Below are 56,289 nucleotides of genomic sequence, written 5' to 3'. Positions count from 1 at the left end.
CTCGGCGCCGGGCGCCAGGCCCTCGCCGATCGTGTTGGCGATCACCGTGAGCTTGAAGGTGTCGTCGTAGGTGCCCTGGGCGGTCTGGTAGAGCACCGTGCCCACCAGGGTCAACACCCCGGCGACCACCAGGCCCCGGATTCTCAGGGTGGCTACGGTCGCGCGTCGCGCGACCAGATCTCGAATCATCATGTGCTACCCCGACAACCGCAGGCCCGGATTGTTGCCCCAGAACACCAACGTCAGCACCATGTCGGCGACGACCACCGAGATCAGGCTGGCCCGGATCGCGCGGCCCGAGGCCTGGCCGACTCCCTCCGGCCCCCCGGCCGCGTAATAGCCCTCGTAGCAATGGATTGCCACGATCAACAGCACGAAGATGGCGGCCTTGACCACCGAGAGCAGCACATCGGACGGTTGGATGAAGGCGTCGAAGTAGTGATAGTAGGTGCCCGACGACTGGTGGTGCACCACATTCACCACCAGTGAGCAGAACACGTAACTCAGCACCAGCGACATCAGGTAGAGCGGGACGATGGTGATGATGCCCGCGATCACGCGGGGAGTCACCACGTAGGGGATCGACGAAATACCCTGCACCTCAAGGGCATCGATTTCCTCGGAGATCCGCATGGAGCCGATCTCGGCGGTCATCCGGGTGCCCGCCTGGGCACCGAATCCGATCGCCGCGATCATCGGAGCCATCTCGCGGGTGTTGGCGTAGGCGGAGATGAAGCCGGTCAGCGGGCCCATGCCGACCATGTCCAGCGCGGCATAGCCCTCGATGCCGACCGACGCGCCGATCGCGGCGCCCATGAACACCAGCACGCCAACCGTCCCGCCGCCGACGATCAAAGATCCGTTGCCCCAGATCATGTCGACGAGGATGGCACCGGTGTGACGCCGGTACCGGGTCACGGTCCGCGGTATCGCGCCAAGCGCCAGGATCAGGAAGCTGGCCTGATGCCCCAACCGCTCGAAGAGCGACAGGCCCCGATAGGCCACGCTCAACGGCACGCGCAGCGCCAGGCCAATCCCGCCCGGGCGGTAACTGGACGGCTTTGCCACATACCCTGCCATCAGCCCACCTTCGTCGGCATCAGCGTGGTGACCAGCTCGGTGATCACCAGGTTGAGCAGGAAGACCGAGACCACACCCAGCACGACGGAGGCGTTCACCGCGTCAGCTACCCCGCGCGGGCCACCCCTGGCCTCCAGCCCGCGCTGGCAGGAGATGAGCGTGACGATCACACCGAAGAGCCAGGTTTTCAGCAGCGCCACCACCAGATCGCCTGTGGTGGCGAATGATCCGAACGACGCGATGTAGCTGCCGGGGGTGCCGGACTGGAAGGCCACATTGATCACGTAGCCGGCCGACAGCCCCATGAAGATGATGAAGACGCACAGGAACGGCGCGACCAGGATCATCGCCGCCAGCCGCGGGGTGACCAGGCGCTGCACCGGGTCGATGCCCATCACGCGCAGCGCGTCGACCTCGTCCCGGATGCTGCGCGCGCCCAAATCGGTGGTGACGGCGGCGCCGGCCGCACCCCCCAGCAGGAGAGCGGCGACGATCGGCGCAGCCTGCCGGATGACGCCGAGGCCGCCGGCCGCTCCGGAGATCGACGTCGCACCGACCTGCTGGATGACGCTGCCCACCTGGACCGCGACGATGACTCCGAACGGGATGGAGATCAGCAGCGCGGGGATCGCGGTGACGCTGACGATGAAGGCGGCCTGGTGCAGCGTGTCCCGCCACGGGTGACGTAGCCGGAACAGATCCGCGATGAGATAGACCGCGGACTGCACCGACAATTCGAAGAAGCGTCCCAGCGTCTGCAGCGATCCGTCGGCCTTGCGCGCAATTCGGCGCCCACTGCGGACGACCCGCGAAGTGCTGCGTCGAGGCAGGGCGGGCGGGGCGGACGCGACGGACGGAGCTGGTGCCTCGATGACCGGATTCACCGTGCCGTGCCCTCCCGCGCGCCGAGCGCAGCCGCGTAGACAGACGAAAAAGACATGACGGTTCCCCGGGAGCAGATGAAGGGTTGACAGCCAACTGACGTTGTTGGTGGTTTCGCACACTACACAGCGACCGTTATGAAAGCGAGGCCTGAACGTTATTTTCTTCAGACCCTGCAAATGGGGTGTCTACGCGTTTGACAAGGGGCGCTGAATTCAGATGTAAAGTTCATTTACGCGCGGACGATCCGTCGCTCATAAACGGCGGCGCGTCAAGCCTGAAAAGATTTCCGACCAATTTCCGGGGAACCGTGGTATACCGGCCGCCGCGGGTTTAGGCTGCGCTACATTTACCGACCCAAGACATTGGAGGTTGCCGTAATGGTGGCATCGCCCTCCCGAACGGCCGCACAACCCGCCGCATCTCTCGCCTCACCCGCCGATGCACTCCGCGCCGAGTATGACGTGGTGATTCTCGGCTCCGGCTACGGCGGCGCCATCACCGCCGCCCGACTCGGGGTGGCCAATGCCCGGGCGGGCGGCAAGCTCAGCATCGCGGTCCTGGAGCGTGGCGCCGAGCATCCGACCGGCACCTTCCCGGAAACCGAGAAGGCGGCGGCAGCCGAGTTGCGTTCATCGCTGAACCCGCTGGGACTGATCGAACTCGAACGTTTCAAGACCATCGACGTCATCCACGCGAACGGCCTGGGTGGCACCTCACTGATCAACTTCAACGTGGCGATCGTGCCGGACCGTGAAGTGTTCCAAGCATCGTGGCCGAAGGAGTTTCAGCGGCTGGTCGAGCAGGAACGGGAGGGAGTCGGCGGGCTCGAAGAGTATTACGGCCGGGCCCGGCGCATGCTCGGCGCCGTGCCGTATGCCGAGAACGTGCCGCTGCGGCGGGTGGATGCCTTCACCCAGATCGCCAAGAACGCCGGGGCCCAGCTTCAGCTGCTCAACCTCACCGTCAGCACCGAGGATCGCGTCACCAGATACGGAGTGCAGCGCCGGCGCTGCCCCAACCACGGCGGCGACGGCACGGGCGACAACACCGGGTCGAAGAACACCCTGATGACCAACTACCTGCCCATGGCCGCCCACTTCGGCGTCGAGTTGTTCGCCGGTATCGAGGCACAACACGTCGAACCGACCGACGACGGCCGGTGGCGCGTGGTCACCCGTCGCACCGACGGCAAGAACGGCAAGGCCACGGCCGTCATCGCCCGGCACGTCGTGGTGTCCGCGGGGACCATCGGGTCCAACGGGATCATGCTGCGCTCGGGCAAGGCCGGGCTGCAGCTGTCCACCCGGCTGGGCAAGAACTTCAGCGGCAACGGTGACAACTTCGGCATCGCCTACAACACCGACATGCAGACCGACACCCAGACCTGGGCCACCACCGATGGGCCACCGCGCTCGCTGCTGGCCTGCGGGCCCAGCATCACCGCCGCGATGCGCTTCGGCGTCGACCAGTCCGACCTGCGTAAACGGTTCACCGTGCAGGATCTTTCGTTGCCCCGCGCGCTGATCGACAGCTTCCGGTTCGGGCTGATGGGATTGGCAGCGACCAGCTACCGCGACTACCGCATGGCCAAGCTCGACCGCTGGCGCCGCGACATCACGTTCAACACAGACGGGGCAATGAACCACTCGCTCGGCTTCCTGATCATGGTTCACGACAATTCCGACGGCGAGCTGGTGCTCCGCAAGAACGGCACCGTCAAGGTCGACTGGCCCGGCGCCCCGACCGAGCTCGTCTACAAGGACGTGGACGACGTCATGCGGCCGGCCGTAGAAGCCATCGGCGGCACTTACATCAAGAATCCGCGCTGGGACAAGCGGTTCCTGGGCAAGCACCTGATCACCGCCCATCCGATGGGGGGTTGCACCACCGCGGACAACGTCGACGCCGGCGTTGTCGACCACGCCGGGCGGGTGTTCCGGCCGGACGGCGGCACCTACGACGGGCTTTACGTGTGCGACGCGTCGGTGATCCCGCGCGCCATCGGGGTCAACCCGTTCCTGACCATTTCGATGTTCGCCGAGCGGGTGGCCGAGCTGATGCGTGAAGACCTCGGCCTGCCCGGCTACGACCCCGACATCGAGGGCGACGACCGCGCCTGAGCAGCCCGGACGCCAAAAGCCGGCCGGGGAGGTCGTGACCTCCCCGGCCGGCTTTGTTGTTTGGCCGTCAGGCGCGCAGCGCGAAGAAGCCGATCATCTCGTAGTGGTCGCGCGGCAGGCGGAACAGGATCTTGCCCAGGTAGGTGCCCGGCACCACCTCGACCAGCTCGTCCCGGATGCTGCGGATGATGACGTAAGGGTTCTCCTTGACGTCGGCGTAGTCGATGACCATGACCTGCACGTCCGGGTCCAGCTTGCCGGCGTCCTGATACGTCTTGAAATCGAAGGCGAGCTTGCCGTCGGCGGCGTCCTTCATCTTGTAGAGCGGCCACAGCAGCTTCGACGGCAGCTTCGAACTGGAGGTCATCCGGTTGTCACCGGTGCCGGCCGTCAGGTCGAACCGCTTACCCTGCCACGGCATCCACAGGTTGGTGACGAAGCGGGCGGCGGCGTCGACGAGCGGATTGGTGGTGGTCATCACCAGGATGCCGTCCGTGGGCCCGTCGAGGTCGCCCGGCGGTGTTCCCTTGCGGAAGATCGCGTCCAGCTGCGCGGCCGCGCCTGCGCTGTCTGACTTCGCTTGTTCTTTCAGATCGACGATCCACTGCCAGGCCTCGTCTGCCGCCTCCCGGTTTCGCAGTTCAGATACCCGGGATTCGGCTGCTTCGATTGACATTTCATAACCCTTATCTCTGACGGGACCCACAGGTCGTCTGGCGGAGCGCAATGGCCCAGATGTTAACCCCGCCACAGCAGAATTGGAACATATTTCATAAAAAGACATATTTGTCGAAAGTGAAACTTTTTTGTCGCGAAAGTAGAACTATTTGTCGCGAAAGGCGTTTTGCGCGGCCAGTGTAAAGCTGATCGACAAACGCCGATCAAAGCCAGGTGTCGTCCGTGGTTGTCGTCAAAAATGCTTCCAGATCGTCGCGCCACTGGGCCGGTGTCGTCTTGTCCGGCTCAATTCCGGTATAGGAGCCCCGATAGAACAGCAATGGGCGCGGTTTGACCGCGGGCACTTCAGAGAGGGAGTTGACAGCGCCGAACACCACGAAGTGATCGCCGCCGTCGTGCACCGACGCCACCGTGCAGTCGATGTAGGCCAGCGACCCCTCGATGATGGGCGAACCGAGTTCCGAAGGGCGCCAATCGATTCCAGCGAACTTGTCGGGTTCCCTGGATCCGAAACGGGCCGAGACGTGCTTTTGCGCCTCGGTGAGCACGTTGACGCAGAAACGGCCGCTGGCCTCGATGGCCTGCCAGGACCGCGAGACCTTGGTGGGGCAGAACAACACCAGGGGCGGATCCAGCGACAGCGCGGCGAACGACTGGCATGCGAAGCCGATCGGCACGTCGTCGTGCACCGTCGTGATGATGGTGATCCCGGTGCAGAACTGACCCAGCACGGTGCGGAATGCGCGCGGGTCAATCGGCGCAGCAGTCATTCCTCGAGGCTAGCCACGCATGCCGACGGTGAAGTCGTGACCCCACAGGCTCACCGCGGTGCTCTCCCGCGCAATCCAGTCGTCGTCCTGGACTTTCCTTCCTTCGCAACCGAATTCGACGTCGAAGCCGCCCGGTGTCTTCATGTAGAAGGACAGCATCAGGTCGTTGACGTGCCGGCCCAGAGTGGCCGACATCGGCACCTTGCGGCGCAGCGCGCGGTCCAGGCACAGCCCCACGTCGTCGGAGTTCTCCACTTCGACCATCAGGTGCACGATGCCCGACGGCGTCGGCATCGGCAGGAAGGCCAGCGAGTGGTGCCGGGGGTTGCAGCCGAAGAAGCGCAGCCAGGCCGGCGCCCCGTCGGCGGGCCGGCCGACCACCTGCGGTGGCATCCGCATCGAGTCGCGCAGCCTGAAGCCCAGCACGTCCCGGTAGAAGTGCAGCGCCTCGGCGTCGTCGCGGGTGGTCAGCACCACGTGACCCAGGCCCTGCTCCTCGGTGACGAACTTGTGCCCGTAGGGGCTGACCACGCGACGGTGTTCCAGGGCGGCGCCGTGGAAGACGGCCAGTGGGTTGCCGGACGGGTCGTTGAACAGAATCAATTCGTCCACCCGCCGTTCGGCGAGTTCGGCGGCGGTGGCTTCCTTGTACGGGGTGCCCTCCACCTCCAGCCGCTTCCGGATCTCTTGCAGGCCTTCGGCATTGGCGCATTCCCAGCCGGCTTCGGCCAGTCGGTCCTGCTCGCCCGGGACGATCACCAGCCGGGCCGGAAAGTCGTCCATGCGAAGGTAGAGCGCCCCCTCGACCGTCCCCTTGCCTTCGACCATGCCGAGCACCTTCAGGCCGTAGTCGCGCCAGGCGGCCATGTCGGTGGCCTCGATGCGCAGATAGCCCAGTGACCGGATGCTCATCTCGCACCTCCTAAGAAATCGATGGTCAGCTTGTTGAACTCGTCGAACTTCTCCACCTGAGCCCAGTGCCCGCACTGCCCGAACACGTGCAACTGCGCCCGCGGAATCGTTTTCAGCGCGACCAGGGCCCCGTCCAGCGGGTTGACCCGGTCTTCGCGACCCCAGATCAGCAGCACCGGCTGGCGCAGCTTGTACACCTCGCGCCACATCATGCCGAGCTCGAAGTCGGCGCCGGAGAACGACATGCCCATCGCCCGGGTCGCCTGCAGCGACTCCGGCGTGCTGGCCAGCTCGAAGCGCTGGTCAATCAGCTCGGGGGTGATCAGCTTCTGGTCGTACACCATGACCCGCAGGAACGCCTCGAGGTTGTCCCGGGTGGGCTCCATGGAGAACTTGCCCAGCCGCTTGACCCCCTCGGTGGGGTCGGGTGCGAACAGGTTGACACTCAGACCACCGGGGCCCATCAGGACCAGCTTGCCGGCCCGGTCCGGGTAGTCCAGCGCGAACCGCACCGCGGTGCCGCCGCCGAGTGAATTACCCACCAGCGGAACGCGTCCCAGCTCCAGCTGGTCGAAGAGGCCCTTGAGGGCGCGGGCCGCGTAGCGATTGAACTGCCCGTGCTCAGCCCGCTTGTCGGAGTGCCCGTAGCCCGGCTGGTCGACCGCCAGCACGTGGAACCGCTCGGCGAGCACCGCGATGTTGCGGGAGAAGTTCGACCAGCTCGACGCGCCCGGACCGCCGCCGTGCAGCAGCACCACCGCCTGGTCGTTACCGACGCCGGCTTCGTGATAGTGCAGCTTCAGCGGCCCGTCGACGTCGACTTCCGCAGTGCGCGAAGTGGATTCGAACGTGACTTCTGCGGTGGCGGTCATACCATCGTGTCGCCGGGCGGCAGCCCGAACTCGTTGTTCCCGAAGATTACGTAGGCCCGCTCGGGGTCGTTGGCGGCGTGCACCCGGCCGGCGTGCGCGTCACGCCAGAAGCGTTGCACCGGTGCGTCACTGGCAAGGGCGGTGGCACCGGAGGCCTCGAACAGCCGATCGATCGAGGCGATCGCGCGCCCGGTGGCGCGCACCTGGTCGCGCCGGGCGCGGGCACGCAGTTCGAACGGGATCTCCCTGCCGGCCTGCAAGAGCTCGAACTCTTCGGCGACGTTGCCGCGCAACTGACGCCATGCGGCGTCGATGTCACTGGCCGCCTCGGCGATGCGCACCTTGGCGAACGGGTCGTCCTTGGCCTTCTCGCCGGCGAACGCCGCACGCACCCGCTTGCCCTGGTGCTCGACGTGCGCCTCGTAGGCCCCGTAGGCCATGCCCACGATCGGTGCCGAAATGGTGGTGGGGTGCATTGTGCCCCAAGGCATTCTGTAGACCGGCGCGGTGTTGGTCTGGTAACCACCGGCGGTGCCGTCGTTCATCGCCTTGTACGACAGGAAGCGGTGCCGGGGCACGAAGACATCCTTGACGACCACGGTGTTGCTGCCGGTGCCCTTCAGACCGACGACGTGCCACACGTCGTCGATGCGGTACTCGGAGCGGGGGATCAGGAAGCTGCCGAAGTCGACAGGGCGTCCGTCCTTGATCACCGGTCCGCCGAGGAAGGCCCAGGTGGCGTGGTCACAGCCGGAGGACCAGTTCCACGCCCCGTTGACCAGGTAGCCGCCGTCGACGACGACTCCGGCGCCCATCGGCGCATAAGACGAGGAGATGCGCGTCCGGGAGTCGTCGCCCCAGACCTCTTCCTGGGCCTGCTGGTCGAACAGCGCCATGTGCCAGTTGTGCACCCCGAGGATCGAGCTGACCCAGCCGGTGGACCCGCAGGCACTGGCCAGCCGGCGCACGGCCTCGAAGAACAGTGCGGGTTCGCACTGCAGGCCGCCCCACTGCTCGGGCTGCAGCAGGGTGAAGAAACCGACCTCGTCCAGTTCCTGCACCGTCTCGTCCAGCAGGCGGCGCCGATCTTCGGTGGCCTGGGCGCGCTCCCGGATCCGCGGCAGCAGATCATCGATGGCAGCTAGGACCGTCTGCGCATCACGCTGTTGAATAGTGGTCACTGACGTATGCCTCCTGGGAGTGCCGACTTACACAAAGACTAGAACACGTTCCGATTTGTGTCGAGCAGGGTATTCCTGCGGCTGGTAGAGATGCGAATCGGGTTTTCTATAACATGTTCTAGTTGAGACCGAAGAGAGGAAGCGCCTTGACCGAGGCGGATCTGGACCACGCACCCGACGAGCCGCTGGGCGACCATGTCCTGGAGCTGCAGATCGCCGAGGTTGTCGCCGAAACCGACGACGCACGGTCGCTGGTATTCGAGGCACCCGGCGATGCACCCGTCCCGGCCGAACGGCTGCGTTATGCCCCCGGCCAGTTTCTGACGCTGCGGGTGCCCAGCGACCGCACCGGCTCGGTGGCGCGCTGCTACTCACTGTGCAGCTCGCCGTTCACCGACGACTCGCTGACCGTGACGGTCAAGCGGACGGCGGACGGCTACGCGTCCAACTGGCTGTGCGACCACGCGCACAAGGGCATGCGCATCCATGTGCTCGCCCCTTCGGGCACCTTTGTGCCCAAGACGCTGGACGACGATTTCCTGCTACTCGCCGCGGGCAGCGGGATCACCCCGATCATGTCCATCTGCAAGTCGGCGTTGTCGGAAGGCAGCGGGCGGGTGACGCTGGTCTACGCCAACCGGGACGACCGCTCGGTCATCTTCGGGGAGGCGCTGCGCGAGCTGGCTGCCAAGTACCCGGACCGGCTGACCGTCGTGCACTGGCTGGAATCGCTGCAGGGCCTGCCGAGCGCGGCCGCGCTGGCGGCGCTGGCGGCACCATTCACCGGCCGCCCTGCCTTCATCTGCGGGCCGGGGCCGTTCATGGAGGCGGCGCGCGTGGCGCTGGAGACGCTGAAAGTGCCTGCGCAGCAGGTGCACATCGAGGTGTTCAAGTCGCTGGAGTCCGATCCGTTCGCGGCCGTGAAAATCGAGGACGACGGTGACGAGGCGCCGGCCACCGCCGTGGTGGAACTCGACGGCGAGACCCACACCGTGTCCTGGCCGCGCAGCGCCAAACTGCTCGACGTACTGCTCGCCCAGGGCCTGGACGCTCCGTTCTCCTGCCGGGAGGGCCACTGCGGCGCCTGCGCCGTCACTCTGCGCAGCGGCAAAGTGAGCATGGAGGTCAACGACGTGCTCGAACAGCAGGACATCGACGACGGGCTAATTCTGGCCTGTCAATCTCACCCGGAATCTGATTCGGTAGAAGTGACCTACGACGAGTAGTCGCGGGGATAAGTTCTGCGTGGGAATCGGTGGGAAGGGGAGCAGGATGAAGCGGCTGTTACCGGGTCTGGCGCTGGGCGGGCTGCTGATCGCGTTGGCGCCCGCTCCAATGGCTTTGGCCGCCAGCAATACCGCGACCACGCTCTTCCCGGTGGATGACGCCACCCAGATTCAGACGCACAGCTTCGTCGACTGCCATGGCAATGGCAGCTGCGACTTCGTCGCGGGAGCAAACCTGATGACACCCGACGGCCCGGCCGGCTTCCCGCCCGGGCTTTGGGCGCGCCAAACCACCGAGATCCGCTCCAACAGCCGGGTGGCCTATCTGGATGCCCATGCCACCAGCCAGTTCGAGCGGGTGATGAAGACCGGCGGGGGCGACGTGATCACCACCGTCTACTTCGGCGAGGGACCGCCGGACAAGTACCAGACCACTGGCGTCATCGACTCGACGAGCTGGGCGACCGGCCAGCCGATGACCAACGTGATGGTCTTCGTGTGCACCCATATGCAGGTGGTGTACTCGGGCGTCAACCTGACTTCGCCGAGCACCTGCGCGCAGACGAATTTCTCCTAGGTCGCCTTGCTGTCGTGCGGCCCGTGACAAGGCAATCCGCTCCTCCAGCCTGTAAAAAGGCAGCGAAAGTACGAGTAACCAGCTGCAGAATTACAGCCTCGGCGAAACCGACTCCGCGACAGGGCACATTGCGCGGGCTACCCCGCCAGCGCCTTCGCCCTCTGCGGTCGCCATCCCCGCCCAACCAGTGCCCGCCGGACGCGTTCGATGACTTCTTCGCGTGTGTCCTCGCCGATGACGCGCACCACGATCCAGCCCAAGTCCTGCAGCTTGCGCAGCCGTTTCTGGTCCCAGACGTAGCGCGGGCGTGAGCTCCGGTGTTCGTCGCCGTCATACTCGGCCGCCACGCCGAACTCCGGCCACCCCATGTCGAGCAGGGCTAGAGTGTGAAAGTTGACGACGATCGGGTTCTGGGTGACCGGCCTCGGAAAGCCCGCATCGATCAGTAACAGGCGAAGTTCGGTTTCCTTCGGCGACGCGGCGCCGCCGTCGAGAAGATCCATGGCGGCCCTCAACCTTCGGATGCCGCGTGCTGCCGGGTACCGCTCCGACAACCTGAGCACAGCGTCAGGGTAGAACCGCGTCGCGCGAATCAAAGCATCCAGCCGTGTTATCGACTGATCCCGCGGCAAAAGGCGCCCCAGGTCGTACGCCGTTCGGATCAACGTTGTGACCGGCAGGCCGGCTATCCGAGTGACTTCGTCATCCGCCAAGGTCTGCTCACGAGCAGCGATGCCAGCTGGTGGCCTGGTGCTGGGGCAGACCAACTCGATGGGCACATCGGCGTCGACCCACTGCGCGCCATGCAATGCCGACGCCGCCACCCCGGCGACGACCCCACGCTGCTGCGACCACAACCATGCCGCAAAGGTCCGTTCTCGCAGCGAAAGCTGTTGTCCCGCCGGGCTATAAATTCCGGGGAAGATCCGGCGATACCACCGTCGCAACTCGTGTCGGGTCAAATCTCCCCGTGCGATCGCCTCACTGCCTCTGAACACATTTGCCGACATGGCCTTGATAGTGGCTTCGGGGTACGACAGCCCCACCGACCCTGTAAATCCGCAGCGAAAGTGCGTGTAAAGCCCACCACATCTACAGGCTCGGCGAACAGCAACCGCCTAGAGACCTACCGCGGCAACCCCAGCAACCGTTCGGCAGCCACCGTCAACAAGATCTGCTCGGTACCTCCGGCGATCGTCAGACACCTCGTGTTGAGGAAGTCGAACACCGCACGGTTGTGCACCAACCCGCCGCCCTCGGACACGTCCATGGTGAATTCGGCGAGCTCCTGCCGGTAGCGCACCCCGATCAGCTTCCGCACGCTGGACTGCGCCCCGGGATCCTTCCCACCGACGGCCAACATCGCAATGCGCTGATCGAGCAGCGCCCCGGCCTGCGCCAGCAGGATCAACCGGGCCAGCCGATCCTGTTGCGCCGCATCGAGATCCATCTCAGACAACACCCGGAGCAGCTCTTCCATCGGATTGCCCAGCGCGGTTCCGGTCGCCATGGCGATTCGCTCGTTCGCCAGCGTGGTGCGGGCCAGCCGCCAGCCGTCGTTGACCGAGCCGACCACCATCTCGTCGGGGACGAACACGTTGTCCAGGAAGACCTCGTTGAACAACGAGTCGCCGGTGATCTCGCGCAGTGGCCGGATCTCGATGCCCGGCGACTTCATATCGACCAAAAAATAGGTGATGCCTTTATGTTTCGGCACCTCGGGGTCGGTCCGGGCGAGGCAGACCCCCCAGGCAGCCTTCTGTGCGGCCGACGTCCAGACCTTCTGCCCGGTGAGCAGCCACCCACCGTCCCCACGCACGGCCTTGGTGCGCAGCGACGCCAGGTCCGAACCGGCGCCCGGCTCGGAGAACAGCTGGCACCACAGGAAGTCACCACGCAGGGTGGCGGGGACGAAGCGCTCGATCTGCTCAGGCGTGCCGTGCTCGAGGATGGTCGGCGCCGCCCACCACCCGATCACCAGATCCGGCCGCTCGACGCCCGCCGAGGCCATCTCCTCGTCGATCAACAACTGCTCGGCCGGCCCCGCTCCCCGCCCGTAGGGCGCCGGCCAGTGCGGCGCCTGCAGCCCAGCTTCGGCCAGCGCGACCTGTCGTTTCTCGACGGGCAACGCAGCCACGTCGGCGACCGCAGCCGCGATCTCCGCGCGTTGCCCCTCGACCTCGGTCAGGTCGACGGACAGTTTGCGCCGCACACCGTCCTGGGTCAGCGCGGCGACTCTGCGCTGCCAGTGCTCCAGACCACCCAAGAACCGGCTGATGCTGTGCGCGCGACGCAGATAGAGATGCGCGTCGTGTTCCCAGGTGCAGCCGATTCCGCCGAGCACCTGGATGCAGTCTTTGACGTTGGCCTTGGCCGCGGCGATCCCGATGCTCGCGGCCGCGGCGGCCGCGATCGCGAACTGCGAGGAATCCGGATCGGACGCCGCCCTGGCTGCATCACTGGCGGCCACCTCGGCCTGCTCCGCGCGGCACAGCATCTCCGCGCAGATGTGCTTGATGGCCTGGAAGCTGCCGATGGGCTTGCCGAACTGCTCACGAACCTTCGCGTAAGCGACCGCGGTTTCCAGCGCGTACCGGGTCACCCCGGCGGCTTCGGCCGCCAACAGAGTCGCGGCCAGGTCACGCAGGCCGGGAGCCTCGATCACCGTGGCAGGCACCGACGTCAGCTCCACCCGGGCCAGCGGCCGGGAGAAGTCGGCGGCCGCCAACGGTTCCAGCGCCACGCCGTCGGCGTCCAGGTCGACGAGCACCCAGGTATCGCCGGCGGGCAACAACAGCACTCCACCCGTCGCGGCGCCCAGCGCCCAGGGAACCGAACCGGACGCCGCCTGCCCGTCCACCGACACGTCGCCCTCGAGCGCCAGTCCGGCGAAGCGTTCACCGGCCATCAGCGCGCCCAGGAGCTCGGTATCGGTGACGACCAGGGTTGCCAGCGCGGTCGTGGCGACCGGTCCCGGCACCAGCGCCTTGGCGGCTTCCTCGACCATCGCGCAGAGGTCCGCGATGCTGCCACCGGCGCCGCCGTCGTCCTCGGCGACCGCGACACCGAAAAGCCCGAGGTCGGCAAGCGCGGCGAACAACGGGCGCCACGCTTGCGGGTCGCCCTGCTCCACGGCGCGTACGGCCGCGCTCGCGGTCTCCCCCGACGCCGCGCTGCGGGCCCAGTCGCGCACCAGCTCGCGAGCCGCGAACTGTTCATCGGTGACGGTCGCTACCACCAGCAGTCCTCCGCGTCATCAAATTCACATACCAAGATATCTTTCCTCCACACTAGAACGTGTTCTAATAGTGGAAACAATCAACCGTCAAGTCGGTGGCCATCAGGCCAGTACACGACGTTGGCCCGGCGATGGGGAGGTGGGAGATTTACGCGAAGAATGCGTATCGTTTGCGATCGAATCGCCCGCACGAGGAGCTGCCTTCCACATGTCGCCCGACGGCCAACCGCGCGAGGTTGTGAACATGGCCGTACTGGCTGAATCCGAGCTGGGCTCGGAAGCACAACGCGAGCGCCGCAAGCGGATCCTGGACGCCACCATGGCCATTGCGTCCAAGGGCGGCTACGAGGCGGTGCAGATGCGTGCCGTGGCCGACCGCGCCGACGTGGCGGTGGGGACGCTCTACCGGTACTTCCCGTCGAAGGTGCACCTGCTGGTGTCGGCCCTGGGCCGCGAGTTCAGCCGCATCGACGCCAAGACCGACCGTTCGGCAATGGCGGGCGGCACGCCGTTCGAGCGACTGAGCTTCATGGTGGGCAAGCTCAATCGCGCCATGCAGCGCAATCCGCTCCTGACCGAGGCGATGACGCGCGCGTACGTGTTCGCCGACGCGTCGGCGGCCAGCGAAGTGGACCAGGTGGAGAAGCTGATCGACAGCATGTTCGCCCGGGCCATGAGCGACGGCGAACCGACCGAGGACCAGTACCACATCGCCCGGGTGATCTCGGACGTGTGGCTGTCCAACCTGCTGGCCTGGCTCACCCGGCGCGCCTCGGCCACCGACGTGAGCAAGCGACTCGATCTTGCCGTGCGCCTGCTGATCGGCGATCACGAGAACTGCTAGTCGCGATCGCAAGAGCGGCCGTAGGCCGGTCGCTGCGGGTCGCGACCATCTGGCTAGTCGCGATCGCAAGAGCGGCCGTAGGCCGGTCGCTGCGGGTCGCGACCATCTGGCTAGTCGCGATCGCAAGAGCGGCCGTAGGCCGGTCGCTGCGGGTCGCGACCATCTGGCTAGTCGCGATCGCAAGAGCGGCCGTAGGCCGGTCGCTGCGGGTCGCGACCATCTGGCTAGCGGGTCGCGACAGTTCGGCTAGGCGGGCGGTCCCGAGGTGCGTCCCCGGATCAGTTCGGTGGGGAGCAGTTCGACCGCAGGCAACCCGGACCGCGGCGGCTTGAGCACTAGTTCGCCGGCCCGGCGGCCCTTCTGCAGGCTGGGCTGCGCGACCGTGGTCAGGCCGCGGCTCAGCGCGTCATCGACACCGTCGAATCCGGTGACCGTCAGCTGCCCCGGAACGTAAATGCCATGTGCGCGAAGGTAATCCATCGCCGATAAGGCGAGGATGTCGGCGGTGCACATCAGCGCGGTGATGCGCGGATTGGCCTCCAATGCCACCTTGGCGGCGTCGCCGCCGGAGGTCGGCAGGTGCTCGTAGCTCTCCACCACGGTGAGCGAGTCGGGATCCACTCCGGCGGCCGTCATCGCCTCCCAGACACCGATGATCCGTTCCCGCTGCACGTCGAAGGTCGGCGACTTCAGCCGCTCGGCGTCCACCAGGCCCTGACGCCGGTCCCGGCCCAGCCGCATGGTCAGCAGCCCGATCTCCCGGTGCCCCAGACTCAGCACGTACTCGGCCATCTCGCGCATGGCCGCCCGGTCGTCGATGCCGACCCGGGACACCCCCGGCAGGTCCACGGGCTGATCGACCACCACCACCGGCAGCCGCCGCTGCAGGACCACCTGCAGATAGGGATCGTCATCGCGCACCGAATACACCACGAACCCGTCCACCCCGGCCCCCAGCACCGCCGACGTCCCGTCCTCGATGCTGCGATTGGGACCCACCGCCACCAAGAGCAGGCCCTGGCCCAGCTCTTCGCACGATTGCGCCACGCCTGCCACGAAGTCGCGCGCCGCCGGGTCACTGAAGGAATAGGTCAGCGGCTCGGTCATCACCAGACCCACCGCGCCGGCCTTGCGGGTGCGCAGCGAGCGCGCCACCGGGTCGGGTCCCGCATAGCCCAGCCGCTTGGCCGTGGCGAACACCCGGTCACGGAGTTCTGGCGAGAGCTGATCTGGCCGGTTGAAGGCGTTCGAGATCGTGGTGCGCGACACTTTGAGCTCGGCTGCCAACGACGCCAGAGTCGCCCGCCTGCGCGGTGTGGGACTCACGTTCGGTGACGCTACAACGCATACCGCCGGTCGCATCGACCGACTTTCTAATGGAAACGATTTTCATTAGTATTATGGGTCGGCCAACCGGCCTGGCGAGAGGATGCGACGTGCGGAAGTGGCTTGCGCTCAGCCTGCTCTGCTGCGCCGCACTGACGGGCTGCACCGCCCTAACAGCTTGCGCCGCCGGCAGTGGTCCGGAGCACCCGGGGGCGGTCGCGGTGGTGGCCTCCACGGAAGTCTGGGGCAGCGTGGCACGCGCAGTTGCCGGCGGGCACATCGCCGTCAAATCCATCCTGACCGGACCCGACGCCGATCCTCACTCCTACCAGGCGACCCCCGCCGACGCGGCGACGCTCGCCGACGCCGATCTCGTGGTCTACAACGGCGGTGGGTACGACCCGTGGGTCGACCGGGTGCTGGCCGGACATCCCGGGATCCATGCCATCGACGCCTACTCCTTTCTGGGTCCGGTGAGCGAGGCACCCAACGAGCACGTGTTCTACAACCTCGCCGTCGCCAAAGCGGTGGCCATCGCCATCGCGGAGCGGCTGGCGATGATCGACCCGCCCGACTCTGCGCAATACCGCGCCAACGCCGCCCAATTCGGGCGCGGCGCCGACGCGATCGCCACCTCAGAGCGCGCGATCGCCACCGCGCATCCGTCCGCCGGCGTCATCGCCACCGAGCCCGTCGTGCATTACCTACTCGCCGCCGCGGGACTGATCAATCGCACCCCCGTCGGTTTCGCGGCGGCCAACGAGAACGACGCCGATCCCGCCCCTGCCGACATGGCCTCCGCCCTGGACCTGATCAACCGCCGGGAGGTGGTGGCGCTATTGATCAATCCGCAGACCGCGACCGCAGCAACGGCCGACCTGCAGGCCGCCGCCCGGCACGCCGGTGTGCCGGTGACCGAGGTGTCCGAGACCCTGCCCACCGGATCCGATTACCTGACCTGGCAGCGCAATACCGTCACCCAGCTGACGACGGCGCTGCAGACCGGCAGCTGACACGTGACATCCGTGAGCCGTCCCGCCGCAGTCGGGCAGCTGGCATCCGCGAGCCGTGAAGTAGTCGCGCTGTCTGGTGCCCGGCTGGCCTTCGGCGACCGGGTGCTCTGGGACCACCTCGACCTGTCGGTGGCGGCCGGTGAATTCGTAGCGGTGCTCGGACCCAACGGAACCGGCAAGACCTCACTGCTCAAGGTGTTGCTCGGACAGCAGCCGCTGAGTGCCGGGGTGGCGAAAGTCCACGGCCCGGTCGGGTATGTGCCGCAACACCATCCGATCGATCGGGAGGTGATGCTGCGCGGACGCGACCTGGTCGGTCTCGGCGTGGACGGGCATCGGTGGGGCACGTTGCCGGTGCGCGCCGCACACCGGGCCCGCCGTCGCGACGCCGTCCGACTGGCCCTGCGCCAGGTCAACGGTGAAGGACTGGCCGACAGGCGGGTGGGTCTGATGTCCGGTGGCGAACTGCAGCGGCTGCGTATCGCGCAGGCGCTGGTCAGCGACCCGGCGCTGCTGCTGTGCGACGAACCGCTGCTGACCCTGGACCCGGCCAACGCCAAACTGGTCGCGGAGCTGATCAATCGGCGCCGGCGTGACGTCGGGACCGCTGTCATCGTCGTCACCCACGAACTGAATCCGATACTGCCGTACGTGGCTCGGGTGCTGTACCTGGTCGACGGCCGTTTTCGGATCGGCAGCGTCGACCAGGTGATGACGGCGCAGACGCTGTCCGAGCTCTACCGGGCTGACATCGACGTGGTCAAAGTGAAGGACCGCTACTTCGTCGTCGGCGCCCCGGACGGCGAGGCCTGATGAACGAGCGCCTGACCGAAATGCTCGACCACCTATTCGCCTTCGACCTGACCGCCCATCTGCTCCGGCATGACTTCGTGCAGCAGGCCCTGCTCGCGGGGGTCCTGCTGGGTTTGGTCGCCGGGCTGATCGGGCCGTTCATCGTAATGCGGCAGATGTCGTTCGCGGTGCACGGCTCGGCCGAATTGTCGCTGACCGGAGCGGCATTCGCGTTGCTGGCCGGCTTCGAGGTGGGGATCGGGGCCCTGGTCGGCAGTGCGCTGGCGGCAGCGCTGTTCGGCATTCTGGGTCAGCGTGCGCGGGAGCGCGACTCGGTGATCGGAGTGGTGCTGGCCTTCGGTCTGGGCCTGGCTGTGCTGTTCATCCACCTCTACCCGGGCCGCACCGGGACCAGCTTCGCATTGCTCACCGGTCAGATAGTCGGGGTCGGCTACTCCGGCCTGTTGATGCTGGCGGTGGTGTGCGCTCTGGTGATGGTGGCACTGGGCCTCTGCTACCGCCCCCTGTTGTTCGCCACGGTCGACCCGGACGTGGCGGCCGCCCGAGGCGTGCCGGTGCGCATGCTGGGCGTCGTGTTCGCCGCACTGGTGGGGGTGGTGGCTGCGCAGGCCGTCCAGATCGTGGGGGCGCTGCTGGTGATGTCGTTGCTGATCACTCCGGCCGCGGCGGCCGCCCGCGTGGTGAGCGCGCCCGCTGCCGCGATCGCCACGTCGGTGGTGTTCGCCGAGCTCGCAGCGGTCGGCGGAATCGTGTTGTCGCTGGCGCCGGGTGTTCCGGTGTCGGTGTTCGTGGCCACCATCTCCTTCGTCATCTACGTGTTTTGCTGGTTACTCGGGCGACGCCGCTGAGCAGCATTTAAGCTGGTAGAACGCTCGCCAACGGGGGCGCGGGATGGGGGATCCAGTGCGCTTACAGATCGCGGTGCTGGCCGGTGCATGCATGCTCCTGGCCGGTTGCACCGACGTCGTCGACGGCAACGCTGTCGCCGGGGAGAAGGCCGGCCTGGCCAACCAGACACCGATACCGGTGAGTGCGCTCGACGACCTGATGCTGGACGCCAGCCAGATCAACAGTGCGCTCGGCGCCACGTCGATGAAGGTCTGGTTCAACGCCAAGGTGATGTGGGACTGGAGCAAGAACGTGAACGACAAGAACTGCCTGGCCGTCGACGGCGCCGCGCAGGGCAGGGTCTACGAGGGCACCGGGTGGACGTCGATGCGCGGCCAGCGTCTCGACGACAGCATCGACGACTCCAAGAAGCGCAAGCACTACGCGATTCAGGCGGTGGTCGCTTTTCCCGACGCCCAGGAGGCCGGCAACTTCTTCAAGTCCTCGGTGCAGAGCTGGAAGTCGTGTTCCAACCGCCGGTTCAACGACGTCAGCCCCAACCAGCCCGCCACCGTCTGGTCGGTGGGCGACGTGACCAACGACAACGGCATGCTGACCAGCTCGCAGGTCCAGGAGGGCGGGGACGGCTGGACCTGTCAGCGTGCCCTGACCGTGCGCAACAACCTTGCCATCGACGTCGTCACCTGCGCTTATGACATCAGCGGTCCGTCGGCGACCCAGATCGCCGGCCAGATTGCCACCAAGGTCGCCAAGCTGTAGCCGGCCCGGCCTTCTAAGCTGGCCAGGTGGCCCGCATCGACCTCAACGCCGACCTCGGCGAAGGATTCGGGGTCTGGCAACTCGGCGACGACGACGCCATGCTCGGCATCGTCAGCAGCGCCAACGTGGCGTGCGGCTTTCACGCCGGCGACCCGGCCGGCCTGCTGCGGGTATGCCGGTCGGCCGCCGAGCGCGGCGTGCGAATCGGCGCACAGGTGAGCTACCACGACCTGGCCGGGTTCGGCCGACGGTTCATCGACGTCTCTGCCGAGGACCTGCTGGCCGACGTCGTCTTCCAGATCGGTGCCCTGCAGGCCATCGCGCAGGCCGCCGGCTCGACGGTGGCCTACGTCAAGCCCCATGGGGCGCTGTACAACTCGATCGTCTCGCATCGCGATCAAGCGGCCGCGGTCGCCGAAGCGGTAGCGACGGTGGATGCCTCGTTGCCGGTGCTGGGCATGGCGGGTTCGGCGTTCTTCGAGGAAGCCGGACGCCGGGGCCTGCGCACGGTCGCCGAGGTGTTTGCCGACCGCGCCTACCAACCCGACGGCACTCTGGTTCCCCGCCGGGAACCCGGTGCGGTGCTGGGTGATCCGGCGGTCATCGCACGCCGGGTGGTGAACATGGTCAATGCCGGCGAGGTGACCGCGACCGACGGAACGGTGCTGCGGGTCACCGCGGAATCGGTTTGCGTGCATGGTGATTCGCCCGGAGCCGTGCAGATTGCGACGGCCGTGCACGAGCAGCTCCGCACCGCAGGGGTCGAGATCGGAGCCTTCTGCTGATGCGACTGAAACTCGGGCGCCCCGACCTCTCGCAGCATGCTGCACGCTTCAATGTTCCTCCGGCAGAAGATGATTCACCGCTCTGGGTGACCTGGATGGGGGTTGCCACGATAATCGTCGACGACGGCAACTCGGCGTTGATGACCGACGGCTATTTCTCCCGCCCCGGCCTGGCGGCGGTAGCAGCCGGGAAGGTGGCGCCGTCACCGGCCCGCGTCGACGGATGTCTGGCGAGGGCCAAGGTATCCCGGCTCGACGCGGTCATTCCCGTGCACACCCACATCGACCACGCGCTGGACTCCGCCCTGGTGGCCGACCGCACCAGGGCCAAGCTGATCGGCGGCGAGTCGGCAGCCAACCTGGGCCGTGGATACGGACTCCCGGCCGAGCAGATCGTCGTCGCGGTGTCCGGTGCGCCAATGAGTTTGGGCGCCTTCGACGTAACGCTGATCGAGTCACACCACTGCCCGCCCGACCGGTTCCCCGGCGCGATCAGCGCGCCGGTCAAGCCGCCGGTGAAAGCGTCCGCATACCGCTGCGGGGAGTCATGGTCGACACTCATCCACCACCGGCCGTCGGGCCGGCGGGTGCTTATTCAGGGCAGCGCCGGCTATGTCCCGGGTGCCCTCGACGGCACGAGTGCCGATGTCGCTTATCTCAGCGTTGGGCAGCTCGGATTGCAGCCGCGGTCCTACATCACCGAATACTGGGATCAGACGGTGCGGGCCGTCGGCGCGCGCCGTGTCGTCGGTATCCATTGGGACGACTTCTTCCGCCCGCTGACAGAGCCGTTGCGGGCCTTGCCTTTTGCGGGCGACGATTTGAACGTCTCGATGCGAATGCTGGACGAGCTGGCTGCGCGGGATGGAGTTGAACTGCAGCTACCCACGGTCTTTCGCCGCGAAGACCCCTGGGCATAGACGCTGCTGCTGATCCTCGCTTTCCCGGGTGCGGTTCTGGTGCTTGCCAGGCTGTGCAACGACGAGGGCCTGTTCGAGGCGGCCGGTGCGGCGATGGCGCGCGCGAGTACTCCCGGCTCGGCTTGTAGCCGCCGCCTCATGGTGGCGGTGCTCGCCCTCTGGGCGAGCGTGCAGGTCTTCGGGATCTAGCCTTCCGGGCGGGCTAGCCGGCCGCCGGCGGCCTCGTCATGAACGTCAGGCGGTGCCCGTACGCGGGGGTACGGCGGCCGTTGCCGGCATTGACGAACTGCCCGAATGGCGGCGCCACCGGCATGCTGCTGCCGACCGCCCCTTCCGCCGCTGCCGAGATCGAGGTGGCATTGCCGATCGCTGTCACTCCGGATCCGGCCTGGGCGGTCGCCGACGTCCAACTCACCGGTACCGACAGTCCGCTGCTGAGCGGGACAGCCCTGCCCAGCCCCGCGGCCACGCCACCCACGCTGCTCGACAGTTTGGGCGCGGCCGCAGCCGCGGCCTGCGCCGCCTTTTCCGCAGCCTGCGCGGTCGTGAACAGGTCATTGGCGACGCTGCCGAGCTTGGAGAAGCCCGCTACTTCATCGCCGACGAAGAGAGTGTCTTGCAGACCCTGCGCGAAGGCACTCATGTACGGCGAGATGTATTTGCTGTAGAGCGGCACGAGGTCGTCAAGCGGCGTGTTGGCCACGAGCCACTGGTCGATCGCCGTGAATTGGCCATTCAGCGGCGACGAGAGTGTTTGCAGCAGGTCGCCCACCCGGGGCATCAGCTGCGCTCCCACGCTGTTCAGTTGGGCCTGAACCGCCTGGCCTGCACCCTTGAAGCCGGCAATGGCTTGGTCAACCAGAGCGCCGGGGTCCGTCGCCTCGGCGGGCTGGGGCAACTCGGTCAGCTGCGTCGCCGCCGCCGAGCTGCCCGCGTAGTTGTACATCGCCGCCGCGTCCTGAGCCCAGAACTCGAGGTAGAGAGCCTCGGTTGCCGCGATCGCCGGCGTGTTCTGGCCCAGAATGTTGGTCGCAACCAATGCCGCCAGCAGCGCACGGTTGGCCGCGATCACCGGAGGCGGAATCGACGCCGCGAATGCCGTGTCGAAGGCGGCCGCAGCCGCGAACGCCTGACCCGCGGCCTGACCGGCCTCAGCCGCGCTGCTATCCAGCCAGGCGATGAACGGCGTCACTGCCGACAGCAGCGACTCAGACGCAGGCCCCAGCCACGGCCCGTTGGTGAGCTCGGCGACCACCGACCGATGGCCCGCCGCGGCGACCTCGAAGTCGCCGGCGAGGCCACTCCATGCCGCTGCGGCAGCCAACATCGGCCCGGCCCCCGGTCCCGCATATATGCGCCCGGAGTTGATCTCGGGCGGCAGAAGTCCATAATCGACCATCGCGATTAATCCCCGTATGCGGTGATCGGGCCGGTCAGCCGGCGGCCGGCGGCTTGGCCATGACCGACGGCTTGAAGCCGTACTGCGGGACATTGCGCCCGTAACCACCGTTGACAAACTGTCCGATCGGCGGGGCCATCGGGAAGCTGTTGCCGCCTTCGGCGGCGGCCGGAATCGCAGACGCGATACCAGGATTGGTGGTGGCGTGCCAGGGGACCCAGCTCGCCGGCGCCGACAAGCCGCCGATCGGCACCGCCTTACCCAGGCTGCCGGCAACACCGCCAAGACCGGCACCCAAGTTGCCGGCTGCGCCTGCCGCGGCCTGGCCAGCGCCGCTCGCCGCTGCCGCCGCACCTTCGGCTGCCTTCGCTGCCGCTGGTGCGGCCGGCTTGAGAAGAGTGTTCGCAAGACCGCCTAGCCCGGAGAAACCACTGGTGTTCTGGCCGATAGTCTGCGTCGACTGAATCATGGCAGCGACGGAGTTGATGTAGGGCGACATGTACTTGCTGTACAGCGGAACGATGTCGTCCAACGGGGTGTTGGCGATGATCCACGCGTCGATGGCAGCGCCTTGGCCATTCAGCGGCGACGACAAGGTCTTCATCACGTCGCTAATCCTCGGGCCCACCGTCGAGCCGATGTTGTTCAGCTGAGTCTGAACGCCGGTACCGGCGGCCTTGAACGCCGCGATGCCCTGGTCGACCACCCCCATCGGGTCTACCGCGTCCGCCGGCGCCGCGAGCGGCGTGAGATTCGTTGCGGCCGCCGCACTACCGGCATAGGTGTACATCGCGCCGGAATCTTGCGCCCAGAACTCTGCGTACTGAGCCTCGAGCGTCGAGATCGCCGAACTGTTCTGGCCCAGTATGTTGGTCGCGATCAGCTCCTGCAGCAATGCACGGTTTGCCGCAATGATGGGTGGCGGAACACTAGCCGCGTAGGCCCGCTCGTAGGCGGCCGCGGCGACGCCCGCCTGGCTCGCAGTCTCCGCGGCCTGTTCTGCGCTGTTGCTCAACCAGGTGATGAAGGGTGAGACAGCCGAAACCAGCTTTGTTGACGCCGGACCCAGCCACGGGCCGCTGGTCAGAGTCTCGATCACCGAGCGGTGCCCCGAGGCCGCGGCCGCGAAGTCGGCGGCCAGGTTCTCCCATGCCACCGCCGCGCTCACGAGTGACGCCGCACCAGGCCCGGCGTAGATCCGTGCAGAGTTGATCTCGGGCGGCAACATTCCATAGTCGACCATTGCTATGACTCCCCTATCGCCTCAGGTCGTTCAGTGAGCCAACACGGCGTTGGCCGCCTCGGTCGCGGCGTAGCTCGCGCCGTTGGTCGCCAGATTGGCCGCAATCATCGACTGGATCCGGGCCGCCTGAGCGCTCAGCTCCTGGAACCGCTGGCCGTGGGTGGCGAACTGTGCCGCGGTCAGGATCGATACCTCGTCGATGGCGGCGGGAACTACGCCCGTGATCGGCGCCGCAGCAGCCGCGCTGCCCACGTTCAACGCCGCGCCCAGGGACTGCAGCGTGCTGGCGGCGGCCGTCAAGTGCTCGGGCAGTGTGCGTACAAACGACATGAGAATTCCTCCGGCGGTTGAGTGGGATTGGGGTTCAAGACCCGGTCAGTTGTTCGTGAATCGCCGTGAGACGGCGCCTAACCGCTATCGCTCAACGTGACACCAAAAAGCGCGCGATGATACACCGCTAGCTGTGTTTGGTCCATCGTTTTCGGGCCACCCCATGCGAAAGACAGTAGATCCAAAGCGAAGACACAGAAACCGATAACCCCAACAATTCACCGCTTGCAAACTTTTGTTCAGCATGCGTTAAACAACCGGGCAGAATTTAGATCATGACCTGCGGAAATAGGCCTGGCGGCGTACGCCGGCCGAACCTCCGATCCCCTGGCCGAAGTCTTTGAGTTCACTATGACGACACCAGTTCCTGTGAACTCTCACAGAATTACATGACATAACGCTGACTGGGATTCTTGGACCGGCGCCGCGTCTGGACATGGCCTCCTAGCGCCGATCCGCAGACCCACGCCGCCGTCCAGCAATCTCGAACGGCGTCCCGGCTGCCAACGATCGTGCTTGGTATCGACGATGCGCTACGAATCGCCGAACAGTCCGGTAACGCGTCCCGACGACCGCGCCGCCGCTCAGCTTCTGCGTTGCCGCGCGATTTCGGCCAGCACCACTCCGGCGGCAACGGCGGCGTTCAGCGATTCGGCCTGTCCGGCCATCGGGATGGACACCACCTCGTCACAGTTCTGACGCACCAGGCGGGACAGCCCTTTGCCTTCCGAACCCACGACGACCACCATCGGGTCAGTGCCGTCCAAGTCGTCCAGCACGGTGTCGCCGCCGGCGTCCAGGCCGACCACCCGCAATCCGCGATCGGCCCAATCCTTCAGCGTCCGAGTGAGATTGGTGGCCCGGGCCACCGGAATGCGTGCCGCCGCCCCAGCGCTGGTCCGCCACGCGACCGCGGTCACCGAGGCAGACCTGCGTTGCGGTATCACCACACCGTGCCCACCCAACGCCGCCACCGACCGCACGATCGCGCCGAGGTTGCGCGGGTCCGAGATGTTGTCCAGAGCGACCAGCAACGCCGGCGGTGTTTCCAGCGCGCTGGCCACCAGATCGTCGGGGTGGGCGTACTCGTAGGGCGGAACCTGTAGCGCGATGCCCTGATGCATATGGTTGGCCGTCATCCGGTCGAGATCGCTGCGGGGCACCTCGAGGATGGCGATCCCCTTGTCGGCGGCGCGGGCGACGGATTCGGTCACCCGCTCGTCGGCGTCGACACCGAGCGCGACGTAGAGCGCCGTCGCCGGGACTCCCGCACGCAGGCATTCCACCACCGGATTGCGGCCCAGTACGGTTTCGGCCTCGTCCACCGGCTTCGACGGGCGCTGCTGCTGGGGCTTGGCCCGTTTTGCGGCCGGATGGTTGGGACGCAGGTGCGCCGGCGGTGTCGGACCACGACCTTCCAGCGCGCGGCGGCGCTGCCCACCCGAGCCGACGGTGGGCCCCTTCTTGGAGCCGGCTTTGCGGATCGCCCCCCGGCGCTGTGAGTTACCGGCCATCTACTTACCGTCACCGCCCAGCGTCCACTGCGGGCCGTCCGCGGTGTCGGTGACCTCGATGCCGGCCTGCTTGAGCCGGTCGCGAATCTCATCGGCCAGCGCCCAATTGCGCTGGTCGCGCGCCTTCTTGCGATTCTCGAGTTCGGCCTGCACCAGCACGTCGACCGCGGCCAGCGCCGCCGACGTCTCGTCGCGGGTCTCCCAGCGCTCATCCAGCGGGTCGCAGCCCAGGATCCCCATCATGGCGCGGATGGCGGACGCGCTCCTGAGGGCACCTTCGTGATCACCGGCATCCAGCGCGCGGTTGCCGTCGGCGCGCGTGTGGTGGATCTCCGCCAGCGCCGTGGGTACCGCCAGGTCGTCGTCGAGGGCCGCGGCGAATCGCGGCGTCCATTCCCCGGGACAGACGGCGCCCACCCGGCTGCGCACGCGGTGCAGAAAGTCCTCCACGCCCACATAGGCTTTGACAGCGTCCTGCAGCGCCGTTTCGGTGAATTCGAGCATCGACCGGTAGTGCGCGCTGCCGAGGTAGTAACGCAACTCGGCCGGGCGCACCCGCTGCAGCATCGCCGGGATGGCAACCACATTGCCCAGCGACTTGCTCATCTTCTCGCCGCCCATGGTCACCCAGCCGTTGTGCAGCCAGAAGCGGGCGAACCCGTCACCGGCCGCGCGGCTCTGGGCGATCTCGTTCTCGTGGTGCGGGAAGATCAGGTCCATTCCGCCGCAGTGGATGTCGAACTCGGGCCCCAGGTAAGTGCGGGCCATTGCCGAACATTCGATGTGCCAGCCGGGGCGGCCGCGACCCCACGGCGACGGCCATGACGGCTCGCCGGGCTTTTCGCCCTTCCAGAGGGTGAAGTCGCGTTGGTCGCGCTTGCCGGTGGCCACGCCCTCGCCCTGATGGACGTCGTCGATGCGGTGACCGGAGAGCTGGCCGTAATCCGGGTAGCTCAGCACATCGAAATAGACGTCACCGGCCGCGGGGTATGCGTGACCAGTTTCGATCAGCCGCTCCATTAATTCGACCATCTGAGTGATGTGCCCGGTGGCCCTCGGCTCTGCTGACGGCGGCAGCACGTCGAGCGCGTCGTAGGCGGCGGTGAACGCCCGCTCGTGGGTGGCGGCCCATTCCCACCAGGGCCGCCCGGCGGCCGCGGCCTTGTTCAGGATCTTGTCGTCGATATCGGTGACGTTGCGGATGAATGCCACGTCATAGCCGCGGGCTGTCAGCCAGCGGCGCAGGATATCGAAGGCCACGCCGCTTCGGACATGTCCGATGTGCGGAAGCCCCTGCGGGGTTGCGCCGCACTGGTAGATGGAGACGTGCCCGGCCCGCAACGGCACGAAATCACGCACGGCCCCCGTCGCCGTGTCATGAAGCCGCAATTGGGCACGATCAGTCACGACGTGCCAGCTTACTGCCTGCGCCCCGGGCACCCCGTCGGCCGGTGTTCATCGGAGCGGAATGACCAGCGCCGTCGCGATGGCGGCGAGGCCCTCTCCCCGTCCGGTCAACCCCAGTCCGTCGGTGGTGGTGGCCGCCACCGAGACCGGCGCGTTGAGCAGGCGGGAGAGCACCGCCTGGGCCTCGTAGCGGCGCCAGCTGATCTTGGGCCGGTTACCGATCACCTGCACGGAGGCGTTACCGACCATGAAACCGTGTTCGGTGAGCAGCTCGACGGCGTGGCGCAGCATGTCAGCCCCGGTGACGCCTTTCCAGCGCGGGTCATCGACACCGAATACGCCGCCGATGTCGCCGAGGCCCGCGGCGGACAGCACGGCATCGCACAAGGCGTGGACGGCGACGTCACCGTCGGAATGGCCCGCGCATCCGTCCGCACTGGGGAACAGCAGACCCACCAGCCAACATGGCCGTCCGGGTTCGATCGGATGCACGTCTACGCCCAGGCCGACGCGCGGCATCTGCATCACTGGCGCACTATAGCCCTGGCCAGCAACAAATCGAGTTGCGTGGTGATCTTGAAAGCGAGCGGGTCGCCGTCGACCACCTGTACCTGGCCGCCGGTGTGCTCGACGAGCGATGCGTCGTCGGTGAAATCGCCAGCGCCCGCAGCGGCCCGTTCGAAGGCACGCAGCAGCACTTCGGTGGCGAAGCCCTGCGGAGTCTGGACCGCGCGCAGCCCCGCTCGTTCCGGCGTTCCCAGAACCACACCGTTGGCGTCGACGGCCTTGACGGTGTCGGCGAGCTGCAGCCCGGGCACCACGGCGCCGTGGCCGCTTCGCAGCGCTTCCACCACGCGCACGATCAGCGATGGGGGTGTCAGCGCCCGTGCCGCGTCGTGCACCAAGACGAACTCTGGTCCCGGTTCGGCCAGCGCCGAAAGGGCCAGCCGCACCGATTCGGTACGACTGGCCCCGCCGGCCACGATCGTGGCGAGGTGCCCCAGTATCAGTTTTGCCTCGTCGGTGCGGTCCGGAGGGACCGCGACAACAACGGTGTCGACAACGCCAGACGCCCGCAGACCTTCGACGGCCCGCTCAACCAGCGACTGTCCTTCCAACTGGTAAAACGCCTTGGGTACGCCGGCACCGAGCCGACGTCCAGAACCTGCGGCCGGTACGACCGCGATTACGTTTCCGTTCAGGAGGCGGCAGCCAGGACCTCGTCCAGAATGGTGTCAGCCTTGGCCTCGTCGGTGCTTTCAGCCAGCGCCAACTCGCCTACCAGAATCTGGCGGGCCTTGGCCAGCATTCGCTTCTCGCCCGCCGACAGACCGCGCTCCTGGTCACGACGCCACAGGTCACGGACAACCTCGGCCACCTTGTTCACATCGCCCGAGGCGAGCTTCTCCAGATTGGCCTTGTAACGACGCGACCAGTTGGTGGGTTCTTCGGTGTGCGGCGCGCGCAGTACCTGGAAAACCTTGTCGAGGCCTTCCTGGCCGACGACGTCGCGGACGCCGACGTATTCGGCGTTATCGGCGGGCACTCGAACAGTCAGGTCACCCTGCGCAACTTTCAAGACGAGATACTCTTTTTGTTCCCCTTTAATGGTCCGAGTTTCGATCGCCTCGACTAACGCAGCACCGTGGTGTGGGTAGACGACGGTGTCACCGACCTTGAAGATCATATGATTCGAGCCCCTTTCGTTAGTTCATTCTAACACGCCGGGTTTCTGCGTGTAGATCAACGGTGCAGGTCAGGGGCACGCGACGCGCAATTTAGGGGTTGACAGGCGGGCTTAGACGTGCAGTGGGGTGGTGCCGGGACCGAGAGTCACGCGGCGCTGGGAGCACCTTCGGACCAGGCGCGGACCAGGCGCTCGGCCCAACGGGACACGGCCGGGACCGGCGGCAGGTCCACACCGGGCATCCCGCCGCTACCGTCAGCGGTAGCGTGCTACTACTCTGCATAGTTGAATTGCGCCTGAATTGCGACGGGGCCGACCAGGAGGCATTGCGTGAACCACCCGAACATCCGCCTGCCATTCCGCCCGGCGAAGCTGACCGCATGGCTGGCCGCTGTCGCGCTGGCCGTGGTCGCGCTCAGCGGTTGTGGAACCGGCCAGATTTCCCAGACAGCCGCCCAGGAGCCCGCTGTCAACGGCAACAAGGTCACCATCAACAACGTAGCGCTGCGCGACATCCGCATTCAGGCGACACAGACGACCGGCGACTTCCTGCAGCCCGGCAAGACCGTCGACCTGGTGCTGGTGGCGGTCAACAACTCACCGGACGTCAACGACCGGCTGACCGGCATCACCAGCGAGATCGGCAACGTGACGATCTCCGGTGACGCGAAGCTGCCGGCCGGCAAATTGCTGATCGTCGGCACACCCGAGGGCCAGGTCGTGGCGCCGGGACCCGCGGAGGGCAACGGGGCCGCCAAGGCGACCGTCAACCTCTCCAAGCCGATCACCAACGGCCTGACGTACAAGTTCACCTTCAAGTTCGAGAAGGCCGGCGAAGCCAGCGTCCAGGTACCCATTTCAGCCGGCATGCCGCAGATGCACGAGGGCTCGACCCACCCCTGACCGGCCCGTCGGCGTTCCTTCCCGGGAACTGTCACCGCCTCCCGATACGGTCACGGGGTGGCCAACGCGCGATCGCAATACCGCTGCTCGGAATGCCGCCACGTCAGCGCCAAGTGGGTCGGGCGCTGCCTGGACTGCGGCAGCTGGGGAACCGTCGAAGAAGTGGCCGTACTGGCCGCTGTCGGCAACGGGAAACGCTCGGTGTCGTCGGGGTCGCGGGCGGTGCCGATCAGCGCGGTGGAGCCGAATAAGAGCCGGCACCGGTCCACCGGTGTGGACGAACTCGACCGTGTCCTGGGCGGCGGCGTCGTTCCCGGCTCGGTGACGTTACTGGCGGGCGATCCCGGCGTGGGCAAGTCGACCCTGCTGCTGGAGGTCGCCCACTGCTGGGCGCAACGCGGGCAGCGCGCGCTGTACATCTCGGGAGAGGAATCGGCCGGCCAGGTGCGGCTGCGGGCCGACCGGATCGGCTGCGCCGGCGCCGCGTTCGACGAGGTCTACCTGGCCGCCGAATCGGACGTGCACACCGTCCTGGAGCACATCGATACGGTGCGCCCGGCACTGGTGATCATCGACTCGGTGCAGACGATGTCCACCACCGAGGCCGACGGTGTCGCCGGCGGCGTGACCCAGGTGCGCGCCGTGACGGCCGCGCTGACGGCGGCCGCCAAGGCCAACGGCGTCGCGATGATCCTCGTCGGGCACGTCACCAAGGACGGAGCCATCGCCGGACCGCGCTCCCTGGAACACCTCGTCGACGTGGTGCTGCACTTCGAGGGCGACCGCAACGGCGCGTTGCGGATGGTTCGGGGCATCAAGAACCGGTTCGGCGCCGCCGACGAGGTGGGATGCTTCCTCTTGCACGACAGCGGCATCGAAGGAGTCGCGGACCCGTCGAACCTGTTCCTGGACCAGCGGCCGAATCCGGTCCCCGGCACCGCGATCACGGTGACCCTGGACGGCAAGCGGCCGCTCATCGGCGAAGTGCAGGCGCTACTGGCCACCCCGAACGGCGGCTCGCCGCGGCGGGCGGTGAGCGGCATCGACCACTCCCGGGCCGCGATGATCACCGCGGTGCTCGAAAAGCACGCCAAGCTGCGCCTTTCCGTCAACGACATCTATCTGTCCACCGTGGGCGGCATGCGGTTGACCGACCCCTCGTCAGACCTGGCCGTGGCGACCGCACTGGCCTCGGCATACGTCAACCTGGCGCTGCCCACCACTGCGGTGATGATCGGCGAGGTCGGCCTGGCCGGCGATCTGCGGCGGGTGCACGGCATGGACCGCCGGCTGGCCGAAGCCGCCCGTCAGGGCTTCACGATCGCGCTGGTCCCGCCGGGCTGCACGACGATCCCGGCCGGTCTGCGGGCTCTGAGCGCGTCCACCATCGTCGAGGCGCTGCAGCACCTGATCGGCATCGCCGAGCACCGCGCGGCCGCCGAGGTGGAGCTGCAGCCGCTCGGCAGCCGCCGGTAGGGGTCCCGTTCCGCGGCCCGCCATAGCAGAATGCTCGCTGTGACTCGTCCGACCCTGCGTGAGGCCGTCGCCCGATTGGCTCCGGGCACCGGGTTGCGCGACGGCCTCGAACGCATCCTGCGTGGCCGCACCGGCGCCCTGATCGTGCTCGGCTACGACGAGAACGTGGAGGCCATCTGCGACGGCGGATTCCCGCTCGATGTCCGCTACGCCCCCACCCGGCTGCGGGAGTTGTCGAAGATGGACGGCGCGGTGGTGCTGTCGACGGACGGCAGCCGCATCGTCCGGGCGAACGTGCAGTTGGTACCGGACCCGTCGATACCCACCGATGAATCCGGCACGCGGCACCGCTCGGCCGAGCGCGCGGCGATCCAGACCGGCTACCCGGTCATCTCGGTGAGCCACTCGATGAACATCGTGACCGTCTACGTCGGCGGCGAACGCCATGTGCTGACCGACTCGGCGACCATCCTGTCGCGCGCCAATCAGGCCATCGCGACCCTCGAGCGCTACAAGACCCGGCTCGACGAGGTTTCCCGGCAACTGTCGCGGGCCGAGATCGAAGACTTCGTCACGCTGCGCGACGTGATGACCGTGGTTCAGCGGCTCGAGTTGGTACGCCGGATCGGTCTGGCGATCGACTACGACGTGGTCGAACTGGGCACCGACGGGCGCCAGCTGCGGCTACAGCAGGAGGAACTGCTGGGCGGCAACGACGCCGCGCGCGAGCTGATCGTGCGCGACTATCACGCCAATCCCGAGCCGCCTTCGAGGTTGCAGATCGCCGCGACGCTGGAGGAGCTGGACTCGCTGTCGGACACTGAACTCCTCGACTTCACCGCGCTGGCAAAGGTTTTCGGTTACCCGACGAGCGCCGAGGCGCAGGATTCGGCGTTGAGCCCGCGCGGGTACCGCGCCATGGCCGGGATCCCCCGCCTGCAATTCGCCCATGTGGACCTGCTGGTCCGCTCGTTCGGGACGCTGCAGGGGCTACTTGCGGCCAGCGCGAACGACCTTCAGTCCCTGGACGGCATCGGTGCGATGTGGGCCCGCCACGTCCGCGAGGGGCTATCGCAGCTGGCCGAATCCACGCTCACCGAGCACTGATCAGCCGCCCTGCGCCGGCGGCGCCTCCGGCGGCGGCGCGAGCGCCGGACCCGGGGCAGGTGCCGGACCCGGGGGCTGCGGCGGCTGGTTCATCACGAACGGAAGCGGCTGCGAGCGCAGGTTGCCGAGCTGGACCACCAGGTTGTAGGTGCCCGGTCCGATCGCCGGGCGCGGCAGCGGGCACTTCGGCGCCGACCCCATGCCCGTCCAGGTCACCGCGGTGGTGACCTGCTCGCCGGGGGTGAAGGTCTTGACCAGCGTCTCGTTGGACGGCGCACAGTCCAGGTTGGACCACAACCGCTTGTTGTCCAGCGAGTACACGTACGCCGCCAGCACCGCGGCACCCACGTCGCGCTTGCAGGACACCAGGCCGATGTTGGTCACCACCATGGTGAATTTCGGCTGGTCGCCGATGTAGTACTGGGGCGAGTTGGTCAGACCCTTGACGGCCAGCGTCGCGTCGGGGCAGTCGTCTCCGTCCTTGAGCACCGGTGGCGGCTGGACCGCGGCGGTCGGTGTCGGCGACTCCGGGTTCAATGCTCCAGGGGGCGCTCCCGGGGCGGGAGCCTCGGTCTGCCCGGCGGGCTGCTGCGTCGCCGGGGCCTGCGGCGCATTGGAGCCAGAATGGCCCTGCGCGGACGCGGGCTTGTCGGCGGGTTTGGCCCCGGCATTGCTACTGACGAGGGCGATGACGATGGCGACAGCGATCCCGACCACGACAACCGCGATGCCCAGGGCTAGTCCCCTGCGCCGCCAGTAGATCTCGGTCGGTAGCGGGCCACGCGGTTCCAGATCCAGCACATTTCCACGGTAGGGGCAGGTCACGCATCTTTGACTGACCCGCCTCGGCGTGTCGCAGGGTTAGCCGGACAGGCCGCGTGTTAGGAGCCGCTAAACCGCCTGCTCCTGCGGCGCCTGCTCGCCGATGTCGCCGATGTGGTCCACCAGCTCCGCCTTGCCTTCGGCGAGCTGATAGGTCACTCCGGCAAGCGCCAAGGTGCTGTCGGCCACCCGATCCGCGATCGCGGAGGAACGCGCCACAAGCTGCTTGAGCGTCTCGCTGACATGCCGCTCCTCGAACTCGTCGATGCGGGTCAGGCCGTCACGCCTGCCGGCCAACACCGACGGGACCACCCGTTCCACGACGTCGCGCACGAATCCGCCGGGTATCGCGCCGTCGTCCAAGGCGTCGATGGTCGCCTTTACCGCGCCGCAGCTGTTATGGCCGAGCACCACGATCAGCGGGACGTTGAGCACCATCACCGCGTACTCGATGGATCCCAGCACCGCGCTATCGATGGCCTGCCCGGCGGTACGCACCACGAATACGTCCCCGAGGCCCTGATCGAAGATCAGCTCGGCAGCCACCCGGCTGTCCGCGCAACCGAAGATCACGGCGGTCGGCGTCTGCCCGCCGGCCAGACTGGCTCGGTGGTCGATGCTCTGACTGGGGTGGGCGGGCTTGCCGGCGACGAATCGCTCGTTACCCTCTTTGAGTGCTTTCCAGGCGCTTATCGGGTTGCTGTTGGGCATGCCAGACATTCTGCCGGAACACCCCGTGATCGGCCCAGTACACATACCGGCCACCAATCTTGTCGCCTGGTATGAGCGGTGCAGCCGGGACCTGCCATGGCGCGAGCCAGGGGTCAGCGCATGGCAGATCCTGGTCAGCGAATTCATGCTGCAGCAGACGCCCGTGTCCCGGGTGCTGCCGATCTGGACGGACTGGGTGCGTCGCTGGCCGACACCCTCGGCGACGGCGGCGGCCAGTGCCGCAGACGTGCTGCGGGCCTGGGGCAAGCTGGGTTATCCGCGGCGGGCCAAACGCCTGCACGAGTGCGCCGTTGTCATCGCCAGCGAGCACGGTGACGTCGTCCCCGACGACGTGGAGACGTTGCTGACGCTGCCGGGTGTCGGTAGCTATACCGCGCGGGCAGTGGCCTGTTTCGCCTATCGGCAGCGAGTTCCCGTGGTGGACACCAATGTTCGGCGTGTAGTGGCCCGCGCCATCCACGGGCGGGCCGACGCGGGCAACCCCTCGGCGACCCGCGATCTCGCCGACGTCGCCGCGCTTCTTCCGAATGACGCTGTGGCGCCGATATTTTCGGTGGCCCTGATGGAACTCGGCGCGACAGTCTGCACGGCGCGGGCACCCAGGTGCGGCGTGTGCCCACTGCAGCAGTGCACATGGCGCGACGCCGGTTTCCCCGCCGGCGACACCCCCGCGCGCCGCGTCCAGGCCTACGCCGGCACCGACCGGCAGGTTCGCGGGCGGTTGCTGGATGTGTTGCGCAACAACAGTTCTCCGGTCACTCGAGCGCAGTTGGACGTGGCGTGGCTGACCGATACCGCACAGCGCGATCGCGCTCTGTATTCACTGCTTGTCGACGGCCTGGTCACCCAGACGGCGGATGGGCGGTTTGCACTGGCGGGCGAGGGACAGTAACCCGGCAGGCACCCCAGCGGGTCAGACCCGCGACATCCGGTCGTCGAGCACTTTGAGGCGGATTCCTACACTTGCGTAGCTCGTTATACGAAATTTATTTCGTGATGTTTGACAGACGTATTTTTTCTCACGTAATGTGCCTCGTATGTACATCGGACATCTGAAAGCCACGACGGGCGGTGGTGACCAATGACCGCCGTCCTCCTTGCCGTTTTGATTGCGCCCCTGCTCGCATCCGTCACTGCCCTGCTGGCCGGTGACCGGCATCCCCGGCTGGTCGGCCGATTCGGCGCCGCGACCGCGGCGTCGGGACTGATCGCGGCCGCTGTGTTGAGCGTTCAGGTAGTGCTGCACGGGCCGATACACGCCTCGCTGCGTACCGACCAAGGCACCCTCATCGGCGAGGTGACCGCCGGCCGGCTCAGCGCCCTGCTATTGGTGCTGGTGTACGGAGTGAGCACGGTCGTTCAACTGTTCGCACTGCGCTACCTCGCCTGTGACCGCCGGTCGGGCTGGTTCACCGCTGGGACCGGACTGCTCACCACCGCGTCCGCGGGCCTGATGATTTCGGGCACGCTGATCGCCTTAGCCCTCTGCTGGACCCTGGCCGGGACAGCGTTGTGCCTGCTCCTGGCGACTTACTGGGAATTGCCGGCCGCCCGCGACGGTGTGCGACGTACCGCGACCGCATTCGCGCTGGGCGATCTCGCGCTGTGGTCAGCGGTCGGGTTGGTGACGATGCATTTGGGCAATCGAAGCCTGTCCGAGTTGACCGTCAGCAAAGACGCCTCACCGACGATGCTGGTCGCCGCGGTACTGATCGTGGTGGCTGCGCTGTCGCGGTCCGCGCAGATCCCGTTCCACCGCTGGTTGCCGGCTACTCTCGCGGCACCCACCCCGGTGTCGGCCCTGCTGCACGCCGGTGTGGTCAACGCCGGGGGTGTGCTGCTGGTCCGGTTGAGCCCGATCGTCAGCGGATCAGCCCTGGCCATGGGTATAGCGTTCGCCGCCGGCATGTTGAGCATGGTCTACGGAGCCCTGGTGATGCTCACCAAGTCCGACATCAAGGGCTCGCTGGCATATTCGACCATGGCCCAGATGGGCTTCATGATTTTGACCTGCGGATTGGGCCTGTCCGCCGCGGCGGTCTTCCACTTGGTCGGGCACGGCTTCTACAAGGCCACGCTCTTCTTGTCCTCGGGCTCGGCGATCGCCAAGCGGCGCCAGAAGGCCGCTCGCCCGCCCGCGCCGCCGCTGAGCCGCACCCGACGTGCAGCGGTGCTCGTCTCTGCGATGCTGCTGCCCGCGGCCGCACTGTACGCAGCCGGTGCCGTGATGCCGTTGCACACAGCGGAGCACGGCTCGGCGGAAGCGCTGGTGATCTTCACCTGGGCCACCGCCGCGGCGGCACTGATGGGCTGGCTGGCGCGATCGCCCCACTGGCCGGCGGTCGTCGCCGCGGGCGTGGCGCTGCTCGGCGCGGGCGTCGGCTACCTGGCGCTGGTCAACCTGGTGACCGGTTTCCTGTCTCCCGATCTGCCGCCGGTCGCCGTGCCATCGGCCTCCTCGTTGGGCATCGCCGCGGCGGCGGTCGTGCTCGGCGCACTGGCCCTGCTGCGCCAGGCTCCCCCGGATGGCTGGGCCGGCCGCCTGCAGCGCGCCCTCTACACCAAAGCGCTTGTAGCAGGACATGTCTCGGCGATACGGCCGCAGCAGATCCCCACCCCGACCCACTTGACTGCAGAACTGACAGGAGCGCACCGATGACCATCGTCGCTGAACACCTCTCGATCGACGCGCAGCGTGCCCAGCTGCGCAGCGAGGTGAATCTGGCCGCGCGGGTGGTTCCCACCCACTACCCGCTGGAGACCTTCATCGCCGTCAACCCGCTGGCCGGACTGGAAGGCATGCCCTTCGAGCAGGCGGTGCTGCGTGCCGGTGACCTCTACGGCGTCGCAGGACTGCTGGATGAGACCGCCTACCGCGACCTCTACCACCGGGGGCGGATCACCGACGCCGACCTCGAATCGACACTGCGGCTGCGTTACCCCACCCTGCTGGACGGAGAACCCATCCAGCTGGGCGCCCGGACGGTGACACCTGCCGAGCTGTTGCGTGACGACCTGCTCAACGGCCGCGTCGCGGCCAAGCCGGTGCGCCGCAACAAGATGCGCAGCGAGCAACTCGCACCGCAGGTCGCCCAAGAGGTAGACGCACAGGCCGCCAAATGGAGTACGGCTTTCTTCGGATCACCCGCGGCGGGTTGGCCGATGCCCGCGCGCGAACGGGGCTTCTTCCACGCCTGGCGGACTCTGGCCGCCGGCGACCACAAGTTGAGCCGGAAAGTCCGCGCCGCCCTGCGCGAGGTGCCCGAACGAGCCGACGACGCTGCGCTGCAAGCGCTGCGGCAGTTGGGCGTCACCGACGACGAACGCATCACCTACCTGCAGGCTCACTTGACCCGGCTTCCCGGCTGGGCGGCGTATGTCCGGTGGTATGCCGAGCGGATGGTCGGCGCGGACCTCCTCGACTACCTGGCCCTGCGTCTGACCTACGAGGCATTGCTGCTGCCTGACAACGCTGCTGAGCCGCCGGCCGATATCGATGCCATCAACCGGCCGGCGATCCCCTCCGCGGAGGAGCGGGCTGCGGATCTCGCGCGACTGCGGGGCCTGAACGGGCTGAGCGATGATGATCTCGCCCCGGCCGCAAGGATCCTGGCGGCGCTTCCGGTCACGGCCCGGCCGGTGGTTTGGCAACAGGCCTACGAGGCGCACTACCGGGACGCACTGCTGAAGTCCTTGACCGGCAGCACTGTTCAGGGTTCCCACGGGCGGCCGCACACCCAGCTGGTGTGCTGCATCGACGCCCGGTCGGAAGGGCTGCGCCGGCACATCGAATCCAAGGGCGGATACGAAACCCTGGGCTTTGCCGGGTTTTTCGCGGTCGCCATCCGCTTCACCGACCTGGTGGGCGGGGCGCCCAACGAGCTGTGCCCGGTTCTGATTCGTCCCCAGCATGAAGTCCGCGAAAGCCCGGCACCTGAAGGTGTGCGTGCGGCCAAGCGGCGACGGGACGGCAGCGCCGTCATGGCCGGCGCCGAAGCCGCTTTCAACACCGCGAAGCAGGCACTGCTGGCCCCGTTCACGCTCGCCGAAGCCTCTGGCTGGGCCGCCGGTCCATGGGCCGCCGCAAAGACGCTGAGCCCGAAGGCCAGCGGCACGCTGCGCCGGCGCCTGCGCGACCGGCTGGCCCCGCCGGCGCCCACCGTCCTGTCCGTCAACGAGAGCGTCGACCTGGGACAACGGGCTCTCTACGCCCAGGTGGCTCTCACCACCATGGGCCTCACCAGCGGGTTCGCCCGGCTAGTGGTGATGTGCGGACACGGCAGCACCACCGAGAACAACCCCTACCAGGCGGCGCTGGACTGCGGGGCGTGCGGCGGTCAACCCGGCGGGCCCAACGCGCGAACCGCGGTCGCCATCCTCAACAACGCCGACGTCCGTGCGGAGTTGCGCGACATGGGGATCTCGATTCCAGACGACACCTGGTTCGTCGCCGCTCTGCACGACACGGCCACGGACCGGGTCTCCGTCCTGGACGAGCATCTGGTCCCGGCAAGCCATGTAGCGGACATGCGCCGGCTGATCGCCGATCTCGAGGTGGCCGGTGCCGAGTTGGCCGCCGAACGCTGCCTCGTGCTACCCGGAGGCCCGGTCCGTCCGGACCCGGCGCGGGCAGCGCGGCACGTCGCCAACCGCTCCGCCGACTGGGCCCAGGTCTTTCCCGAGTGGGGGCTGGCCGGCAACGCTGCCTTCATCGTCGGGCCCCGCGACCTGAGCAGCGGCCTCGACCTGCGGCGACGGACCTTCCTGCACTCCTACGAAGCTGACGTCGACCCAGACGGCAGCGCGTTGGAGACCATCCTGACCGCCCCGATGGTCGTGGCCCAGTGGATCAGTTGCCAGTACTACTTCTCGACGGTTGCGCCGGAGCTGTTCGGAGCGGGAACCAAGACGGTCCACAACGTGGTGGCCGGAGTGGGCGTACTCGCCGGCCACGGCGGTGACCTGCAGCTGGGGCTGCCTCGCCAATCGGTGACCGACGGTCAGACGTTCGGGCACGAGCCGATGCGCCTACTGACCGTCGTCCAGGCCCCGCTCGAGCGAATCGACATGATCGTCGACCGCAACCCAGTCCTGCAGCATCTGTTCGGAAACGACTGGGTAGCCCTCGCGGCCCGAGAGAAGCCCGGAGACGACTGGCAGCGCTGGACTCGCAACGGCTGGCGGAGCTGGGAATCGGGAGTCGAAAAGCACAACGCAACTGAGGAGGTATTGCCATGCCACTGAATGGCCTGACAAAAATGACGAAAATCGAAGTGGTGGTGGGCGGCGATCACGCGTCCGCGGTCCGCGACCAGTTCCACAGCGCAGGCGCCACCGGGTTCACCAGTGTCTCGGGCGTCTCGGGGCTCGGGCATCACGGCTATCACCAGGGCCGGCTGCTCTTCAACCAGCAAGCAGCACTCGAAATGCTCATCACCGTCGTACCGGACACCAAGTCAGAGGCGCTGGTCGCCGGATTACGACGGCTTCTCGAGGGTTCGCCGGGGGTCATGTTCGTGACCGACACCTACGTCAGCCGGCCCGAGTACTTCAGCTGAAACCAACCACAGAAAGGTAACGATAATGTCCAACCCCACTTCCGCCTGGCAGAGCCTGCAAGCCGGAAATCAGCACTTCCACAACACCTTACGGAAGCAGCACAGCGTCGCCAACGGACAGCCGCCCGCCGCCGTCGTGTTCCGCTCCGCGGATTCCGACGTGCCCAGCCAGGTGGTGTTCGGCCAGAGCTGGGGCTCGATCATCGACATCAGCAACTGGGGACACGTCATCGACACCGGCGTGCTGGCCACCCTTGAGTACGCCGTGGGCACCCTCAAGACACCGTTGATCGTCATCCTCGGCCACACGGACTCCAGCGCGATGCAGACGGCCCTCGATGCTTGGAACATTGCCAACTTCCCCGACGGCGCCACCCGTGCCGTGGTCGAACAGGCGGTTTCCTCGCTGGCCCGCAAAGACGCCGGCATCAATACCGCCGACGATCTGACGGCCGCTCACGTGGCGCACGTCGGGGTGTCGCTGCTGCACAAGTCGCCGCTGGTTGCCAAGGCCGTCGACAGCGGACGGTGCGCAATCGTCGCCGCCCTGCTCGACCGTGCGGACGGCCGGGTCCAGGTCTGCGGGACCATCGGACAGGTTTCCGACAACGAGACACCGTTGCTGCGGGTCGTATAAGAAATGCGGGCAGTCGGGCCCGGCGGATTCCGCCGGGCCTGGCTGCCCGCCGGGACATCTCATGAACGCACCCGTTGACTCTTACGCCGGGACGGTGATCGCCATGGGCACCATGCACGGCAAGGAGCGCCAGGTGGCGCCGGCTTTCGCCGCAGAGATCGGTGCCCGGGTGATCGCCCCGCCGGGCATCGACACCGACCAGTTCGGCACCTTCGCCGGGGAGGTCACCCGGACGCTCGCACCGGTGGCGGCGGCCTCGGCGAAGGCCCGGTTGGCCATGAGCGCGGCTAAGGTGCCGTACGGCGTGGCCAGCGAGGCCAGCTACGACACGTGGTACGGAATGCTGGCCGTACACCAGGAAATCCTGGTGTTCCTCGACGACACCCGAGGCATCCGAGTCGTGGAGGGTGTCAACATCCAACGGGCTCCGGGCCCGCCGAAACTGGTCGAAAGCGGCCACGAAGCGGCCGACGCCGCGCGCCGCTTCGGATTCCCCGAGCAGGGAGCGGTCGTCAAAGCCACCGTCGACGGAGAAACGCGGGTGTTCGGCAAAGGGCTGACCGATGCGTTCGCCCTCGTCGAGATCGTCGACACCGCGGTTGCCGCCGCCGACGACCGGCGCGCCCTGCTCGAACCCGACCTGCGGGCACACCACAACCCAGGTCGCCGGGAAGTCCTGACCGCCCTGGCGAATCGACTCGCCGGCCGACTGGCCACCCGATGTCCGGCGTGTCTGTCGCCCGGATTCGGGAGGGTCGCGGTGCGCGAAGGATTACCGTGCCGGATGTGTGGCTCGCCGACCACACTCGTCGCGGCCGACATCCTGGGGTGCCCGGCTTGCGAGCACCGCAGCGAGGACGTCCGCTCCGGGACGGCGGAACCGCGCTACTGCCCGCAGTGCAATCCCTAGCGGGTCGCCGCATTCGGGCCGGCCCCGGTCAGGACAGCGCGGCAACCAGCTCGCCGACGGTGTGGCTGGCTTCAAGGGGGTGGCGCAACCTGCCCTCAGGGTTGACCTCGTAGACGTTGCGACGCCCGACCTTCGACTTGATCAGGTAGCCCTCGGCGGTCAGGTCGGTCAGAATGGCCTGCACTGAGCGCTCGGTGATGCCGACCCGCAGCGCCAGCTCGCGCGCCGTCAACTCCTCGCCCGTCGAGATGCACAACAAGACATGGGCGTGGTTGGTGAGGAACGTCCAGCTCCGATCCTGCGTTTCTAGCGGGAGCGGGGCTACTCTCCTGCGCTTGCCGGCTACAGCCACTGCTCGATGATACCCATGCCTGATTCGCGTAAACCGATTCGCCAATCCACCCGCGCGCCGCTTTCACTCACCCGGGTGTGCGATCAGGAAGGATTCGACGGCCCGCCGGTACACCTGCGGCGCCTCGTCGTGCACCAGGTGACCCGCTTCCGGGACCGGCAAATATGTAGTCGGATAATCCCTTTGGGCCATTTGACGCATCTGGCCGGGCGGCGTCACAGTGTTTCCCGCCTCGATCAGCAACGCGGGCGAACGCACCGCATTCCACTGGTTCCAGTAGTCGCGGGTACCCCACTCGGCAGCGATCTCGATCCACCGCGCGGGATGCCCGTGTAATCGCCAGCCCTTGCCGGTGCGGTCGAACGCCTCCAGGAAATACTGGCCGGCGACCGGGCCGAACGCGGCCACCACCTGCTCGGCGGAATCGAATTCAACCGGCAGTGCGTACACCCACGGCTCCCACGGTCCGGTGGTCCGGCCGACGAAATCGGGGGCCATGTCCTCGACTACCAGCGCACTCACCAGCTCCGGCCGCTCACCTGCCAGGCACCAGGAGTGCAGGCCGCCCATCGAATGCCCGATCAGCGTCACCGGAGCGCCCAGCGAGCTGACCGCATCGCCCAGATCGGCGACGAAGCGTTCGGTGCTGATCGGGAAGGGGTCCTCGACGTCGCGGCCGCGGTGCCAGGGAGCGTCGTAGGTGTAGACCGCACCCAGCCGCGTAAGCCAGGGCAGCTGTCGCGGCCAGGTGGTGCCGCGTCCCATCAGTCCATGCACCAGAATCAGCGGCCTGCCCGCTCCGCCGCGATGGGTCAGCAGATCGGCGGCCATGTTCGGCACGGTAGCCTAGCCACATGCCAGTGGTGAAGATCAATGCAATCTCGGTGCCCGCCGGCGCTGGCCCCGAGCTGGAAAAACGCTTCGCTCATCGCGCGCACGCGGTGGACAACCAGCCCGGCTTTCTCGGCTTTCAGCTGCTGCGTCCGGTCAAAGGTGAAGACCGCTACTTTGTGGTGACACATTGGGAGTCTGATGAAGCGTTCCAGGCCTGGGCGAACGGGCCCGCGAAAGAAGCCCACGCAGGTGAGCGCGCCAATCCCGTCGCCAGCGGTGCGTCGCTACTGGAATTCGAGGTTGTGCTCGACGTTGCCGGGACCAAACAGGCCGGGTAGGCGGCGCGCCGCGGCGCGCCGGGCACTGGCGCTGAGCGCCGCCGCCGCGCTCGTGGTGACGCTGACTCCGGGCTGCTCTTCATCACCGACGCCGTCGGCGAACGCGGCGAATGTGGGGCGCCGGATCGACACCAGCACTCCCCCTGGTCTGCGCGCCCAGCAGACCATGGACATGCTGAACTCCGAGTGGCCGATCGGCCCGGACGGAGTACGCACCCTGGCCGTCGCCGACAAGGTCGAATCGGTGGAAGCCACCATGGAGAGTCTGTGGTGGGATCGGCCGTTCACCCTGGACTCCGTTTTCATCGGCGCGAACGTGGCGACGTTGCAGTTGATCTCGTCCTACGGGGCGCGCCAGGACGTCCGGATCCATACCGGCGATACCGGCGAGGTCGACCGGTTCGAAGTCGACACCCAACCGCCCCCGCCGATCAACACCTGGTCGGATGTGGATGCGGTGCTGAGCAAGACCGGCGCCCGCTACTCCTATCAGGTGGCCAAGGTCGACGACGGTAAATGCGACCGGGTGGCCGGCTCCAACACCACCCAACCCTTGCCGCTGGCTTCGATTTTCAAGCTGTACGTGCTGCACGCGGTCGCGACGGCGGTCAAGAACGGCACCGTCTCGTGGGACGACCAGTTGACCGTGACCGCCAAGGGCAAGGCGGTCGGATCGTCGGGTCTGGAACTGGCTGTCGGCGATCACGTTTCGGTGCGCAAGGCGGCCGAGAAGATGATCGCCACCAGTGACAACATGGCCACTGACATGCTGATCGAGCGGGTGGGGACGCGCGCTATCGAGCAGGCCCTGGCCACCGCCGGGCACCACGATCCGGCCAGCATGACGCCGTTTCCCACCATGTACGAGTTGTTCTCCATCGGCTGGGGTAAGCCCGATGTGCGCGAGCAGTGGAAGAATGCGTCCCAGCAGCAGCGGGCCGAGCTGCTGCAGCAGGCGAATTCCACTGACTACGAACCTGATCCATTCCGCGCGCACACCCCAGCCTCGGCGTACGGCGCCGAGTGGTACGGCAACGCCGAGGACATCTGCCGCGTTCATGTGACGTTGCAGTCCGATGCCGTGGGCGCGGCCGCACCGGTCCAGCAGATCCTGTCCGCGGTGGCCGGTATCCGATTGGATCCCAATGTGTGGCCCTACATCGGTGCGAAAGCCGGTGGGCTGCCCGGAGATCTGACGTTCAGCTGGTATGCCGTCGACAAGACCGGGCAACCGTGGGTGGTCAGTTTTCAGCTGAACTGGCCGCACGACCACGGGCCGACCGTGACCAGTTGGATGCTGAAGGTCGCTCAGCAGGTCTTCGCGCTGATCGCGCCCCGCTAGACCCGCAGCGTCCAGGCCCCGCCCCGACGGTGCAGGACGGTATGGCTTGACGGAGCAACATCCATGCGCCAGAACGACTTCGGTGGCGCGTCGAGGGCAACCAGAATCGCCGCCCTGATGACCGCCGGGTGAGTGACGGCAACCGTTCGCACGCTGTCGTTGATCTGCCTCAGCCATCCGGCGACTCGTTCCACCAGCCCGACGATCGACTCGCCGCCGTGCGGCGACTGCCCTGGATCGGTCAGCCACAGCTCGAGCTCGGCGGTCGGGATGCTCTCCAGCGCTCGCCCACGCCAACTCCCACAATCCAGGTCCATCAAGCGTGGGTCGGCGGCGGCCTGCAGCCCCAGCAGTTCCGCGGTCTGACGGGTGCGTTGTTCCGGGCCGGTGAACGCCCGGGCCGCCGCGCTGTCAAGACGCCCGACCTGACGGCGGCCGAGGGCACTCAGCGGTTCATCGACGGGAAAACACCCGGCCGACATCGCATCCGTCATCGCGTGCGAGACCAGCGTCAGCCGGGTCGCAGCCGCCGTCACGCTCGGACGCTCTGCGCCGGTGTGCCCTCAGCCAACAGGCGCCCGGCCAGCACCGCGAACACCAGCCCGGTGCCCGCCCATAACACCATCTGGGTAGCCAGCGATACCAGCCTGAATTCATAGAGATCGGCGGCGGGAAAGCCGGGCGGCACTTCGGCGACGTTCGGCAGAGCCAGCGCGACGGCCACCGCCGCGATCACATAGGCACCGGCCGCCAGCAGCCTGGCAGTGAACGCATCGAATCGGGCCAGCAGCTGCCGGGCCAGCCAGAGCGCGCCGATCGCCAGCCCCACCGACGCCAGCACCATCGCCAGGTACCACAGGGTGCGCGATCCGATCGTGTCCGCCTGTCCGACCGCAGGAGGATTGGGTGGGTATTTCAGAAACGGCACCAGATACGCGGCGACGAACCCGCCGGCCGCCAATCGCAGTGAAAGTGATTGCGGCGCAACGCCTTCTGATCGCGGATAGCGGACGCAGAATACTACCGCGAACAGGGCACCCAGCGCGATGCCGAAGACCAGCACGCCGAAGCCGAGTCCGGCATTGCCCTGGACACCGCGGGAGAACAGTTCCGCGCCGTGCTCATGCACACCCTGGGCGTGCGCGGCTTCGACGCGGTCTTCCTCGAACGCGATGGCGCGGCCGATCACGGGCTCGGCGAACAGCCTGGCGAAAACGAACGCCACCACCGCACCGACCGCACCCGCCAGCAGGCCGCGCGCAATCAGACGCTTCTCCACGGCTGCGGGTCAGTGGCAGGGAAAGCCAAGCAGATGCCGCGCGTCGTGGAAAAACTCGTGCACGTGGGTGTCGCTGCCGAACAGCGACACGGCGCCCTGGTCGATGCCGACGAAATAGATCGCCAGCAGCGCCAGGAAGGCGGTCGCCGCCAACCACAGCGCCGCATTGACCCCCGACAAGTCCACCGCTTGCGCCCGGGCAGTCTGAGAACTAGCCACGATCAACTCCTTCTGGGATCTCGCGTCCCAACGGAAGACACTGCTGGCGGGCGCCGGGTCTGACTGTAGACAGTGGCGCGACCGTTCTGGAGTTTCACCAGATTCCGGTGCCCGTCAGCGTGGGCAGTCTATGCCCGTGTTAGCCCGACGTACCAGGCCCGCCCGCGCCGGCCTTGGCCAGATCCGGCTCGGCCGGCGGCTTGCGCGTTCCGGTGAACGTGAACACAGCGTCCTCGCCGCTGCCCTCGCCGTCCCAGTTGTCGACGTCGACGGTGACGATCTGACCCGGACCGACCTCCTCGAAGAGAATCTTCTCCGAGAGCTGGTCCTCGATCTCCCGCTGGATGGTGCGTCGCAGGGGACGGGCACCCAGCACCGGGTCGAAGCCGCGCTTGGCGAGCAGCGACTTGGCCTTGTCGCTCAGCTCGAGAGCCATGTCCTTGCTCTTGAGCTGGTTGGCGACGCGGCCGATCATCAGATCCACCATCTGGATGATCTCGTCCTTCGTCAACTGGTGGAAGACGATGATGTCGTCGATGCGGTTGAGGAACTCCGGGCGGAAGTGCTTCTTCAGCTCGTCGTTGACCTTCTGCTTCATCCGCTCGTAGTCATTGGCGCCGCCACCCTGGGTGAACCCGAGGCCGACGGGCTTGGAGATGTCGGATGTGCCCAGGTTCGACGTGAAGATCAGCACGGTGTTCTTGAAGTCGACCGTGCGGCCCTGACCGTCGGTGAGCCGGCCGTCCTCGAGCACCTGCAACAGGCTGTTGTAGATCTCCTGGTGCGCCTTCTCGATCTCGTCGAACAGGACCACCGAGAACGGCTTGCGCCGCACCTTCTCGGTGAGCTGGCCGCCCTCTTCGTAGCCGACGTAGCCCGGGGGGGCACCGAACAGCCGCGACGCGGTGAAGCGGTCGTGGAACTCGCCCATGTCGATCTGGATGAGGGCGTCGTCGTCGCCGAACAGGAAGTTGGCCAGCGCCTTGGACAGCTCCGTCTTACCGACACCGGACGGGCCGGCGAAGATGAACGAGCCCGACGGCCGCTTCGGGTCTTTCAGCCCGGCGCGGGTACGGCGGATCGCCTTCGAGACGGCCTTGACGGCGTCGACCTGGCCGATGATCCGCTTGTGCAGCTCATCCTCCATGCGCAGCAGACGCGTGGTCTCGGCCTCGGTGAGCTTGAACACCGGGATGCCGGTCCAGTTGCCCAGCACCTCAGCGATCTGCTCGTCGTCGACCTCCGCGACGACATCGAGATCACCTGAGCGCCATTGCTTTTCACGCTCGGCACGCTGGGCGACCAGTTGCTTCTCCCGGTCCCGCAGGCTGGCGGCCTTCTCGAAGTCCTGGGCGTCGATGGCCGATTCCTTCTCCCGGCGCGCCTCGGCGATCTTCTCGTCGAACTCACGCAGGTCTGGCGGCGCGGTCATCCGGCGGATCCGCATCCGGGCGCCGGCCTCGTCGATCAGGTCGATCGCCTTGTCCGGCAGGAACCGGTCGTTGATGTACCGGTCGGCCAGGGTGGCGGCGGCCACCAGTGCGCCGTCGGTGATGGACACCCGGTGGTGCGCCTCGTAGCGGTCGCGCAGACCCTTGAGGATCTCGATGGTGTGCTCCACCGTCGGCTCGCCCACCTGCACCGGCTGGAAGCGGCGCTCCAGCGCGGCGTCCTTCTCGATGTACTTGCGGTACTCATCGAGCGTGGTGGCGCCGATGGTCTGCAGCTCGCCGCGGGCCAGCTTCGGCTTGAGGATGCTGGCCGCGTCGATGGCGCCCTCGGCGGCACCCGCGCCGACGAGCGTGTGCAGCTCGTCGATGAACAGGATGATGTCGCCGCGGGTGTTGATCTCCTTGAGCACCTTCTTCAGGCGCTCCTCGAAGTCACCGCGGTAGCGCGAGCCGGCGACCAGCGAGCCGAGGTCCAGGGTGTAGAGCTGCTTGTCCTTGAGCGTCTCGGGCACCTCGCCGTGCACGATCGCCTGGGCGAGACCCTCGACCACGGCGGTCTTGCCGACGCCGGGCTCGCCGATCAGCACCGGGTTGTTCTTGGTGCGCCGGGACAGCACCTGCATGACCCGCTCGATTTCCTTCTCGCGGCCGATGACCGGGTCGAGCTTGCCTTCCATGGCGGCAGCGGTCAGATTGCGGCCGAACTGGTCGAGCACCAGCGAGGTGGACGGGCTGCCGGACTCGCCGCCCCGGCCACCGGTGCCGGCTTCGGCGGCTTCCTTGCCCTGGTAGCCGCTCAGCAGCTGAATCACCTGCTGGCGCACCCGGGTCAACTCAGCGCCCAGTTTCACGAGCACCTGAGCCGCCACACCTTCACCCTCGCGGATCAGGCCCAGCAGGATGTGCTCGGTGCCGATGTAGTTGTGGCCGAGCTGCAGCGCTTCACGCAGGCTCAGCTCGAGAACCTTCTTGGCCCGCGGAGTGAACGGGATGTGCCCGGAGGGCGCCTGCTGGCCCTGGCCGATGATCTCCTCGACCTGGCTGCGCACGCCTTCCAGCGAGATTCCCAGCGACTCCAGTGACTTGGCGGCGACGCCCTCACCCTCGTGGATCAGACCCAGGAGGATGTGCTCGGTGCCGATGTAATTGTGGTTGAGCATCCGGGCCTCTTCTTGCGCCAGGACGACGACCCTGCGGGCACGGTCGGTAAATCTCTCGAACATCGTCGGTTACCTGCTCTCCCTCACCATTAGGTACTCCGTCTCGGAAAGGCGTTTGCCGGCCGTCGCCGACCTTTTGTCGACTCAGGGACCGACTCCGCGTACCTGCCGTCCACTCTAATGGTCGGCCTGCCGGGGTTCATACCTAGCAGTGCCCAGCGGTGCCTTCACGTAACCGGTTTAACGAGGAAAAGCCCCAATGCGTTTCCCGAGTTGGGCATCGATCAGTTCGCCACAAGCGAAAACACAAAATCCGGCGCCCAGGCTTCGAGCCCGGGCGCCGGAAAGTTGGTGCCTAGGTGGCGGCGTGGAACGCGTCGATCACGTCGGCCGGGATACGACCGCGGGTCGACACGTTGTGCCCGTTGCGCCGCGCCCATTCGCGGATCGCGGCGCTCTGCTCGCGGTCGATCGCCCCGCGGCCGCGACCCGAACCGGAACGCCCGCGCCGCCGACCGCCCACGCGACGTCCCGCCGCGACCCATTGCTTCAGGTCATTGCGCAGCTTCGTCGCATTCTTGCTAGAAAGGTCGATCTCATAGGTCACCCCGTCAAGCCCGAATTCGACCGTTTCGTCGGCGGAGCCGGCACCGTCGAAATCATCGACCAAGGTGACGGTCACTTTCTTCGCCATTGGCTTACCCTCGCGTTTCTTCCTGTGCAGTTACAGATCCAGTTTGGATAGACTCCCCACTGTCCTAATCTGCCATAAGAACGCATAATACTCAATCCAGACACATCTTGAGCAGTTCAGTTGGAGTGTGGACGAACAATCGGGAACAAAACAGTCTCCCTAATTGACAACCCGGTCAAACACATCAACAACCGATCGATACCCATTCCCGTTCCGGTACACGGCGGCATCCCGAACTCCAGCGCGGCCAGAAAATCTTCGTCAAGTTGCATGGCCTCGTCATCACCGGCGGCCGCCGCACGGGCCTGTTCAGCAAATCTTTCCCGTTGCACTACCGGATCGTTTAATTCCGAGTACCCAGTGGCCAGCTCCATTCCGCGCACGTAGAGGTCCCACTTCTCGGTTACACCGTGGATGCTGCGGTGGTGGCGGGTCAAAGGCGTCGTCTCCACCGGGAAATCCCTGACAAAAGTGGGTGCGGTCAGCGTGTTGCCCACCGTATGCTCCCACAGTTCCTCGACGAGTTTGCCGTGACCAAAACCACGGTTCTCGGGAATCTCCACGTCCAGTTGAGCCGCGATCTCACGTAACCGTTCGACCGGCGTGTCCGGCGTGATCTCTTCTCCCAGCGCTTTGGACAGTGACGAATACATCTGCAGAGTTGCCCATTCTCCGTCGATGTTGTACACACTGCCGTCGGGCATCGGGAGTTGTCTGGTCCCGATCGCCTCGTCGGCCACCTCTTGAATAAGCTCCCGAGTGACGACCGCCGAATCGTCATAGGTCCCGTACGTCTGGTACGTCTCCAACATCGAGAATTCCGGCGAATGAGTCGAATCGGTTCCTTCGTTTCGGAAGACCCGATTTAGTTCGAAGACCTTGTCGAAACCACCGACGATGCATCGCTTGAGGAACAGTTCCGGCGCGATCCGCAGGTAAAGGTCGATGTCCAGCGCATTGGAATGGGTGATGAACGGGCGCGCAGCGGCGCCGCCGGCCAGCGTCTGCAGGATCGGAGTTTCGACCTCCAGGAACCCCCGGCGCTCCAGGGCATTCCTGATTGCCCGGATAACGGCAATCCGTTGCCGGGCCACCGAACGCGCCTGCGGCCGGACGATCAGGTCGACATACCGCTGCCGCACCCGCGCCTCTTCACTCATCTCTTTATGGGCGACGGGCAGCGGCCGCAGCGACTTGGCGGCCATCTGCCACGAATCGGCGAGAACAGACAGTTCGCCTCGGCGTGAGCTGATCACCGTCCCGTGCACGAAGACGATGTCGCCGAGATCGACGTCGGCCTTCCACGCGTCCAGCGATTCCTGGCCCACCTTGTCGAGGCTGATCATCGCCTGCAGCTGGGTGCCGTCACCGTCCTGCAGTGTCGCAAAGCACAATTTCCCGGTGTTACGGGCGAACACCACCCGGCCCGCGACACCGACCACGTCGTCGGTCGCGGTGTCGGTCGGCAGGTCCGGGTGGGCGGCACGGACCTCGGCCAGCGTGTGGGTTCGCTCGAGCGCCACCGGGTAGGGGTCGTGACCGTCGGCCAGCAGGCGGGCACGCTTGTCCCGACGAATCCGGAACTGTTCGGGAAGGTCCTCGACTGGGTTACTGTCGGCGTCTCGATCGGCGGCGCTCACGACGTGCCAGCTTAAATGAGATCGGGGCGGCCCCGTCGGCTGGCGTACAGGCCGCGCTGGGCTATGTGACGCACCCCACCCGTGACCTATCAGCCTCGTACGCGGCACCGCAGCGCCGGGAGCGCTCAGCGCGCGGTCTTGAGCCGGCCCCGCTGGGCGTCGCGGTTGCGCTCGAACACCAGCCGCAGGCCGTGCAACGTCAGATGCTGGTCGTAGTGCTCCACCGTGTGCAGTTCGGGCAGCAGCAACGGCGCCGTGTGCCCGGTGGCTACCACGGCGACGTCGTCCGCGGCGGAGAACCCCGCCACGTCGTCGCGGATCCGGCCCACCAGGCCGTCGACCAGTCCGGCGAATCCAAACACGGCACCGGCCTGCATGCACTCGACGGTGTTCTTGCCCACCACGGATCTGGGGCGGGCCAGTTCGACACGGCGCAACGCCGCCGAGCGCGCCGCCGCGGCATCCGAGGACACCTGCACGCCGGGCGCGATCGCACCACCGAGAAACTCGCCCTTGGCCGACACCACATCCACACAGATCGACGATCCGAAGTCGACCACGATGGCGGCGGTGCCGAATTTGTGGAAGGCCGCCAGACAGTTGACGATCCGGTCGGCGCCCACCTCTTTCGGGTTGTCCACTAGCAGCGGGATGCCGGTGCGCACCCCCGGTTCGATCAATACGTGCGGGACGGCCGGCCAGTACTGGTCGAGCATGATCCGCACCTCGTGCAGCACCGACGGCACGGTGGACAACCCGGCGGCCCCGGTGAGTCGCTCGGCGTCATCGCCGATGAGGCCGTCGATGGTCAGTGCCAGTTCGTCCGCTGTGACCTCGGACTCGGTACGGATCCGCCATTGCTGAACGACCTTGGCGTTCTCCTTGGCTCCGGATATCAGGCCGACGACCGTATGGGTGTTGCGGACGTCGATCGTCAGCAGCACGGTTACCGCGCGCCGATCCGCGGGTCGAGCAGCTCGTCAACGCCGTCGGGCACGTAGGCGGGGTCGCTACCCAGGTCGATCTGCTTGTTGTCGGCGTCGACGAACACGATCCGCGGCTGGTAGGCGCGGGCCTCGGCGTCCTCCATGGTGCCGTAGGCGATCAGGATCACCAGATCGCCCGGGTGCACGAGATGCGCTGCGGCGCCGTTTATTCCGATGATGCCGGTGCCGCGTTCACCGGTGATCGCGTAGGTGACCAGGCGGGCGCCGTTGTCGATGTCGACGATGGTGACCTGTTCCCCCTCCAGCAGGTCGGCGGCGTCCATCAGGTCGGCGTCGATGGTCACCGATCCGACGTAGTGCAGATCGGCCTGAGTGACGGTGGCGCGGTGAATCTTCGACTTCAACATCGTCCGTAACATCAGTTCCTCCAATGGGATTGGGCGTCCGGCCCGGTAGTGGTGCCGGCGAGATCGCCGATTTGGATTGCCACATTGTCCAGAAGTCTGGTGGTGCCGAGCCGGGCCGCGATCAGCAGCCGGCCGGATCCGTTGGTGGGCACCGGGCCCAGGTCTGTGTCGCGCAGCTGCAGGTAATCGACCTCCAGTTCGGGCGTGGCCTGCAGCACCGCATTCGCCGCGTCCAGTGCGGCCTGGACGCCGTAGGTCGCGGCGTGCGCGCCCGCGCTGAGCGCCGCCGAAAGCGCCACGGCCGCTTCGCGCTGCGCCGGGTCGAGGTAGCGGTTGCGCGACGACATCGCCAGCCCGTCGCGTTCCCGGACCGTCGGCACGCCCACCACCTGCACGTCGACGTTCAGGTCGGCCACCATCTGCCGGATCAGCACCAGCTGCTGGTAGTCCTTCTCGCCGAAGAACGCCCGGTCCGGCCGCACGATCTGCAACAGCTTGAGCACCACGGTAAGCACACCGGCGAAATGCGTTGGGCGAGCTCCACCTTCGAGCTCGGCGGCCAGCGGCCCGGGCTGCACCGTGGTGCGCAATCCGTTGGGATACATGCTCGACGCCGAAGGGGCGAAAACGATGTCCACACCCTCGCCGCGCAGTAGTTCCACATCCTGGTCGAGGGTGCGGGGGTATGCGTCGAGATCCTCACCCGCGCCGAATTGCAGGGGGTTGACGAAGATCGACACCACGACCACCGAGCCCGGCACCCGTTTGGCGGCGCGCACCAGCGTCAGGTGACCTTCGTGCAGCGCTCCCATGGTGGGCACCAACATGATTCGCCGGCCGGTGTGCCGCAATGCTCGGGTGACGTCGGTGACGTCGGAAGGCGCCGAATACACATTGAGTTCGCCCGGCATGAACTTGCGGGGTTGCCCGGCCCTCATCGTGCGAGCACCTCGACGACGTCGGCGGGAGCATGGGCACGCTGAGCCGTCCGCAGCGCATTCATCCGGTAGGTCTGCGCGAGTTGAGGGTCGGTGGCTTCGAGTGCGTGCAGGTGTCCGGCAACGGCGGCGGCGTCGCCGCGGGCCACCGGGCCGGTGAGCGCGGCCTGACCGCGCTGCAACGTGTTCTCCAGCGCTGCGCGCGCCAGCGGGCCCACGATGCGTTCGGCGATTCCCCCCGGCTGGTTGTCGACGCGCTGTCCCCCGCAAGCGGGAGGTTCCCCCAGCCCGAGCAGTTCATCGCCTTTCAGCGCGGCACGCAACGCCTCGAGTGCGTCTGCCAGCACCGTCACCAAGTGGTTGGACGCGTGCGCCAGCGCCGCGTGGTACAGCACGCGCGCGTCCTCGCGGACCGAGAACGGCTCTCCGCCCATCTCCAGCACCAGCGACTGGCCGATGGCGTATCCGACTTCGTCGGCGGCAGTGACGGCGAAGCACGTGCCGGCGAGCCGGGCGATGTCTTCATCGGAACCGGTGAATGTCATCGCCGGGTGGATCGCTACCGGAATGCAGCCCTGCCGGGTGAGCGGGTCCAGGATGGCGATTCCATTGGCTCCGGAGGTGTGGGCCACGATGGTGCCCGGTCGCACCGACGAGGTGGCCGCCAACCCGGCCACCAGGCCGGGCAGCTCACTGTCGGGGACCGCCAGCAGTAGTAGTTCCGCGCCGGCGGCGACCTCCGGCGGCGACAACACGGGGGTATCGGGCAGCCGGCGCTGGGCCCGCTGCAGGGATGCGTGGGATATGGCGCTGCACGCCACCACCACGTGGTCGACGCGCTCCAGCGCGACCCCCAACGCGGAGCCGACCCGACCGGCAGAGATGATTCCCACCTTCAGCCTGGCCGGGCGCAATCCGTCGAACTGCTCCATCGCAGACGACCTCACAGATTTCTTTCGTACGTTCCAGTCCCGCTGCTGGGGTACCGGACGGTCACTACGACTGTAGTCGATCCGTCAGACCGAGCACAGCGTGTCAGGCGTCACGCCGGCGGCGCCGGCCTCCACCGCTGGGCTGCACCTGGAATCTCGCCAGGAGGTCGGCAGCCGAGTGTCCACCGCTGTCCGGGTCGGCTTCGCTCTCGACCGGCTCCTCCGCGCTGCGATGCCGAGGCGCGGGCGGCGCCGGAGCGAGCCGGGGCGGCGGGGGTGCCGGCGGCGGCTCCGGAGCCGGCTCGGGTTGCGAGTCCCGGGGCCGTCCGAGGTTGCCGACACCGAAGTCGCGGTACTCCGCCGAATGGCGGGACCGCGAGCGGCGGCCACCGTACTGCGGCGGGGCCTCGTCCTGGGGTGCGCCGGCAGCGCTGACGTCCGCCTCGTTGGCGTCGTCGCGGTAGCGCCTTCTGCGTCCCTCGGACTCCGCGCGGGCCGGGGCGGGCGGGGCCTCCGCAGGCGCCCAGTGGCTGCCGGGCGTGCCTGGCGGCAACCACTGCCCCTCAGCCGAGACCGGTTGCCAGGCCGCCGGCTGCGGCTGGGGCTGGGGTTGCGTTTGCGGTTGCGGTGGCGGTTGGGGTGGCGGCGGAGGGGGTGGCGGTGGCGGCTGGAACTGCGGCTGCGGCTGCGGCTGGAAGTGCAGCTGCTGCGGCGGCGGTGGTGGCCGGTGTCGCGGCTGGTAGGGCCCGGCCGGCTGCTGGGGCGGCGGCGCATACTCCCGGGCGTTCACCGGTTGCCGCGGTGGCAGCAGCGGTTCCTCGGGGACATCGATGATCGCGACGTCCTCCTCAAGCGCCGGCTCCTCGTCCGGTTCGTCCTGGCGCACGGCGGTCACCCGGTCGCTGGCCACCCAATCGGCGGGCGGGCTCTCGCCGTTCTTGGCGGCGTTGGCCGACCGATCGGTCAGCGCCCGCGCCGCTTCCCGGTTGAGCGTCTCGAGGGCCGGACGGTGTTCGAGGTCGGTGTCGAACAGGATCTCCAGGTTGGTCCGCAACGCCGACAGTTCTGCCCGCAGAGCCGCGATCTCGTCGGCGGCCTGAGCCCGTATCTCGGCGGCCAGTTCGCGGCGCAATTGCGATTCCACCGTCAACTCGTACTCCCGGCGCGCCGAGATCTCGCGATCCAGCTGCAGGTCGTACACCAGCTTCATGTCGCGGGCCCGGGCCTGGTCCGCCTCGGCCTGACGTCGGTACAGCACCGACACGAAGGCGCCGGCCACGGCGGCCCACAGCGCCAGGATCACAGCGAGCTTGAGAAGTTCCACCCGATCGGTGAAAACCAGCGCGGAACTGGCCCCGATTGCCAGGACCAGCAACGTCGTCAAGAGCACCCACCCCGGCCTGCGGCCGCCGCGCCGGACCCGGGCGCCGCGGGACAGAACGGTCATGGCCCCTGACTGTACCCGTGCGAGGTCACTTGGCGTGTCGCGCCAGTCCGGCGATTCTCGGCAGGAGTCGCCGCACCGCCGGACCGGCTAGGTCTCGGCCCCTTCGCCGGGTTCACCGGAATCCTGCGGAGGCGACTTGCAGCAATGCTGCAGCCACATCGCCGCGATCACCAGCGCCAGCGCGCTGACCGCCGCCACCACCGCACCGCCGGTGTCCTCGGCGGCGGCGTGCATCCACGACCGTCGCGGCAGGAAGTACACCAGCACCCCCAGCCACCAACCCAGCATCACCGCGCCCACCCAGGCCGACGCCTTCGCGACAATCAGGCTGCGCGCCACCGCGAGCGGGTGCAACCGGCCGGGTGCGTCGCCGATCTCGCCGTCGCTGATCCTGGCGCGCACGGTGCGCGCCCACAGTGCTTCTGCGACGGCGACCACCAGCAGCGAAACCCCGCTCCACACCGTGATCGGCGGAAAGTACCGATACGACAGGGTGATGAGCAGGTAGCCGACGAACGCCGCGCCGAGCACCACGGCCGTGAGATCGCGCTTGCGGGTCGGGCCCATCAGGTGTCCAGTGCCAGCGCGGTCGGGCGCACCGCGTCGCCGTCGAGTTCGGTGAGCAGCTCCCGCACCGGCCGGGAGAGTTCGGCGGCCGGATCCACGTCCAGCCAGGGCACCAGCACGAACGCGCGCAGATGGGCCCGCGGGTGCGGCAGCGTCAGCTCGGGATCGTCGAGGGTGAGCTGACCGTGCGCTCCGTAGCAGGCGATCAGGTCGACATCGAGGGTGCGCGGCCCCCAGCGGACTTCCCGCACCCGTCCGGCGGCCTGTTCGATCTCGTGAGCCCGGCGCAGCCAGTCGTGCGGGTCGCGGGCCGGATCCTCGGCGATCAACACAGCGTTGAGAAACGGTTCCTGGTCCACCCCGCCCCAGGGGTCGGTCTCGTACACGGGTGAGACCGCGCGGACCGCGTCGCCGAGTCCGTCGACAACCGATTGCAGATGGGCCAGGCGATCACCCATGTTGGAGCCGATAGACAGCACCACTTGCGTCACCGGCGCCGCTCTCCCCCGCACACGCGCCTCATACGACCGAGCCCGCCGGGATCACCGATCCGCGGCCGCCGCGCCGCGACCGTCTGGTCACTACGGCCACGTCGTCGAGAGCCTGAGAGATGGGCGCTTGTGGCTTGTGCACCGTGACCTCGACGGCGTGCACGCGCTCGTCGGCGATCACCTGTTCGGCGATCTCGGCGCCGACGGTTTCGATCAGATTCCGTGGCGTTCCGCCGACGATGTCGGCGGCCAACTGTGCCAGCGCACCGTAGTCATAGGTGTCGGCCAGCTCATCGCTGGCCGCAGCGCGGGCCAGGTCGATCCAGACCGTGATGTCGATGAAGAAGTCCTGGCCGTCGCGCCGCTCGTGGTCGAAGACGCCGTGGCGGCCACGAACCTTGAGACCCCGCAATTCGATTCGGTCAGCCACCGGTCACCGCCCCTTCCGCACCCTGCCATGCCCGGACGACCTTGCGGGCGTCGACCGATGCCCGCACGTCATGCACCCGCACCCCCCAGACGCCGTGCCACATCGCCAATCCGGAGATCACCGCCGTCGCGGTCTCACGGCCGTCGGCCGGTCGCGGCGTGCCGTCGGGGCCGGCCAGCAAGCTACCGAGGAAGCGTTTACGCGACGCCCCCAGGAGCACCGGAATTCCGGTGTCCACCAGCTTGGGC

The 56,289-nt window shown here is 67.2% G+C and carries 59 protein-coding genes and 1 pseudogene (2 of these 60 cut by a window edge); 22 read left to right on the top strand and 38 right to left on the bottom strand.

The window, feature by feature from the left end:
• The 3 genes in view from QXK92_RS28240 to QXK92_RS28230 are tightly spaced (at most 11 nt apart) and all read right to left on the bottom strand, a layout consistent with a single transcriptional unit that may run on beyond the window.
• Positions 1–189: the 5' portion of an MlaD family protein gene (locus QXK92_RS28240; protein WP_306247322.1), read on the bottom strand. It extends 801 nt beyond the left edge of the window; the window shows 189 of its 990 coding nt (coding positions 1–189); it begins with the start codon at positions 187–189; the stop codon falls past the left edge of the window.
• Positions 190–195: 6 nt separating this feature from the next.
• Positions 196–1,068, bottom strand: coding sequence for an MlaE family ABC transporter permease (locus QXK92_RS28235; RefSeq protein ID WP_371934332.1), 873 nt, complete (start codon positions 1,066–1,068; stop codon positions 196–198).
• Positions 1,069–1,079: 11 nt separating this feature from the next.
• A complete protein-coding gene (locus tag QXK92_RS28230; protein WP_371934316.1) occupies positions 1,080–1,964 on the bottom strand; it encodes an MlaE family ABC transporter permease in 885 nt (294 codons plus the stop codon).
• A 378-nt stretch (positions 1,965–2,342) separates the two neighbouring features.
• Here QXK92_RS28230 and QXK92_RS28225 point away from each other — a divergent pair, with 378 nt between their 5' ends.
• A complete protein-coding gene (locus tag QXK92_RS28225) occupies positions 2,343–4,085 on the top strand; it encodes a GMC oxidoreductase (protein ID WP_306247320.1) in 1,743 nt (580 codons plus the stop codon).
• 67 nt (positions 4,086–4,152) lie between these two features.
• Here the strand turns inward: QXK92_RS28225 and QXK92_RS28220 are convergent, their stop codons facing one another.
• From QXK92_RS28220 to hsaA, 5 genes are all read right to left on the bottom strand, one after another.
• On the bottom strand, positions 4,153–4,761 hold the full coding sequence (locus QXK92_RS28220) for a hypothetical protein (protein ID WP_306247319.1): 609 nt from the start codon (positions 4,759–4,761) through the stop codon (positions 4,153–4,155).
• A gap of 205 nt (positions 4,762–4,966) precedes the next feature.
• Positions 4,967–5,533, bottom strand: a complete 567-nt coding sequence (gene hsaB / locus QXK92_RS28215) for a 3-hydroxy-9,10-secoandrosta-1,3,5(10)-triene-9,17-dione monooxygenase reductase subunit (RefSeq protein WP_306247317.1) — start codon at positions 5,531–5,533, stop codon at positions 4,967–4,969.
• Positions 5,534–5,542: 9 nt separating this feature from the next.
• Positions 5,543–6,445: an iron-dependent extradiol dioxygenase HsaC gene (hsaC, locus tag QXK92_RS28210; RefSeq protein WP_306247315.1), complete on the bottom strand. Its 903-nt coding sequence runs from the start codon at positions 6,443–6,445 to the stop codon at positions 5,543–5,545.
• Positions 6,442–7,317, bottom strand: coding sequence for a 4,5:9,10-diseco-3-hydroxy-5,9,17-trioxoandrosta-1(10),2-diene-4-oate hydrolase (gene hsaD, locus QXK92_RS28205; protein WP_306247313.1), 876 nt, complete (start codon positions 7,315–7,317; stop codon positions 6,442–6,444). Before hsaD ends, hsaC begins: the two co-directional genes overlap by 4 nt.
• Positions 7,314–8,498: a 3-hydroxy-9,10-secoandrosta-1,3,5(10)-triene-9,17-dione monooxygenase oxygenase subunit gene (gene hsaA / locus QXK92_RS28200; protein WP_306247311.1), complete on the bottom strand. Its 1,185-nt coding sequence runs from the start codon at positions 8,496–8,498 to the stop codon at positions 7,314–7,316. Before hsaA ends, hsaD begins: the two co-directional genes overlap by 4 nt.
• A gap of 146 nt (positions 8,499–8,644) precedes the next feature.
• On the opposite strand from hsaA, the gene QXK92_RS28195 reads away from it, so the two are divergent.
• On the top strand, positions 8,645–9,724 hold the full coding sequence (locus QXK92_RS28195; RefSeq protein ID WP_306247309.1) for a ferredoxin--NADP reductase: 1,080 nt from the start codon (positions 8,645–8,647) through the stop codon (positions 9,722–9,724).
• A gap of 46 nt (positions 9,725–9,770) precedes the next feature.
• Positions 9,771–10,301: a hypothetical protein gene (locus QXK92_RS28190; protein WP_306247307.1), complete on the top strand. Its 531-nt coding sequence runs from the start codon at positions 9,771–9,773 to the stop codon at positions 10,299–10,301.
• A 137-nt stretch (positions 10,302–10,438) separates the two neighbouring features.
• Here QXK92_RS28190 and QXK92_RS28185 read toward each other — a convergent pair whose 3' ends face one another.
• Both QXK92_RS28185 and QXK92_RS28180 read right to left on the bottom strand, forming a co-directional pair.
• Positions 10,439–11,311, bottom strand: coding sequence for a hypothetical protein (locus QXK92_RS28185; protein WP_306247305.1), 873 nt, complete (start codon positions 11,309–11,311; stop codon positions 10,439–10,441).
• Positions 11,312–11,427: 116 nt separating this feature from the next.
• A complete protein-coding gene (locus tag QXK92_RS28180) occupies positions 11,428–13,539 on the bottom strand; it encodes an acyl-CoA dehydrogenase (protein ID WP_306247303.1) in 2,112 nt (703 codons plus the stop codon).
• Between the two features lie 244 nt (positions 13,540–13,783).
• Here QXK92_RS28180 and kstR point away from each other — a divergent pair, with 244 nt between their 5' ends.
• Entirely contained in the window at positions 13,784–14,383 is a 600-nt protein-coding gene (kstR, locus tag QXK92_RS28175; protein ID WP_055577694.1) for a cholesterol catabolism transcriptional regulator KstR, read from the top strand.
• A 246-nt stretch (positions 14,384–14,629) separates the two neighbouring features.
• On the opposite strand, the gene QXK92_RS28170 is transcribed toward kstR, so the two are convergent.
• Complete coding sequence (locus QXK92_RS28170) at positions 14,630–15,709, bottom strand: substrate-binding domain-containing protein (RefSeq protein WP_306247301.1); 1,080 nt, start codon at positions 15,707–15,709, stop codon at positions 14,630–14,632.
• Between the two features lie 74 nt (positions 15,710–15,783).
• Here QXK92_RS28170 and QXK92_RS28165 point away from each other — a divergent pair, with 74 nt between their 5' ends.
• The 7 genes and pseudogenes from QXK92_RS28165 to QXK92_RS28135 form a co-directional block, all read left to right on the top strand.
• Entirely contained in the window at positions 15,784–16,722 is a 939-nt protein-coding gene (locus QXK92_RS28165) for a metal ABC transporter solute-binding protein, Zn/Mn family (protein WP_371934607.1), read from the top strand.
• A gap of 12 nt (positions 16,723–16,734) precedes the next feature.
• Positions 16,735–17,535, top strand: coding sequence for a metal ABC transporter ATP-binding protein (locus tag QXK92_RS28160; RefSeq protein ID WP_306247299.1), 801 nt, complete (start codon positions 16,735–16,737; stop codon positions 17,533–17,535).
• A complete protein-coding gene (locus tag QXK92_RS28155) occupies positions 17,535–18,383 on the top strand; it encodes a metal ABC transporter permease (protein ID WP_306247297.1) in 849 nt (282 codons plus the stop codon). Before QXK92_RS28160 ends, QXK92_RS28155 begins: the two co-directional genes overlap by 1 nt.
• A gap of 43 nt (positions 18,384–18,426) precedes the next feature.
• Positions 18,427–19,143: a sensor domain-containing protein gene (locus QXK92_RS28150; RefSeq protein ID WP_306247295.1), complete on the top strand. Its 717-nt coding sequence runs from the start codon at positions 18,427–18,429 to the stop codon at positions 19,141–19,143.
• A 26-nt stretch (positions 19,144–19,169) separates the two neighbouring features.
• Entirely contained in the window at positions 19,170–19,928 is a 759-nt protein-coding gene (locus tag QXK92_RS28145) for a LamB/YcsF family protein (protein WP_306247293.1), read from the top strand.
• Positions 19,928–20,848 carry an MBL fold metallo-hydrolase gene (locus QXK92_RS28140; protein WP_306247291.1) on the top strand — a complete coding sequence of 307 codons (921 nt, stop codon included), beginning with the start codon at positions 19,928–19,930 and terminating at the stop codon, positions 20,846–20,848. Before QXK92_RS28145 ends, QXK92_RS28140 begins: the two co-directional genes overlap by 1 nt.
• Positions 20,849–20,860: 12 nt before the next feature.
• Positions 20,861–21,019, top strand: a pseudogene (locus QXK92_RS28135) (arsenic transporter); the annotation flags it as partial.
• A 31-nt stretch (positions 21,020–21,050) separates the two neighbouring features.
• Here QXK92_RS28135 and QXK92_RS28130 read toward each other — a convergent pair.
• The 8 genes from QXK92_RS28130 to carD all read right to left on the bottom strand — a co-directional run bounded on the left by QXK92_RS28130 (position 21,051) and on the right by carD (position 28,428).
• A complete protein-coding gene (locus tag QXK92_RS28130; protein ID WP_306247289.1) occupies positions 21,051–22,247 on the bottom strand; it encodes a PPE family protein in 1,197 nt (398 codons plus the stop codon).
• A 34-nt stretch (positions 22,248–22,281) separates the two neighbouring features.
• The gene (locus tag QXK92_RS28125; RefSeq protein WP_306247287.1) at positions 22,282–23,490 is read right to left on the bottom strand and encodes a PPE family protein; all 1,209 of its coding nucleotides are present in this window, start codon (positions 23,488–23,490) and stop codon (positions 22,282–22,284) included.
• A 30-nt stretch (positions 23,491–23,520) separates the two neighbouring features.
• The gene (locus tag QXK92_RS28120; RefSeq protein ID WP_306247285.1) at positions 23,521–23,820 is read right to left on the bottom strand and encodes a PE family protein; all 300 of its coding nucleotides are present in this window, start codon (positions 23,818–23,820) and stop codon (positions 23,521–23,523) included.
• Positions 23,821–24,404: 584 nt separating this feature from the next.
• Complete coding sequence (rlmB, locus tag QXK92_RS28115; RefSeq protein ID WP_306247283.1) at positions 24,405–25,334, bottom strand: 23S rRNA (guanosine(2251)-2'-O)-methyltransferase RlmB; 930 nt, start codon at positions 25,332–25,334, stop codon at positions 24,405–24,407.
• Complete coding sequence (gene cysS, locus QXK92_RS28110; protein WP_306247281.1) at positions 25,335–26,741, bottom strand: cysteine--tRNA ligase; 1,407 nt, start codon at positions 26,739–26,741, stop codon at positions 25,335–25,337. It lies immediately after the preceding gene.
• Between the two features lie 48 nt (positions 26,742–26,789).
• Complete coding sequence (gene ispF, locus QXK92_RS28105) at positions 26,790–27,269, bottom strand: 2-C-methyl-D-erythritol 2,4-cyclodiphosphate synthase (RefSeq protein WP_306247279.1); 480 nt, start codon at positions 27,267–27,269, stop codon at positions 26,790–26,792.
• On the bottom strand, positions 27,266–27,943 hold the full coding sequence (ispD, locus tag QXK92_RS28100) for a 2-C-methyl-D-erythritol 4-phosphate cytidylyltransferase (RefSeq protein ID WP_306247989.1): 678 nt from the start codon (positions 27,941–27,943) through the stop codon (positions 27,266–27,268). The genes ispF and ispD overlap by 4 nt, the downstream gene beginning before the upstream one ends.
• The gene (carD, locus tag QXK92_RS28095; RefSeq protein WP_065132069.1) at positions 27,940–28,428 is read right to left on the bottom strand and encodes an RNA polymerase-binding transcription factor CarD; all 489 of its coding nucleotides are present in this window, start codon (positions 28,426–28,428) and stop codon (positions 27,940–27,942) included. The genes ispD and carD overlap by 4 nt, the downstream gene beginning before the upstream one ends.
• Before the next feature lie 330 nt (positions 28,429–28,758).
• Between carD and QXK92_RS28090 the strand changes: the two genes are divergently transcribed.
• The 3 genes from QXK92_RS28090 to disA are packed head-to-tail and all read left to right on the top strand — an operon-like array spanning position 28,759 to position 31,914.
• Positions 28,759–29,331, top strand: a complete 573-nt coding sequence (locus QXK92_RS28090) for a hypothetical protein (protein ID WP_371934318.1) — start codon at positions 28,759–28,761, stop codon at positions 29,329–29,331.
• 57 nt (positions 29,332–29,388) lie between these two features.
• A complete protein-coding gene (gene radA, locus QXK92_RS28085) occupies positions 29,389–30,807 on the top strand; it encodes a DNA repair protein RadA (protein WP_306247276.1) in 1,419 nt (472 codons plus the stop codon).
• Between the two features lie 30 nt (positions 30,808–30,837).
• Positions 30,838–31,914 carry a DNA integrity scanning diadenylate cyclase DisA gene (gene disA / locus QXK92_RS28080; protein WP_306247274.1) on the top strand — a complete coding sequence of 359 codons (1,077 nt, stop codon included), beginning with the start codon at positions 30,838–30,840 and terminating at the stop codon, positions 31,912–31,914.
• Here the strand turns inward: disA and QXK92_RS28075 are convergent, their stop codons facing one another.
• Positions 31,915–32,715 (bottom strand): hypothetical protein, encoded by an 801-nt coding sequence (locus tag QXK92_RS28075; RefSeq protein WP_306247273.1) that lies wholly within the window; start codon positions 32,713–32,715, stop codon positions 31,915–31,917. It abuts the gene before it with no gap.
• A 90-nt stretch (positions 32,716–32,805) separates the two neighbouring features.
• Positions 32,806–33,447 (bottom strand): carbonic anhydrase, encoded by a 642-nt coding sequence (locus QXK92_RS28070; RefSeq protein WP_306247271.1) that lies wholly within the window; start codon positions 33,445–33,447, stop codon positions 32,806–32,808.
• Here QXK92_RS28070 and QXK92_RS28065 point away from each other — a divergent pair.
• From QXK92_RS28065 to QXK92_RS28040, 6 genes are all read left to right on the top strand, one after another.
• Entirely contained in the window at positions 33,446–34,360 is a 915-nt protein-coding gene (locus QXK92_RS28065; RefSeq protein WP_306247269.1) for an A/G-specific adenine glycosylase, read from the top strand. The genes QXK92_RS28070 and QXK92_RS28065 overlap by 2 nt on opposite strands.
• A gap of 189 nt (positions 34,361–34,549) precedes the next feature.
• Entirely contained in the window at positions 34,550–36,127 is a 1,578-nt protein-coding gene (locus QXK92_RS28060) for a proton-conducting transporter membrane subunit (RefSeq protein ID WP_306247267.1), read from the top strand.
• Complete coding sequence (locus QXK92_RS28055; protein WP_306247265.1) at positions 36,124–38,712, top strand: DUF2309 domain-containing protein; 2,589 nt, start codon at positions 36,124–36,126, stop codon at positions 38,710–38,712. Before QXK92_RS28060 ends, QXK92_RS28055 begins: the two co-directional genes overlap by 4 nt.
• A 14-nt stretch (positions 38,713–38,726) precedes the next feature.
• Positions 38,727–39,026 (top strand): P-II family nitrogen regulator, encoded by a 300-nt coding sequence (locus QXK92_RS28050; RefSeq protein ID WP_231513242.1) that lies wholly within the window; start codon positions 38,727–38,729, stop codon positions 39,024–39,026.
• Between the two features lie 25 nt (positions 39,027–39,051).
• Positions 39,052–39,663 carry a carbonic anhydrase gene (locus QXK92_RS28045; protein WP_306247264.1) on the top strand — a complete coding sequence of 204 codons (612 nt, stop codon included), beginning with the start codon at positions 39,052–39,054 and terminating at the stop codon, positions 39,661–39,663.
• Positions 39,664–39,724: 61 nt separating this feature from the next.
• Positions 39,725–40,573, top strand: a complete 849-nt coding sequence (locus tag QXK92_RS28040) for a DUF6671 family protein (protein WP_306247262.1) — start codon at positions 39,725–39,727, stop codon at positions 40,571–40,573.
• A gap of 28 nt (positions 40,574–40,601) precedes the next feature.
• Here QXK92_RS28040 and QXK92_RS28035 read toward each other — a convergent pair whose 3' ends face one another.
• Both QXK92_RS28035 and QXK92_RS28030 read right to left on the bottom strand, forming a co-directional pair.
• Positions 40,602–40,925, bottom strand: coding sequence for a MarR family transcriptional regulator (locus tag QXK92_RS28035; protein WP_306247260.1), 324 nt, complete (start codon positions 40,923–40,925; stop codon positions 40,602–40,604).
• A 63-nt stretch (positions 40,926–40,988) separates the two neighbouring features.
• Positions 40,989–41,765, bottom strand: coding sequence for an alpha/beta fold hydrolase (locus QXK92_RS28030; protein WP_306247258.1), 777 nt, complete (start codon positions 41,763–41,765; stop codon positions 40,989–40,991).
• A 14-nt stretch (positions 41,766–41,779) separates the two neighbouring features.
• Here QXK92_RS28030 and mhuD point away from each other — a divergent pair, with 14 nt between their 5' ends.
• Complete coding sequence (gene mhuD / locus QXK92_RS28025) at positions 41,780–42,097, top strand: mycobilin-forming heme oxygenase MhuD (protein ID WP_306247256.1); 318 nt, start codon at positions 41,780–41,782, stop codon at positions 42,095–42,097.
• Positions 42,072–43,439 (top strand): serine hydrolase, encoded by a 1,368-nt coding sequence (locus tag QXK92_RS28020; RefSeq protein WP_306247255.1) that lies wholly within the window; start codon positions 42,072–42,074, stop codon positions 43,437–43,439. Before mhuD ends, QXK92_RS28020 begins: the two co-directional genes overlap by 26 nt.
• Here QXK92_RS28020 and QXK92_RS28015 read toward each other — a convergent pair.
• The 15 genes from QXK92_RS28015 to folP all read right to left on the bottom strand — a co-directional run.
• Complete coding sequence (locus QXK92_RS28015) at positions 43,436–43,975, bottom strand: histidine phosphatase family protein (protein ID WP_306247253.1); 540 nt, start codon at positions 43,973–43,975, stop codon at positions 43,436–43,438. The two genes, QXK92_RS28020 and QXK92_RS28015, sit on opposite strands and share 4 nt — an antisense overlap.
• The gene (locus QXK92_RS28010; protein ID WP_306247251.1) at positions 43,972–44,718 is read right to left on the bottom strand and encodes a CbtA family protein; all 747 of its coding nucleotides are present in this window, start codon (positions 44,716–44,718) and stop codon (positions 43,972–43,974) included. Before QXK92_RS28010 ends, QXK92_RS28015 begins: the two co-directional genes overlap by 4 nt.
• Positions 44,719–44,727: 9 nt before the next feature.
• Positions 44,728–44,937: a CbtB-domain containing protein gene (locus tag QXK92_RS28005; protein WP_306247249.1), complete on the bottom strand. Its 210-nt coding sequence runs from the start codon at positions 44,935–44,937 to the stop codon at positions 44,728–44,730.
• Between the two features lie 139 nt (positions 44,938–45,076).
• Positions 45,077–47,611, bottom strand: a complete 2,535-nt coding sequence (gene clpC1 / locus QXK92_RS28000) for an ATP-dependent protease ATP-binding subunit ClpC (protein WP_306247247.1) — start codon at positions 47,609–47,611, stop codon at positions 45,077–45,079.
• A 292-nt stretch (positions 47,612–47,903) separates the two neighbouring features.
• Positions 47,904–48,242, bottom strand: a complete 339-nt coding sequence (gene lsr2 / locus QXK92_RS27995) for a histone-like nucleoid-structuring protein Lsr2 (protein WP_055577626.1) — start codon at positions 48,240–48,242, stop codon at positions 47,904–47,906.
• A gap of 116 nt (positions 48,243–48,358) precedes the next feature.
• Positions 48,359–49,882 carry a lysine--tRNA ligase gene (gene lysS, locus QXK92_RS27990; protein ID WP_306247245.1) on the bottom strand — a complete coding sequence of 508 codons (1,524 nt, stop codon included), beginning with the start codon at positions 49,880–49,882 and terminating at the stop codon, positions 48,359–48,361.
• Positions 49,883–50,007: 125 nt separating this feature from the next.
• Positions 50,008–50,826 carry a type III pantothenate kinase gene (locus tag QXK92_RS27985; RefSeq protein ID WP_306247243.1) on the bottom strand — a complete coding sequence of 273 codons (819 nt, stop codon included), beginning with the start codon at positions 50,824–50,826 and terminating at the stop codon, positions 50,008–50,010.
• A gap of 2 nt (positions 50,827–50,828) precedes the next feature.
• Positions 50,829–51,248, bottom strand: coding sequence for an aspartate 1-decarboxylase (gene panD, locus QXK92_RS27980; protein WP_306247241.1), 420 nt, complete (start codon positions 51,246–51,248; stop codon positions 50,829–50,831).
• A complete protein-coding gene (gene panC, locus QXK92_RS27975; RefSeq protein ID WP_306247239.1) occupies positions 51,248–52,174 on the bottom strand; it encodes a pantoate--beta-alanine ligase in 927 nt (308 codons plus the stop codon). The genes panD and panC overlap by 1 nt, the downstream gene beginning before the upstream one ends.
• Positions 52,171–53,106, bottom strand: coding sequence for a Rossmann-like and DUF2520 domain-containing protein (locus tag QXK92_RS27970; RefSeq protein WP_306247237.1), 936 nt, complete (start codon positions 53,104–53,106; stop codon positions 52,171–52,173). Before QXK92_RS27970 ends, panC begins: the two co-directional genes overlap by 4 nt.
• Positions 53,107–53,209: 103 nt before the next feature.
• Positions 53,210–54,553 (bottom strand): DUF6779 domain-containing protein, encoded by a 1,344-nt coding sequence (locus tag QXK92_RS27965; RefSeq protein WP_306247235.1) that lies wholly within the window; start codon positions 54,551–54,553, stop codon positions 53,210–53,212.
• Between the two features lie 87 nt (positions 54,554–54,640).
• On the bottom strand, positions 54,641–55,120 hold the full coding sequence (locus tag QXK92_RS27960) for a DUF3180 domain-containing protein (RefSeq protein WP_306247233.1): 480 nt from the start codon (positions 55,118–55,120) through the stop codon (positions 54,641–54,643).
• Positions 55,120–55,611 (bottom strand): 2-amino-4-hydroxy-6-hydroxymethyldihydropteridine diphosphokinase, encoded by a 492-nt coding sequence (gene folK / locus QXK92_RS27955; protein ID WP_306247231.1) that lies wholly within the window; start codon positions 55,609–55,611, stop codon positions 55,120–55,122. Before folK ends, QXK92_RS27960 begins: the two co-directional genes overlap by 1 nt.
• Positions 55,612–55,639: 28 nt before the next feature.
• Positions 55,640–56,041 carry a dihydroneopterin aldolase gene (gene folB, locus QXK92_RS27950; RefSeq protein WP_306247229.1) on the bottom strand — a complete coding sequence of 134 codons (402 nt, stop codon included), beginning with the start codon at positions 56,039–56,041 and terminating at the stop codon, positions 55,640–55,642.
• Positions 56,034–56,289 carry the end of a dihydropteroate synthase gene (folP, locus tag QXK92_RS27945; RefSeq protein ID WP_306247227.1) on the bottom strand. 587 nt of this gene lie beyond the right edge of the window, so 256 of the gene's 843 nt are visible here — the last part of the coding sequence; its start codon lies beyond the right edge, outside the window; its stop codon occupies positions 56,034–56,036. Before folP ends, folB begins: the two co-directional genes overlap by 8 nt.

The sequence above is a fragment of the Mycobacterium sp. TY815 genome (assembly GCF_030755135.1).
Taxonomy (GTDB): domain Bacteria; phylum Actinomycetota; class Actinomycetes; order Mycobacteriales; family Mycobacteriaceae; genus Mycobacterium.
This window is presented reverse-complemented; position numbering and strand designations above follow the sequence as displayed.

What these genes read in the sequence shown, in the direction of transcription:
- panD (WP_306247241.1), bottom strand. Translation starts at nt 51,248, where the DNA reads ATGTTACGGACGATGTTGAAGTCGAAGATTCACCGCGCCACCGTCACT.
- QXK92_RS28045 (WP_306247264.1), top strand. Translation starts at nt 39,052, where the DNA reads ATGTCCAACCCCACTTCCGCCTGGCAGAGCCTGCAAGCCGGAAATCAG.
- hsaC (WP_306247315.1), bottom strand. Translation starts at nt 6,445, where the DNA reads ATGAGCATCCGGTCACTGGGCTATCTGCGCATCGAGGCCACCGACATG.
- QXK92_RS28155 (WP_306247297.1), top strand. Translation starts at nt 17,535, where the DNA reads ATGAACGAGCGCCTGACCGAAATGCTCGACCACCTATTCGCCTTCGAC.
- hsaB (WP_306247317.1), bottom strand. Translation starts at nt 5,533, where the DNA reads ATGACTGCTGCGCCGATTGACCCGCGCGCATTCCGCACCGTGCTGGGT.
- kstR (WP_055577694.1), top strand. Translation starts at nt 13,784, where the DNA reads ATGGCCGTACTGGCTGAATCCGAGCTGGGCTCGGAAGCACAACGCGAG.
- QXK92_RS28185 (WP_306247305.1), bottom strand. Translation starts at nt 11,311, where the DNA reads ATGTCGGCAAATGTGTTCAGAGGCAGTGAGGCGATCGCACGGGGAGAT.
- QXK92_RS28050 (WP_231513242.1), top strand. Translation starts at nt 38,727, where the DNA reads ATGACGAAAATCGAAGTGGTGGTGGGCGGCGATCACGCGTCCGCGGTC.
- QXK92_RS28220 (WP_306247319.1), bottom strand. Translation starts at nt 4,761, where the DNA reads ATGTCAATCGAAGCAGCCGAATCCCGGGTATCTGAACTGCGAAACCGG.
- QXK92_RS28190 (WP_306247307.1), top strand. Translation starts at nt 9,771, where the DNA reads ATGAAGCGGCTGTTACCGGGTCTGGCGCTGGGCGGGCTGCTGATCGCG.
- QXK92_RS28140 (WP_306247291.1), top strand. Translation starts at nt 19,928, where the DNA reads ATGCGACTGAAACTCGGGCGCCCCGACCTCTCGCAGCATGCTGCACGC.
- panC (WP_306247239.1), bottom strand. Translation starts at nt 52,174, where the DNA reads ATGAGGGCCGGGCAACCCCGCAAGTTCATGCCGGGCGAACTCAATGTG.
- QXK92_RS28165 (WP_371934607.1), top strand. Translation starts at nt 15,784, where the DNA reads ATGGGTCGGCCAACCGGCCTGGCGAGAGGATGCGACGTGCGGAAGTGG.
- QXK92_RS28065 (WP_306247269.1), top strand. Translation starts at nt 33,446, where the DNA reads ATGCCAGACATTCTGCCGGAACACCCCGTGATCGGCCCAGTACACATA.
- lsr2 (WP_055577626.1), bottom strand. Translation starts at nt 48,242, where the DNA reads ATGGCGAAGAAAGTGACCGTCACCTTGGTCGATGATTTCGACGGTGCC.
- QXK92_RS27970 (WP_306247237.1), bottom strand. Translation starts at nt 53,106, where the DNA reads ATGGAGCAGTTCGACGGATTGCGCCCGGCCAGGCTGAAGGTGGGAATC.
- QXK92_RS28125 (WP_306247287.1), bottom strand. Translation starts at nt 23,490, where the DNA reads ATGGTCGACTATGGAATGTTGCCGCCCGAGATCAACTCTGCACGGATC.
- QXK92_RS28150 (WP_306247295.1), top strand. Translation starts at nt 18,427, where the DNA reads ATGGGGGATCCAGTGCGCTTACAGATCGCGGTGCTGGCCGGTGCATGC.
- QXK92_RS28130 (WP_306247289.1), bottom strand. Translation starts at nt 22,247, where the DNA reads ATGGTCGATTATGGACTTCTGCCGCCCGAGATCAACTCCGGGCGCATA.
- QXK92_RS28055 (WP_306247265.1), top strand. Translation starts at nt 36,124, where the DNA reads ATGACCATCGTCGCTGAACACCTCTCGATCGACGCGCAGCGTGCCCAG.
- QXK92_RS28060 (WP_306247267.1), top strand. Translation starts at nt 34,550, where the DNA reads ATGACCGCCGTCCTCCTTGCCGTTTTGATTGCGCCCCTGCTCGCATCC.
- QXK92_RS28040 (WP_306247262.1), top strand. Translation starts at nt 39,725, where the DNA reads ATGAACGCACCCGTTGACTCTTACGCCGGGACGGTGATCGCCATGGGC.
- hsaD (WP_306247313.1), bottom strand. Translation starts at nt 7,317, where the DNA reads ATGACCGCCACCGCAGAAGTCACGTTCGAATCCACTTCGCGCACTGCG.
- mhuD (WP_306247256.1), top strand. Translation starts at nt 41,780, where the DNA reads ATGCCAGTGGTGAAGATCAATGCAATCTCGGTGCCCGCCGGCGCTGGC.
- QXK92_RS28070 (WP_306247271.1), bottom strand. Translation starts at nt 33,447, where the DNA reads ATGCCCAACAGCAACCCGATAAGCGCCTGGAAAGCACTCAAAGAGGGT.
- clpC1 (WP_306247247.1), bottom strand. Translation starts at nt 47,611, where the DNA reads ATGTTCGAGAGATTTACCGACCGTGCCCGCAGGGTCGTCGTCCTGGCG.
- QXK92_RS28120 (WP_306247285.1), bottom strand. Translation starts at nt 23,820, where the DNA reads ATGTCGTTTGTACGCACACTGCCCGAGCACTTGACGGCCGCCGCCAGC.
- QXK92_RS27960 (WP_306247233.1), bottom strand. Translation starts at nt 55,120, where the DNA reads ATGGGCCCGACCCGCAAGCGCGATCTCACGGCCGTGGTGCTCGGCGCG.
- disA (WP_306247274.1), top strand. Translation starts at nt 30,838, where the DNA reads ATGCTCGCTGTGACTCGTCCGACCCTGCGTGAGGCCGTCGCCCGATTG.
- QXK92_RS27965 (WP_306247235.1), bottom strand. Translation starts at nt 54,553, where the DNA reads ATGACCGTTCTGTCCCGCGGCGCCCGGGTCCGGCGCGGCGGCCGCAGG.
- carD (WP_065132069.1), bottom strand. Translation starts at nt 28,428, where the DNA reads ATGATCTTCAAGGTCGGTGACACCGTCGTCTACCCACACCACGGTGCT.
- QXK92_RS28225 (WP_306247320.1), top strand. Translation starts at nt 2,343, where the DNA reads ATGGTGGCATCGCCCTCCCGAACGGCCGCACAACCCGCCGCATCTCTC.
- rlmB (WP_306247283.1), bottom strand. Translation starts at nt 25,334, where the DNA reads ATGGCCGGTAACTCACAGCGCCGGGGGGCGATCCGCAAAGCCGGCTCC.